The following is a 57,353-nucleotide window of genomic DNA, read 5'->3' as shown; positions in this document are numbered from 1 at the left end:
CGACCAGATGTCGAACCCGCCGACATCCCGCGCGCGAATCAGATCGCTGGGCGTCTCATCTTTGTTCGACATGGGACACGCCTTAGATCATTTCTTCGCCGCCCTTCCCACCGAGAACGATTTCTCCGGCTTCGGCCATACGGCGGGCAATGGTGAGGATTTCCTTCTGCGCGGTTTCGACGTCGCTGACGCGCACCGGGCCTTTGGCTTCGAGGTCGTCGCGCAACAGTTCGGAAGCACGCTTGGACATGTTCTTGAAGATCTTCTCTTTGACGTTTTCGTCCGAGCCTTTGAGGGCCAGTACCAGCACGTCGGAGGAGACTTCGCGCAGCAACGCCTGGATGCCACGGTCGTCGACATCGGAGAGGTTGTTGAACACGAACATAAGGTCTTCGATCTGGCCGGACAGGGTGTCGTCGATCTCGCGGATCGAGTCCATCAACTGGCCTTCGACCGAGCTGTCGAGGAAGTTCATTATGTCGGCCGCACGCTTGATGCCGCCCAAGGTGGTGCGCGAAGCATTCGAGTTGCCGGAGAACTGCTTCTCCAGAATCGTGTTGAGTTCTTTCAGGGCTGCCGGCTGCACGGTGTTCAGCGACGACACGCGCAGGATGATGTCCAGGCGCACTTTATGGTCGAAGTGGCCGAGCACTTCACCGGCCTGGTCGGGGTCGAGGTAAGCCACGACGATCGCCTGGATCTGCGGGTGCTCGTAGCGGATCACGTCGGCCACCGCGCGCGGTTCCATCCACTTGAGGCTGTCCAGGCCACTGGTGTTGCCGCCCAGCAGGATGCGGTCGATCAGGCCGTTGGCCTTGTCTTCGCCCAGTGCCGAGGTGAGCATCTTGCGGATATAGCTGTCGGAGCCGACGCCCAGGCTGGTCTGGTCGCCGACGATCTCGACGAACTCGCTCATCACCTGCTCGACTTGCTCGCGGTGCACATTGCGCATCTGCGCCATGGCCACGCCCACCCGCTGGACCTCTTTAGGCCCCATGTGGCGCAGCACTTGGGCGGCGTCGGTTTCACCCAGGGACAGCAGCAAAACTGCGGCTTTGTCGACCTTGGTGAGCTTGGCAACAGCGGCTCGATTATCACTCATCTGCGTTGATCCACTCTTTCACGACCTGAGCCACACGGCCCGGGTCTTCTGCTACCAGACTCTTGATTGCGTTCAGCTGAGCGTCGTAGCCTTCGCTCGGGCTTGGCAACAGGATGCTTTGCGGGCCGCCGAGGCTGACGCGGTCGTTGGCCAGTTCGCCGTCCAGGCCGCCCATGCCACCCAACTCGACGTCGCCACCGGCCAAAGCCAGCTGTTTCTTGCCGTTGCCGGTGATGTTGTTGAGCACCGGGCGCAGCACGCCGAACACCAGCACCAGGATGAACAACACACCCAGCACTTGTTTAACGATGTCCCAGAACCATGGCTGCGTGTAGAACGCCGGGTCGGCGATCACTTCGGCGCGCTCGGCGGAGAACGGCATGTTGATCACGCTGACGCTGTCTCCACGGCTGGCGTCGAAACCGACAGCGTCCTGTACCAGGCGCGTGAAACGCGCCAACTCATCGGTGCTCCACGGCGCACGGGTGACGGCGCCATCCGCCGGGTTGACCTTGACCTGATCATCGACCACCACCGACACCGACAGGCGATTGATCTTGCCCTGCTGCTGTTTGGTGTGGCTGATGGAACGGTCGAGCTCGAAGTTCTTGGTCGACTGATTACGCTTGTCCGCCGGGTACGGTGCGAGCATGGGCTGGCCGGTGGCCGGGTCCATGATCTGCTGGCCGTTGGCGTCCAACAGGGGTTGGCCTGGCTGGATCGCGCCAGCCGTGGCAGCGGCGCCACCCGTGGTTTGTGGTGCGGTCGCCGGGGCCGGTGGCTGGTTGCTCAGGGCACCCGGCACACCTTGCGGGCCATTGCTGGCGGTACGTTGTTCGCTGGTGGACTGCTCGCTGCGCAGCGCAGGCTGGTCCGGGTTGAACTGTTCGGAGGTCGACTCGACCGCGCTGAAATCAACGTCGGCGGACACTTCAGCCTTGTAGCGGTCATTGCCCAGCACTGGTTGCAGGATGTTGTGCACGCGCTGGGTCAGCATGCTTTCCATGCGACGGCTGTAGTCGAACTGCTTGCCGGCCTGGGTCAGCGCGGAGTTCTCGGCCTGGTCAGACAGCAGGTTGCCCTTCTGGTCGACCACGGTGATTTGCGACTTGCTCAATTCGGGAACGCTGGTGGCTACCAGGTTGATGATCGCCAGTACTTGGCCAGGCTCCAGGGAGCGGCCGGAAAACAGTTCAACCAATACCGAGGCACTTGGCTTGCGTTCGTCACGCACGAACACCGAGCTTTTCGGGATCGCCAGGTGCACGCGGGCGCCCTTGACGTTGTTCAAGCTGCTGATGGTGCGCGCCAGTTCGCCTTCCAGGCCACGACGATAGCGGGTGGCCTCCATGAACTGGCTGGTGCCCAGGCCCTGGTCCTTGTCGAGGATTTCAAAACCGATATTGCTGTCGGACGGCGTCACGCCGGCCGCGGCCAGCTTCATGCGCGCACGGGCCACGTCATCGGACTTGACCAGCAAGGCGCCGGAATTGGGCTCCACGGTGTAGGCGATGTCGGCGGCGGCCAGGGTTTCCATGATCTGCTTGGAATCCATGCCGGCCAGGCTGCCGTACAGCGGACGGTAATCGGGTTGTTGCGACCACAACACCACGGCAAAACCAATCGCCACGCTCGCCGCCAGGCCGACCATCAGGCCCACCTGCCGCAGCATGGTCATTTCCGAGAGGTTTTCCAGGAACGACAGGCCAAACAGCGGCGGCTTGCCGTCTGCCTTGGCGGGTACGTTGTCGGAGACTGCTTCTGCCATGACTTAAATCTCGTCCTTAAACCGGCATCTGCATGATGTCTTGATAAGCCTGAACCAGCTTGTTACGCACTTGGGTCAAGGCTTGAAAGGAAACGCTGGCCTTTTGCGAAGCGACCATCACATCGGTGAGGTCCACGCCGCTCTTGCCGATCTCGAAGGCGGTGGCCAACTGATTGGAGGCTTGCTGAGTGTCGCTGACTTTGTTGATTGCCTGACCGAGCATGTCGGCAAAACTGCTTTGGCCCAATTCCGGCGCTGGCGCGACGGATTTCGGTTGAGCCATGGCATCCATTTGCATGGAGCGCATATCCAACATCAACCGATTGAACTCAATACCCTGGCTCATGACCTTCTCTCTCCGACGACCCGCAATTTTTTGACACTACGCAGCGGTTACTACGGTGGTAGCAACAAGGGTGCCAGCTCCGTGGCAATTCGTAAGAAAAGGCGACAAACCATGTCAGCCCAAGAGTTTTTCACGTGGCGAAAAGGTAGGCTTCCACGTCCATCCCGGCGTCGCGCATCTGCGCCAGCTTGTAGCGCAGGGTGCGCGGGCTGATGCCCAGGCGTTCAGCGGCCTCTTTGCGACGGCCGCGCTCGGCACGCAAGGTGTCGATGATCATCTGGAATTCGCGGCGGCGCAGGTCGTCGCCCAGCGCACCGCCGGACTCGGTATCGGCAGCCGCCACCGGTGCGGGCGCCAGGCTCGGCAACGGCGCGCTGCCACTGCCCATGGCCAGGCAGAAGTCTTGCGGCTGGATCAAACCGCCCTGCTGCAAAATCAGCGCACGCTGGATGGCGTTGTCCAATTCGCGCACATTGCCCGGCCATGGGTAGCTGATCAGGCAAGCCTGAGCCTCGGCCGACAGCCGCGCCTGGGCGTGCTTCATTTTTTTGACGTGGTTGTTCAGCAGGCGCTCGGCCAGCGGGATAATGTCCGCCGGGCGTTCGCGCAACGGGCGCCAGGCCAGCGGGAATACGGATAGCCGGTAGAACAGGTCTTCACGAAAGCGCCCCGCCGCCACTTCGCCCGCGAGGTCGCGGTTGGTGGTGGCAACCACGCGGATATCCAGCTGGATCGGCTTGCGTGCGCCCACGCGCTCCACCTCACGCTCCTGCAACACCCGCAGCAGCTTGGCTTGCAGGCCCAGGGGCATTTCCGAGATTTCGTCGAGCAGGATGGTGCCGCCGTCGGCCTGTTCGAACTTGCCGGCCTGGGCCGCGATGGCGCCGGTGAACGAGCCTTTTTCATGGCCGAACAAGGTGGCTTCGAGCATGTTGTCAGGGATGGCCGCGCAGTTGATCGCAATGAACGGTTGTTTGGCGCGGCTCGATTGCTGGTGGATATACCGCGCCAACACTTCTTTACCGGTGCCGGACTCGCCGGAGATCAGCACGGTGGAATCGCTGCGCGCCACGCGGGCCGCCAGTTCCAGCAATTGCGCGCTGGCCGGTTCAAAGGCAATCGGGCCTTCGCCTGCGGCGTTCGAAACAACGCCGAGTGCATGCCGGGCAACCAGTTCGATCAGGGCTTTAGGCTCAAAGGGTTTGACCAGGTAATCCGCCGCGCCCTGGCGCATGGCGTCCACCGCCCGCTCCACGGCGCCATGGGCGGTCATCAGCAGCACCGGCAGTTGCGGCTGGCGCGCGCGCAGCAGGCCGAGCAGCTGGTGGCCGTCCATGCCGGGCATGTTGACGTCACTGACCACCAGGCTGAAAGATTCCTGCTCGACCGCCTCCAAGGCTTCCTCGGCAGAACCGACCGCCCGGTAGTCATGGCCCGCCAAAAGCAGCGTGTCAGCCAATGCTTCACGCAGGGCGCGATCGTCTTCGACCAATAAAACCTTGATAGCCATAGTCCTTTTACTCCGCGCTTGCCGTGCTGGAAAACAGTGGCAAGGTCATCAATGCACAGGTGCCACGCCCCAACCGGGAGTGCAGTTGCAATTCTCCCTGATGCGCACGTGCCACTGCCTTGACCACGGTCAGGCCGAGGCCGGTGCCGTTGGTCTTGGTGGTAAAAAACGGCTCGCCCAGGCGTTGCAGCACCAACGGCTCAATGCCGCTGCCGCTGTCGCTGATACACAGGCGCAGGGTTTGCTCGCGGGTGTACAGGTGCACCTTGAGCCGCGCACCGGGGCCACTGGCCTGGGTGGCGTTTTCGATCAGGTTGAGCAAGGCGCCGACCAGGGTGTCGCGGTTGCACAGCAACTCGCCCTGGTGGCTATCGCACTGCCAGCGCACCTGGGCGTCCTGGATATGGGTGGCGGCGGCCGCTTGCAGCGACTGCAACAACATGGCTGGCGTAACACGGTCGGTCAGCGGCAATTCGCCGCGGGCAAACACCAGCATGTCGCGCACCTGGTGCTCCAACTCATGCAAGCGCTCTTTGAGACGGCCAGCAAAACGTTGGTGGGTGGCGGCCGGCAATTGCTCATCAGTCAAATGACTGGCGTAGATCAGCGCCGCCGACAACGGCGTGCGGATCTGATGCGCCAAAGAAGCGACCATCCGCCCCAACGACGACAAGCGTTCATGGCGCGCCAGCTGGTCTTGCAGGTGACGGGTTTCCGTCAGGTCGTTGAGCAGCACCAGTTGGCCGGGCTCGGCGTCCAGGGAACGGGTGGCGATGGACAGGCGCCGGCCGTCCTTGAGGGAGATTTCGTGGCCGTCGTCTTCACGGGGGGCGAAGCAGCGGGCGATAACTTCGCGCCACAACTCGCCTTCCAGCGGCAGGCCGAGCATGTCGACCGCAGCCGGGTTGGCTTCACGCACGCGGCCTTGATCATCAATGACGATCACGCCACCGGGCAGCAGCGACAGCAGGTTTTGCAGACGGTTGGCCAGGCGCTCTTTCTCGGCCAGCTCTTGCATGCGCTGGGCACTGACCACCGCCAGCTCGCCTTTAAGCTCGGAAACCCGCGCCTCCAGCAAGCTGTAAGAGTCCGTCAGTTGGCTCGACATCTGGCTGAACAGCGAAAACGCCTGTTCCAGGCCAGGTCGGCTGAGCTGCTCGGCAGTCGGGACAGGCCCCTGAGCATCAGGGACCAAAGAGTGTTGGGCGGCGTGGGGCATCATGCTCTCTCGCTTGGCTGACCGTCAGTTAAACGGAACGTTGCGAGGGCTGTAGCAATACCCGTGCCGAAAAAAAACTACTGATATTTCAGTAGTTTAAAAAACAGGCGTCAATCATCCGCCTGTTCATCACCTTCTCGACGGCTCATACCGTACTTGCGCATCTTCTCAACCAGGGTGGTTCGACGGATACGCAAGCGTTCGGCGGCGCGGGCAACAATGCCGTTGGCATCGTCCAGCGCCTGCTGGATCAGGCCCTGCTCGAGGCTACCGAGGTAGTCCTTCAAGTCCAGGCCTTCGGGCGGCAGCATGGCGGTGGAACCGAAGTCCGGCGTGTGGCCGTTGATGGCCACGCGCTCTTCGAGGTCGGTGCGCAGGCTGTCGACCAGTTGCTCGTCTTCGTCGTCGACGTAGCGGAATTTCTTCGGCAGTTCGACCACGCCGATCACACCGTAGGGGTGCATGATCGCCATGCGCTCCACCAGGTTGGCCAGCTCACGCACGTTGCCCGGCCAGCCGTGGCGGCACAGGGACATGATCGCGGCGGAATTGAAGCGAATCGAACCGCGCTTTTCGTGCTCCATGCGCGAGATCAACTCGTTCATCAGCAACGGGATGTCTTCCACACGCTCGCGCAGCGGAGCCATCTCGATGGGGAATACGTTGAGGCGGTAGTACAGGTCTTCGCGGAAGCTGCCGACCTCGATCATGCTCTCGAGGTTTTTGTGAGTGGCGGCAATAATGCGCACGTCGACGCTCTGGGTCTTGTTGCTGCCCACGCGCTCGAAGGTGCGCTCCTGCAATACGCGCAACAGCTTGACCTGCATCGGCAGCGGCATATCGCCGATTTCATCGAGGAACAAGGTGCCGCCGTTGGCCAGCTCGAAACGCCCGGCACGGCTGGTGATCGCCCCGGTAAAGGCGCCCTTCTCGTGGCCGAACAGTTCGCTTTCGAGCAGCTCTGCCGGGATCGCCCCGCAGTTGACCGGCACGAATGGCCCGTCGCGGCGCTTGGAGTGATAGTGCAGGTTGCGGGCAACCACTTCCTTGCCGGTGCCGGATTCGCCAAGGATCAGCACACTGGCGTCGGTATCGGCGACTTGCTGCATCATCTGGCGCACATGCTGAATCGCACGACTGGTGCCGACAAGGCTGCGGAACAGGTTGGGTTCACGGTGACGGCCGCGCTCGCGGGCCTGGTCGTACATCTCGCGATAGACCTGGGCACGGTGCAGGGAATCGAGCAATTTGCTGTAGCTGGGCGGCATTTCCAGGGTTGAAAGCACGCGGCGGCGCTGGTCTTCCGGCAGGTCCACGGAAGAAATATCACCCATCAGCAACACCGGAAGGAACTCATCCCAGGTCGACAGTGTCTTTAACAGGCCCAAAATGGCGCCAGGAGCATTTACCGTCCCGATCAGCACACAAATAACTTCACGGCTCGATGACAAAGAGCTGACCGCCTGCTGCCAGTCATGGCTGCCGCAGGGCAAATTTTCTTCACCGAGAAAATTTAAAATCACCGCCAAATCGCGGCGACGGACGCTATCGTCATCAATCAGCAGAATTTTGGTTTCACGCCACATGCAATAGCAACTTCCCTAGTAAAACTTCCTGCCCCAGAGTGAGGGCAATCGAGACGCCTGTAGGACTTCTTACCTTACAGACGCCTGAAATCTGAAAACAGCACTAGTTAAGTCAAAAATACGAGCACAGTCAAATATATGACGCGCCGTTCGGATTAACTGAGCCAGTTCAGCCGAACAGATGGTAAACCTTTGACGCACTTTGCGCGCGGTTGATCTGCGACATCTCTTCGAAAATCGCCTGGCGCTCGCCGGTCGTCACCTCCAGCAACTGCTGATACACCGCCAGCAAGCTCTCCAGCTTCTCCCGCAGCGCATCCTCGTCCACCGGCGCGTTATTGAGCGCTTCGTCGATGACTGCGCGGCACCCCATGTCCAGTTCGCCGATGGCGTCCCAGTTACGTTGCGCCAATGCGTCGACCAAGGCTTCGCGGGTCTCGTCAATCCGTTGCAGGGCGTGGCTCATGACATCATCCTCAGGCCAAAGGCCTACAGTGTTGCAATACCGTCCCAGCCTTCCTTGAGCGTAATCATCAGGCCGGCTACTTCATCGATCATGCTGACATCGCTCTTGCTGTTGGCTTCAAGCAAACGCGTGGTCATGTAGGCATACAGATTATCGAGTTGCTGCAACGCGGCCGGATCATCGGTTTTTTCCGGGTTCAAGCCGTCACGCAAGCCGATCAGGATGTCGATCGCCTTGCCCAGCAGCAAACCCTTCTGCGCGATATCACCACGAGCCATGGCGCCCTTGGCCTGAGCCATGCGGTCCAGCGCGCCTTCCATCAGCATCTGCACCAGGCGATGTGGGCTGGCTTCGGAGACTTGGGCATGGGAATTGACCTTCTGATATTGGCGAAGGGCTCTCATGGGATTCATGTTTCTACCTCGTGGCAGGCAACAGCTAAAAAAGATGGGCTCTGATTATTATGTCGACGGCGTCGCAAAAAACTTTAAGCCGATAGTCTGGCGAAGGTCACGCCCGACAACGTTAATCACATTGCCGGGCGGCCTCATTGAGGATCAATTGGTCTTCGGATTATTCAGCGCGTTAAGCGTGGTCATCACGCTGGAACGTTGACTGGTGAGCTGGGCGACCAGGTTGTTCATCGTGGTGTATTTGGCGGTCAGGCTCGTCTTCAAGGCCGCCATGCGCGCGGTCAGGGTGTCCTGCTGGTTTTGCAGGTCCTTGATATTTGCCGACAGCGTCGACGTACGCGTGGCGAGCACCCCGGTACCACTGAGCGCATAGCTGTCGGTCGCGGTCTTCATCCGAGCCAGCAGCCCCTTGTCGCCGTTGAAAATGCCGCCAATGTCAGTGGGGTTGGTCGCGATAGCCGCACTGAACAACTTATCGTCAATGCTGAGCTTGCCGGTCTTCTGGTCAGTGTTCACACCAAACTGGGCCAGGGATTTCAACGAGCCCGTGCCACCCAATGCGTTCAGTTCGCTACGAACGGCCGAGGTCAGGGTACGCAAGGTGGCGTCGCCCGTCAGCGCAGCCGACGTGATGGAACCGTCGGCATTGGTGGTCACCGCGGTCTCAGTGTTGATCGCTGTCATCAAGGCGTTATAGGTGTCGACAAAGCCCTTGACCGAACTCTTGAGGGTGTCGGTGCTTCGCGCGATGGTAATGGTCGAACTCAGGCGCGTAACGGTTGAGCCAGGGGGTAGCGGCTCTGTAGAGCCGGCAGGCAGAGGCGACACTGCCGTCAACTTGATGCTCACACCACTGATCGCGTCACCCAGGGTATTGCTCTTGGATTCCTGAGCGGTACCGTCAATGGTGTACTTCGCGTTCTGCGGCACGGTCACGACTGACGCTCCGGCTTCCAGGCCGGAGTTACCGCCGAGGGTAATGTCGGTGCCGACGCCGGTATTGGTCGACGTCATGACCAAACGAGAACCGGTGGCGTCAGTCAGGATGTTGGCACTCAAGCCAGCACTGCTGTATTGCGCGTTGATCGAGTCACGCACCTGCTGCAACGTCGCACCTGGCGGAACGCTCACACCATAGCTCTTGCCCGACTGGGAGATCTCCAGGGTGGTCGACGTAGTGCCGCTATTGACGACAGCCTTCGTCCCGGCTGCAAAGGTTTGGGTAGCGACCTTCGAGGCCGTCGCCAACTGATTGACCACCAACTGGTAGCTACCCGCGGAGGCACCGGCGCCCAGCGTGATGGCCGATACATTGTTATCCGAGGTCGTTGCCGACAAACCGCCGATACTGGCGTCTTTGGCCATGTTGTCCATGGCGCCGCGGAACGCATCCAATGCCGCTTGAATCTTGCCGATCGAGGACAGCTGGGCGGTCGACGTTTGCGTCTGCTTGTTGATCTGCGACTGCTTGGGTGCCTGTTCCGCGTTCACCAATGCCGTCACGATCGACTGGGTATCGATGTTCGTAACTGGGCCGCTAACCGTAATATCACCCATGACTGTTCTCCTGATCCGGGGCTGGCGCTTTCTTGACGTACGACGCCTCAAGCAGCTTCAGCAACAAAATTCATGCCAGCTCAGACTTTGGCGTCAAACAACACGCTGCTGGCGTCGTGAAGGCTTTGTGCGAGTTTCAACGCAGTTTCCGAAGGGATCTGACGAATCACCTCGCCGCTGTCGGTCGCAATGACCTTGACTACCACCTGATGGGTGGTGTCATCAATGGAAAAATCCAGGTTGCGCTGGGCAGCCTGGACGAATTTGCGAATATCCGTGACCGCTTGTTCAAGGTCGGACGGCTTCGAGTCCTGCTTGGGTTGGACCGTGGCGACCGTAGGGTCCACCTTGGTTTTCTGCGGGTCGGTACTTACGGGAGCAGGAGCACTTTGCGGCGCCGCTGCCGGATAAGACAGGTTCAACTTGACGCTCATGTCCATGTCCAGTCTCCTCATCACGCAAAAGACAAAAGGGCACGTAAACGCGCCCTTCCGTCAGTCATCTACCGATGGCTATTACTGAAGCAGCTTCAGTACAGCGGAAGGCAGCTGGTTGGCCTGGGACAGGATCGCAGTGGAAGCCTGTTGCAGGGTTTGTTGCTTGGTCAGCTGAGCAGTTTCTGCAGCGTAGTCAACATCCTGGATCTGACCGCGAGCGGCGCTGGAGTTGTCTGCAATGCTCTGCAGGTTGGCAACGGTGTTGTCGAAACGGTTTTGTACAGCACCGAGGCCGGCACGCTGGGAGTCGATGTCCGAGATCGCCTGGGTGATCACGTCGATCGCGTTTTGCGCGTTGGCAGCGGTAGTAACGTCGGTGTTGTTGACGGTGGTTTTGGTGGAGTTGGCAGCGGTAGCAGCACCGGCAGCGAACACACCAGCTACACCCGCGCCGTTCAGCGCGTAGCTGCTGGAGGAGTTCAGCGAAACAGCACCGGTAGCAATGATAGCGGTGGCGGCCAGTGCAGTAGCAGTACCGAAGGTACCGCTGCCGTCTTTTGTTGCAACCGAGATACCAGCAGCACCGCCGTCACCAGCGTTGAAGGTCAGGTTCTCACCGGTGTCGGACTTGACCGACAGAGCGTCGGTCGACGAATCGTAGTTAACGCTGATGCCCAGCTTGGCAGCGTTGGACGACAGTTGGCTAGCCAGGTCGGCAGTGCTGGTCACGCCAGTGAACTGAACGGCTGCACCGCTGCCCACTTGCAGGGTGAAGTTAGCGTTCGGAGGGGTAGCAGCACCGATGGTAGCGGTGTTCACGGTGAACTTAGCTTCAGTGCTGGCAGTCGCAGCCAGGCCGCCGACAGCGCCGTTCATTTGAGCAGCGATCTGCTTGGCGGAAGCGCCAGCTGCCAGGGTCACGGTTGCAGACTGGCCACCACCGGTAACGGTGATCGCGCCGCCGGCAATACCTGTTGCCGAAGGCGTCAGGGATTGAGTTTTCAGCTGCTGCGAACCAATGTTGTTGGCGGCAACGTTACCGATGCTCATGTCGATGGTCTGGTTGGCGTTGGCGCCGACCTGGAACGACGTAGTACCGAAAGAACCGTCCAGCAGGTTCTTGCCACCGAAGGTGGTGGTGGTAGCGATACGGGTCAATTCAGCAGTCAGAGCAGCGTATTGAGCCTGGTTCGACTTACGGTCTTCAGCGCTTGGCGAGCCGTTGGCGGATTGCAGAGCCAGGGTACGCATGCTTTGCAGGATGTTGGTGGACTGCTGCATTGCGCCTTCAGCGGTCTGCGCAATGGAGCTGCCGTCGTTGGCGTTTTTGATCGCAACGCCCAGGCCGTTGATCTGGCTGGTCAGACGGTTGGAGATTTGCAGGCCGGCCGCATCGTCTTTGGCGCTGTTGATACGCAGGCCGGAGGACAGACGCTGCATGGAGGTTTGCAGGGCGCCGGAAGCCTTGTTCAGGTTGTTCTGAACGGTCAACGAAGCAAGGTTGGTGTTTACTGTTAATGCCATGACGAAATCCTCGTGGGTGGTGTACTGCGGCTTCCGGCCCTGGCAACCGCCGGGTGTGGCCTAGAGAACCTTCGTAATAGTTATCGTCGTGAAAGCAGGTTGCTTGAGGACTTTTTTGATTTTTTTTACTAGCACGGGGCCACCCTTTGTAATTCAAGCATTTACGATAGCCCAATCACTCGCAATTGCTGGGTTTTCTGGCGCCAAATAAAAAACGCCCAGGCTTTTTGAGCCTGGGCGTTTTTGTGTGCAGCCTATTAGAGCGTTACGGGCGATAGAGAATCGCCGAGCCCCACGACAGGCCAACGCCGAAACCGCTGATGGCAACCCGCTTCCAATCGCCGTCGATCATGTGCTTTTCCAGCAGCAGCGGAATACTCGAGGACACGGTGTTGCCGGTCTCGACCATGTCCTTGATGAATTTCTCCACGGGCGCATCTTCGAAACGCCGCGCGACCGCGTCAACAATCGCCGCACTGCCCTGATGGATGCAGAATGCGTCGATTTCGTCGGCTTTGAGGTCCGACTCATTGAGCAGCTCGTGCAAATGTGCCGGCACCTTGAGCAACGCGAAGTTGAACACCTGGCGGCCGTTCATGAAAAACACGCCGTCGCTGACCTTAAGGTGCGGCGCGCCGGAACCGTCGGTGCCGAACTTGGACTTACCCAGCAACCACGGCGCGTCTTCGCCCATCCAGGTGGCGGTGGCGGCATCGCCGAACAGCATGGTGGTGTTGCGGTCTTCCGGGTCGACGATCTTCGAATACGGGTCGGCGGTGATCAACAGGCCATTTTTCAGGCCGGTGGCTTCCATGAAGCCCTTCATCGCATAGATGCCGTAGACGTAGCCGGAGCAGCCCAGGGAAATATCAAACGCAGCCACGTGGGTGGGCAGGCCCAGCTTGTCCTGGACGATGGCGGCGGTGTGGGGCAAACCCTCTTCGTCGCCGTTTTGCGTCACAACGATCAGCGCGTCGATGGATTCGCGCTTCAAATCCGGGTTGGCCGCAAACAAGGCGTTGACTGCCTCGACACACAGATCAGAGGTTTCCTGCGCAGCATCCTTGCGCGGCAGGAACGCCGAACCGATCTTGCCGATGATGAAATCTTCATCCTTGGCGAATTTGGCGCCCTGGGCGTAGTTATCAACCCCGTCTGCCGGCACGTAACTGGCGATGCTTTTTATGCCAATCATTGTGGCTTCCCAATACTAAATAGCTGGATAACACCCCTCGGGCTTGGCCGGGAGCGCTGACAATAAAGGGGATAACCCCATGAAAATATCGCTGAAAGCCGCCGCGTAAAGACTCGCAAGCGACTTATCCTTTTCACACGATACAGTGAAGATGCGCTTTATGACTCACAGGTCACTCAATTTTGTGCGCTTTGTGCAAAACCCTGCAACATTCCCGGCAGCAGAAACGACAACGGCCCACCCTGTTTCCAGGCTGGGCCGTTTGTATCACCGCCGATTACATGCGGCTGAACAGGCTCAACTGCGAGATTTTCACGAAGGCCAATTGCGAGGCTTGCAGCATGGTCTGTTGCAAGGTCAGGTCAATGGCGGCCTGGCCCATATCGACGTTGGCCAGTGACGACATGGTCGAGGTGTTGGCCAGGCCCAGACTGGTGTTTTCCTGGCCCTGAATATCCAGCGCATTCTGGCGTGCACCAATCGAACCGCGCACCTGGTCAATCTGTGCCGACGCGTTGGTCAGGTTGCCGATGGTGGTGTTCAACACGTCTTTGAGGTTGTTCTTGGCGACCTGGTTGCCATCCGCCGGGACCAGCAGGGCCTTGCGCAGCTGGCCCAAGGTATCCAGGGCGTTCATATTTTTGTTGCTGGTGGCACCAACGGAAAACTGATCACCAGCCCCTGGCGTACCGCTCACATCGAATGTCACCCCGGCAGCGGTAATCGACGTCGCGCCGGTGGCCATGGTGCCCGAGGCAATCGACTTGCTGTTCGGCGTGTACGGCTGGGCATACACGTCGTAGGCATTGCCGCTGGTGAACTTGACCACCGCACCCGAGTTGGGAAAGGTACTGGCGTAGGTCGGCTGATCCGTGACCCGGCCGCCGGTCAGTTGCGCCGTGGACGGATTACTGGCGGTACGCGAGCTGCTGAACGTGTCCGGCTTGCTTTCCAGGGTGAACGCCTTGCCTGCCACCAATGCATCCGCAGGCGCACCCGAGGCGACATCCGGCCCCAGGTTCAAGCTGATATCGAATTTGACGCCGCGCAAGTTGACGCTCGAAGCGCCTTCCTTGGTGGAGTCAAACGTGCCGTTACCGGTGATCTCGGCGGTAACGTCATTACCGTCCTTGTCGCTCACGCTGTATTGGGTGCTGCTGGAGAAGGTCAATTTATAGGGCTGACCATCGGAAAAACTCTTGGTGTAAGTGGTGCCGGAGGTGATCAGGCCCGCCGAGATCGCGACCTTGCCGTCATTCACCGCAGGCGGCAACAGCGTGGCCTGGGTGCGACCGGTATTGGAAGAACTCTCAAGCAACGTCTTGCCCGTATCCCCCGCAGAGACCGTCAGGTTGCTCGACACTTGCAGGCTCAGCGGCGTCTCATCACCCTGATAGGTGTAGGTGCCATCGTTGTTACGGGTGTAAGGCGGCGTGTCGGTCTTGGTCCCGGAGAACATATAGTTGCCGCTGGAGTCCTTGGTATTGAGCAGGCCCAACACCTGGTCTTCAAGAGCACCTATCTGGCTGGCGATCGCCTTGCGGTCATCATCGCTGAGCTTGAGGTTACCGGCCTGCAGTGCCAGGCCCTGGGCGGCTTGCAGGGAGGTATTGATGCTCGCCAGCACACTTTCTTCGTTGGTCAGCGAGTTTTGCAAGCTGGTGATATTGCCGTTGTACTGCCCCAGCATGTCTTTCTGCTGCTGCAACATCAGCAATTGGGCGGCAGCCACCGGGTCATCGGACGCGGTTTGCACACGCACACCGGAACTCGCCTGGTCCTGGGCCTTCACCACACCCGAATAATTGTCCTGATACTTGCTGGAGCTGGTGTCGAAATACTGCTGTGTAGAGATACGCATCGTTCCAGACTCCTTTAAAGGGCGTTGATCAGTGTGCTGAAGGTTTCCTGCGCGGCCTTGATGATCTGCGACGACGCGGTGTAGTACTGCTGGAACTTGATCATATCGCCCGCTTCCTCGTCCAGGTTGACCTGGGACACTGAGTTGCTGGCCGCCTTGTTCGCCGCCAGCAAGGCGCCGGTGGCGGTGCTGTCGGTGTTGGCCTGGGCGGCCTTGGAGCCGACCTGGGACACCAGCCGGCTGTTGGCGCTGACCAGGCTGACGCCCGCATTGCCGTCCACTGCACCCACCGTGGCCTTGGTCTGCAACCCCAGCAGTTCCTGGGCATTACGACCATCGGAGGTGGCGCCACTGTTGAACGAAAAGGTGGTGCTGTCGCCATTGGCCGGCGAACCGGACACGGTGGTGTCAAAGCTGAAGCTTTTGCCGGGGATCAACGCACCGCTGGCGTCACGCATCGGCACGTTCACACTGACCTTGTTGCCCTGGCCCGGAATGATGGTGCCGGTGCCGATCGGGTTGCCCTGGGCATCACTGATCGCATAGGACTGGGTGCCGTCCGCCGCCGGCTTGCCGAATACCATTTTTACCGGCATTGAGTTTTCGATCCCGGTGCGCAACTGCGCAGTCGCGGCGCCGCCGTCGATATCGATCGGCACGGTCAAGGTCGGCTGGGTGAACGCACCCGTGCCGGTATTGGTCTTGCTGGCATTGCCGGCCAAGGGCGCGGCGAACGCGAGTTTGTTCGGGTCTTTGAGGTCGACACTGATACCGCTGGCGCCATTGGCCGTCGGGCTGACCTTGAAGCTGTCACCGGCCGCCACCGGCCCCTTGCCGTTCAAGGCCAGGGTGAAGCCGTCAATCACCGGCGGTGGCGTGGTGGTGGTGTCGAACGAGCCCATGGCTTTGCCGTCGGAGCGCACCACGTTGTATTGATTGCCGCTGGTGAAGGTCACCTTGTAGTCGAAGGTCGACAGCTTGCTGCTGTCGGCAATCGTCACGTTCAGGTTGCCCGAACCTGCGCTGTTACCGGCGGCCGCCTGGCTGCGCTGGGAAATGGCCGCCGCGCTGTTGATGTCGCCAAACAGCGAAGAGCCGAAATCGCTGTTCAGGTCCAGGCCCTGGCCCAGCTGGCTGTTAACGCTGTCGGCCGTGGCAATGGCGATGCGTCCCAGGTCGTTGATGGCCGGCATCAGCGCATCACTGCGATAACGCAACAGGCCGCCAATGCTGCCGCCACTGACCACATTGCCGATGTCCATCGGCGTGTCGCCCATGTTCAGCTGGATGGTGTACTGGCTGTTGTCGTTCTTGCTCGGCACCGCCGAAATGGTATTGGCAACGCTGCCTTCTACCAGCGATTGGCCGGTGCCGGCGGTGATGCTGAACTGGCCGTTCTTCTCGGTGGCCGTCACGCCGATCAGCTCATTGAGCGAACGCACCGCCTCATTGCGCGCATCCAGCAGGTTGGCCGGCGCACTGGTCGAAGAACCCTGGGCCGTGGCAATTTGGCTGTTGAGCGAGGCAATCGACGAGGTCAGTTTGTTGACCTGGTCGCTCATGGTCTGCAACTGACCGTTGATGCTTTCTTTCTGCTGGGTCAACTGCGTGGAAATCGCGTTGAAGCGGTTGCTCAACGTTTGGGCGTTGGTGATCAGCAACTGCCGCGCGGATACATCGCTGGGCGTGGCCGCGGCGTTCTGCAAAGAGGCAAAAAACGCGCTGAGCACGGCCGACATCCCCGTGGATTTGTCCGACAGGGTCTTGTCGATGGCGGCGGCCTGGCCCGCGTAGGCGTTGGCATCGCTGTTAAGGGCGGTGCTGCTCTGGTAGGCAGCGCCCAAGAAGTCGTTATAAATGCGGCGCACATCCGCAAGCGTTGTGCCACTGCCGATAAACACGCCGCCATACTGGTTGCTGGCGCTGGCGTTCTGGGTGGTCTGCTGACGCGAGTATCCCGGGGAATTGACGTTGGCAATGTTGTTACTCAAGACCGACAACGAGCCTTGAGCGGCATTGAGTCCTGACATCCCGATACTGAGCAAACTCATGGTTCAGACCTTATAAATGTGTGGTTGCGCCAGCGGCAGCGAAGTTCTGGTAACTGTTCATCGTTTTGGCGATCTGCGAAATCTTGCTGGCGTAGTCCGGGTCGGTTGCATATCCGGCTTTTTGCAACTCGCGTACAAACTGTTCCGGGTTGTCGGCTGATTTCACAACTTCTTTATAGCGATCATTGCTTTGCAGCAATGTCACGAGGTCGTGAAAGCTGTCCTGGTAGGAGTTATAGGAACGAAATTGCGCCGTTTCCTTGACCATCGCCCCTGCACGAAACTCGCTGGTGATTGCACGCGCCTGGCCGCCCTGCCAACTCTGCCCGGCCTTGATGCCGAACAGGTTGTGGCTGCTGCTGCCGTCCTCGGCGCGCATCACCGATTTACCCCAACCGGTTTCCAGCGCGGCCTGGGCCACCAGGTACTTGGGATCGACCCCGATGCGCGCTGCGGCCGCCTTGGCCATCGGCAGCATGGTGGCGACAAATTCGTCCTGCGAGCTGAAGGCTTTTTTCGCCGGTGCCAGCGGTGGCTGGGCAATCGCGCGGCCATAAACCTGCATGCGCCCGCTTGGCACGGCAACGTTGCGCGCGGCGCTGTTAACCACGTTATCGGTGGCGGCGCTGTTACGCAGTGGCGCACTCGCGGCCTGCGTGGCGGGCTGGGTGCTCGGCACGATGCCAGCCAGCAGGCGATCGGTCAGTTTGCTCGGCAACGCCATGCGACGCTGGTTCATCAGCTCCATGTCGTTGGTGTGTGCGCTGGTACCTTGCGGCTCCGCAACGCGGTAAGCCCACAACGGCCGCTGGCCATTGGAGCGCCCCAACGGGCCATTCGCCTGGGTGCCGGCGGCAATTTCGGTCGGCACATCAACCTTCCTGGCCTTGACCGGCTCGGCCGCCGCCGGGCCTTGCAAGGTGGAGGACTGCGCCTCAACCGGCTTGTTCTTCTGCATCTGGCGCATCAGCACGTCAGCCAAACCGATACCACCGCCTTCACGGGACATCGAGACCGCCAACTGCTGGTCGTACATTTCCTGGTACTGCTTGGCAGCCGGGGTGTTCAGCGGGTTGTCCTTGCCCAGCGCCTCGGTGGCCGAACGCATGGACTTGAGCATCTCGCTCAGGAACAGCGACTCGAACTCCTGTGCGACTTTGCGCATGTTGCCTTCGCTGTTCTTGTCGGCGCCGACCTTGAGCTGGTTCAGCCGGTTGAGGTCGGAATAAGACCCCGAATCCGCCGTGCTGGTGAACCCGCTTTTGTGCATATCCATGGCCATGGCCTTAGATCACGATCAGGTCGGCTTGCAAGGCGCCGGCCTGTTTCAAAGCTTCGAGAATTGCCATCAAGTCGCCGGGCGCTGCGCCCACCTGGTTCACCGCACGGACAATCTCGTCCAGGGTGGTGCCGGGGCCGAATTTGAACATCGGCTTGGCTTCTTGCTGGGCATTGACCCGCGAGCGCGGTACCACTGCCGTCTGGCCATTGGACAGCGGCCCAGGCTGGCTGACGATCGGGTCTTCGGTGATGGTCACGGTCAGGCTGCCGTGGGTGACTGCCGCCGGCGAGACCTTGACGTTCTGGCCGATCACGATGGTGCCGGTGCGCGAGTTGATGATGACCTTGGCCACAGCCTGGCCCGGGTCGACTTCAAGGTTTTCCAGGATCGACAGGTAGTCGACACGCTGGCTTGGGTCGAGCGGCGCCGTCACACGGATCGAGCCGCCGTCGATGGCCTGAGCCACGCCAGGGCCGAGCATGTCGTTGATCTTGTCGACCACACGCTTGGCGGTGGTGAAGTCCGAACGGTTGAGGTTCAAGGTCAGGCTGTTGCCCTGGTTGAAACCGCTGGGCACGGTGCGCTCAACGGTGGCGCCACCGGGAATGCGACCGGCCGATGGCACGTTAACGGTGATCTTCGAGCCGTCACGGCCCTCGGCATCAAAACCGCCGACCACCAGGTTGCCCTGGGCGATGGCGTAGACGTTGCCGTCGATACCTTTGAGTGGCGTCATCAGCAAGGTGCCGCCACGCAGGCTTTTGGAGTTACCGATGGATGAGACGGTGATGTCCACCACCTGGCCCGGCTTGGAGAACGCCGGCAAGTCGGCACTGATCGACACGGCCGCGACGTTCTTGAGCTGCACGTTGCCCGAGCCAGGCGGCACCTTGATGCCGAACTGCGAGAGCATGTTGTTGAAGGTTTGCAGGGTGAACGGGGTCTGGGTGGTCTGGTCGCCCGTACCGTTGAGCCCCACTACCAGGCCGTAACCGATCAATTGGTTGGAGCGCACGCCGGAAATGCTGGCGATGTCTTTCAACCGCTCAGCGTGTGCCCCTGCGCTCAAGGCCAGCAACAACGCGGCAGCCATCAGCTGTTTGAGGTTCAAAATGGCCACCTAGAAAGGGAACAGCGGGCTAAGGAAGAAACGGTCGAACCAGCCCGGCTGACTCGCATCAGCAAACGAACCCGTACCCGAGTAGGTAATGCGTGCATCGGCAATGCGCGTCGACGGCACGGTGTTGTCGGTGGAAATATCATCGGCACGCACCATGCCCGCGATACGCACCAGCTCGTCGCCGGTGTTGAGGGTCATCCACTTTTCACCGCGCACGGCGATGATGCCGTTGGGCAATACATCCGCCACCGTCACGGTGATCGAACCGGTCAGGCTGTTGCCCTGCCCTGCCGCGCTCTTGCCGTTGGTAGCACGGTCACCGCTGTAACCGGCATTGAGGCTCAGGTCGCCATCGCCCAAGGGGTTATTGGTGGTCAGGCCGCCACCAAACAGCGAGGTCAGGCCGATGCCGGTCTTGCTGGTCTTGCCGATCTGCGAGTTGGCGTTTTTGCTGGCCTGGGTCTTCTCGTTCAGGGTGATGGTAATGATGTCCCCCACCCGGAAGGCCTTGCGGTCGCTGTACAGGTTCTGTTCGAAACCGGCCTGGTAGATCGAGCCATTGTTGGCCGCCGCCGGCAACGGCGTGCGCGGCAACACCGGCGCGTAGTACGGGTCATTGGGTTTCGGCGACGGGGCGACACAGCCCGCGAGCACGGCGATCCCACTCAATGCCAGAACAGAAACATAGCGATTCATGACCCTTACCTCACGGTGTTGCAGGCGCCGCAAAAGGCGCCCCATAGACTTGATTACAGATTCTGCGTTACGAACGAAAGCATCTGGTCGGCGGTGGAAATCACCTTGGAGTTCATCTCGTAGGCGCGCTGGGTGGTGATCATGTTGACCATCTCCTCAACCGTGCTGACGTTGGAGGTTTCCAGGGTTTGTTGCAGGGTGGTACCGAAGCCGTTGAGACCTGGGGTGCCGATTTGCGGCGCGCCGCTGGAGGCGGTTTCCAGGAACAGGTTGTTACCCATGGCCTGCAAGCCGGCCGGGTTGATGAAGTCGGCGGTTTGCAGGTTGCCGATCACTTGCGATGCCGGGTTACCGGCCACGGTGATGGACACGGTGCCGTCGGTGCCGACGGTAAAGGTCTTGGCATCGGCCGGTACTACAACGGCCGGCTCCAGTGCGAAGCCGTTGGCGGTGACGATCTGGCCATTGGAGTCGAGGTGGAAAGTACCGTCACGGGTGTAGGACGTAGTGCCATCGGGCTGCAGGATCTGGAAGAAACCCCGGCCATTGATGGCCATGTCCAGCGGCTGGTTGGTTTGCTGCAGGTTACCGGCGCTGAAGTTCTTCTGGGTGCCGACGATCTGCACACCGGTACCCAGTTGCAGGCCCGACGGCAGTTCGCTGTCCTGGGTCGACTGGGCGCCTGGCTGGCGCTTGATCTGATAGAGCAAATCCTGGAACTCGGCGCGGTCACGTTTGAAACCCGTGGTCGACACGTTCGCCAAGTTGTTGGAGATGGTGGTCAGGTTGGTGTCCTGCGCGGCCAAACCTGTTTTGGCAACCCATAGAGCCGGAAGCATAGTGTTCTCCTTCGTGCGCCTGTTTGTTGGCGCTGTGCTGCAAAATTAGTCTTCAGTGAACCGGCAATCAGCTCATCGACAGAACGCGAGTCATGGCCTGGTCGTCTTCTTTAGCGCTGTTCATCATCTTGATGTGCAGCTCGAACTGCTTGGAGAGCGACAGCACGGCGGTCATTTCTTCCACCGCATTGACGTTGCTCGCCTGCAGGAAACCCGAGGTCAGCCGCACGCTCGCGTCGGCCTGGGCCGGTTTGCCATCCTTGGTATGGATGGCGCCATCCAGGCCCTTGGTCATGTTCTTGAGGTCCGGCTGAACCAGCTTGATGCGGTCCACTTCAGCCATCACGCGTGGGCCTTCGCCCATGGCGCGGATGCTGATGGTGCCGTCGGCGCCCACTTCGATTTTCTGCTCGGGCGGCACGGCAATCGGGCCACCGTTGCCCATTACCGGCATGCCGTTGCCGGCACGCAACACACCCAGCGCATCCACATTCATGCTGGCGCTGCGCACGTAGGCTTCGCCGCCATCCGGGGTTTGCACGGCCATCCAACCGTCACCGCTGACCGCCACATCGAGGTCGCGACCGGTTTCAATCATGGCGCCCTGGGAGAAGTCCGTGCCCGGCCGTTCGGTCATGGCAAATGCCCGCGCCGGAAAGCTGTCGCCGAACACCGGCATCGAACGCGCCTGCTCCAGGTCCCGTTGAAAACCGTTGGTGGAAATGTTCGCCAGATTGTTGGCATGGGCCTTTTGCGCCAGTGCATTCTGGCTGGCGCCGGTCATTGCCACATAAAGGTATTTGTCCACGCTCTATCCTCTTTCTGACGGACGCTTGCCGCCCACCGTTGCTCTGATGAGGCTTAAGCAATTTGCGAACCAACTTTTGAAAATAGATTGAAATCCATATGCGGCGGGGGTTTGCGGGGAGGGATGGAGATTAGGTGGCAGGGGTAGAGTCGAAAAAACGGCGGACTACTGCCGCCTGCGGCAAGCACGGACCTTATAGGCGACAAAGATCAACTGTGGGAGCTGGCTTGCCTGCGATAACGGTGTATCAGTGGCACATTAGCTAACTGACCCACCTTTATCGCAGGCAAGCCAGCTCCCACAGTTTTAACCTCAGTGTGTCAGCGGGTTATTTATCGGTCTTGAGGATTTCGTAATCGCGCAACTTATTGGCAATGGTGGTGTGCGACACGCCAAGGCGCTTACCCAGCTGCCGACTGCTCGGGTGCTCGGCGTACAAAGCCTCCAGCACCGCCTTTTCAAACCGCCCAACGATGTTCTCCAACCCGCCTTCCAGGGAAAAATCCCCAAGCGGCTGGCGCACCCCATAATCCGGCAGGCGAATATGCTCAGCCTTGACCATGCCGCCGTCGCACAACGACACCGCCTGAAACAACACGTTTTCCAACTGCCGCACATTGCCCGGCCAGTGGTAATGACTGAGCCGATCCATCGCCGCCGGTGCCAGCTTGGGCAGCGGGCAACCAATCTGTCGGCTGGCCTGGTCAAGGAAATGCTCAACCAGCGGCGCCAGGCCATCCAGGCATTCACGCAGCGGCGGGATATGCAGCGACAGCACGTTGAGCCGGTGATACAGGTCCTGGCGGAATTCGCCACGGGCGCAGAGTTCCGAGAGGTCTACCTGGGTGGCGCAGATCACCCGCACATCGAGGTACACCTCTTCATCACTGCCCACCCGGCGAAAGCAGCCGTCCTGCAAAAAGCGCAGCAATTTCGCCTGCAAGCGTGCGCTCATTTCTCCCACGCCATCGAGAAACAACGTACCGCCCGCCGTCAGTTCCAGCAGGCCCAACTTGCCCTCGGCCCGCGCCCCTTCAAATGCGCCGGGGCCATAGCCGAACAGCTCGGTCTCGGCCATCGACTCCGGCAGGCCCGCGCAATTGAGCGCCATCAAGGGTGATTGCCCGCGCGGGCTGGCCAAGTGGCAAGCGCGTGCCAGCAACTCTTTGCCGGTGCCGGTTTCGCCTTCTATTAATAGCGGCGCATCCAGCGGTGCCATGCGCCGGGCTTCGCGCACCACCGCGGCCATGACCCTGGAGCTTTGGAAAATACTGTCGAAGCCGCGCAGCTCTTGCTTGCGCACATTGTAGATACGCTCGCCCACACGGTCGGCACGGTGCAGGGTCAGCACGGCACCGGCCATGGCCTCGCTGTCATCGTGCTCGGAAGACTGCAGCGGCGCGATGTCCGCCAAAAACACGTCACCCTTGACCTTGACCCGCAAGCCATTGATGCGCGATTTGCTCGCACGCACCAGCTCCGGCAGGTCGAAATCTTCGGCATAGCGCGACAGCGGAATGCCCGGCACCTCGTCCACCCGCACCCCGAGCAACTGCGCCGCCGCGCGGTTGGCGGCGACGATGGAGCCACCCATATCAATCGACAACACCGGAAACTCCAGGGCGCCGAGCAGCGCATTGAGCTCCATATGCCGACGTTCGCTGGGCATCAGCCCTACCCTTTTAACCCCAAATACCCCGGCAATGGCTTCGAATTGCGGGCGCAGCGCCTGGAACTGCATGTTCACAAGGTTGGGGCAAAACAGGTAAATGGCGTTGCCATGTTCACCGCCCACCTCGCCTTTGGCGACGTTGACGCCGTACTCCACCAGCAGGTTGAGAATGTCCCGCAGGATGCCGATACGGTTCTGGCAGTGCACTTTAATACGCATGAAAAAGCCCAAATGGTGGGAAAGCGCCGGGGCTTTTTGCCGCTGGGCGCAGATAGTCGTCAAGATTATGTGACAGCTTGTGACCTTTTCCCAGCCCAAGACAACGAGAGGTCGGCATACCGTAACGAAAACTTTACGAATAACGGTAACTTTTCCTACGCGCAAGCACCGGAGACCGATGGAATCCGTCGCCTTGTGCGTTATCAATAGGTTCATCGCAGGACATAACAAGAACGAATGCCTAGCAGGAGAGCCGTATGAAGCAGACGCACTACGTGGCCCGCGAGCCCGATGCGCAAGGTTTTATCCACTACCCGCCGGAAGAACACGCGGTGTGGAACACCCTGATCACGCGCCAATTGAAAGTGATCGAGGGGCGCGCCTGCCAGGAATACCTGGACGGCATCGACAAACTCGGCCTGCCCCTGGACCGCATCCCGCAACTGGGTGAGATCAACAAGGTGTTGGCCGAAACCACTGGCTGGCAAGTTGCCCGCGTCCCCGCACTGATCCCCTTCCAGACCTTCTTCGAATTGCTCGCCAACAAGCAATTTCCGGTGGCGACCTTTATTCGCACCCGCGAAGAACTGGACTACCTGCAAGAGCCGGATATTTTCCACGAGATCTTTGGCCACTGCCCGCTGCTGACCAACCCATGGTTTGCCGAATTCACCCACACTTACGGCAAGCTCGGCCTGGCGGCCACCAAGGAACAACGCGTGTACCTGGCGCGCCTGTACTGGATGACCATCGAATTCGGCCTGGTGGACACCCCGCAAGGTCGACGCATCTACGGTGGTGGCATCTTGTCATCGCCCAAAGAAAGCGTGTATTGCCTGTCGGATGAACCTCAACACCAGGCCTTCGACCCTCTGGAAGCAATGCGTACGCCGTATCGCATCGACATCCTGCAACCGCTGTACTTCGTACTGCCCGAGCTTAAGCGCCTGTTTGAAGTGGCGCAGGAAGACATCATGGGCATGGTCGAGCGCGGTATGCAGCTGGGTCTGCATGCGCCGCTGTTCACGCCAAAGGCAGTCCCGCCCAAACCCGAAGCTGCTTGAACCTTACAATTTGAGGCCAGGTGAATCTGTTCCCTGGCCCCGCGTTGCTTTAGGGTAACGCCCACTGATCTCAATCATTCGAATTCAGGACACCTCCATGACCACCTTGAACCAAGCCCATTGCGAAGCCTGCCGCGCCGATGCCCCACAAGTCAGCGACGAAGAGCTGCCGGTACTGATCAAGCAGATCCCCGACTGGAACATCGAAGTGCGCGACGGCGTGATGCAGCTGGAAAAGGTTTTCCTGTTCAAGAACTTCAAATTCGCCCTGGCCTTTACCAACGCCATGGGTGAAATCTCCGAAGCCGAAGGCCATCACCCAAGTCTTTTGACCGAGTGGGGCAAAGTCACCGTGACCTGGTGGAGCCACTCGATCAAAGGCTTGCACCGCAACGACTTCATCATGGCTGCGCGCACCGACGAAGTGGCCAAAGACGCCGAGGGCCGCAAGTAATGCATTTTGATGCCATTGGCCGCGTGCCCGGCGACCCGATCCTCGGGCTGATGGATCTGTATGCCCAGGACACCAACCCGAACAAGTTCGACCTGGGCGTGGGCGTCTACAAGGACGACCAGGGCCTGACGCCGATTCCGCACTCGGTAAAACTGGCCGAACAGCGCCTGGTGGACACGCAAACCACCAAGACCTACATCGGCGGCCACGGCAATGCGGCCTTCGGTTCGCTGATCAGCGAATTGGTACTGGGTGCCGATTCAGCGTTGGTTCGCGAGTGTCGCGCCGGTGCCACGCAAACCCCTGGCGGCACCGGCGCGCTGCGCCTGAGTGCCGATTTTATCGCGCAAAACCTGCCCGGCCGTGGCGTTTGGCTGAGCAACCCGACCTGGCCGATCCACGAAACCATCTTCGCCAAGGCCGGGCTCAAGGTTAGCCATTACCCGTATGTGGGCGCAGATAACCGCCTGGACGTGGGCGCGATGCTCGCAATGCTGAGCACCGTGCCCAAGGGCGACGTGGTGTTGTTGCATGCCTGCTGCCATAACCCGACCGGTTTTGACTTGTCCCAGGACGACTGGCGCCAGGTGTTGCACATCGTGCGCGAACGGCAGTTGCTGCCACTGATCGACTTCGCCTACCAGGGCTTTGGCGACGGCCTGGAGCAGGATGCCTGGGCGGTGCGGTTGTTTGCCGCCGAGCTGCCGGAAGTGCTGGTCACCAGTTCCTGCTCGAAGAACTTCGGCCTGTACAGCGACCGTGTCGGCGCGCTGATCGTGTGCGCGGCAAGCGCCGAGAAACTCACGGACGTGCGCAGCCAGCTGGCGAATATCGCGCGCAACCTGTGGTCGACGCCGCCGGATCATGGCGCGGCAGTGGTAGCGACCATTCTGGGCGACGCCGAGCTGAAAAAGCGCTGGAGCGATGAAGTCGAGGCCATGCGTTCGCGCATTGCACAACTGCGCTCAGGGCTGGTAGAAGCGCTGGCGCCCCACGGGCTGGCCGAGAAGTTTGCGCATATTGGTGCACAGCGTGGGATGTTTTCCTATACCGGCTTGAGTGCCGAACAGGTCAAGCAACTGCGTGAGAAGCACAGCGTGTATATGGTCAGTTCAGGGCGGGCGAATGTCGCCGGCATTGATGCCACACGCCTGACCCTGCTCGCCGAGGCTATCGCCGACGTCTCGAAATAACTGAAGAAATCCAATCAAATTGTGGGAGCTGGCTTGCCTGCGATTACGGTGTGTCAGTCACTGAATAAGTTGACTGAACAACCGCCATCGCAGGCAAGCCAGCTCCCACATTTTTGACCGTGCGAACCTTCTAGCCCGCAACCATCTCGGCCTTCAACTGCGCCTCTTTTGCCTGCGCATCCGCCAACCGATACAACTCGATACTGCCATCCCAGTGCTCGATCAACGCAGTGCACGACTCCACCCAATCCCCGCAATTGAGGTAGTCCACCTCGCCCACCTTGCGAATCTCGGCATGGTGAATATGCCCGCACACCACGCCATGCAACTCGCGCTTGGTCACTTCGTGGGCGATCGCTTCTTCGAAATCGCTGATAAAACTCACCGCCGTCTTGACCTTGTGTTTCAGGTACGCCGACAACGACCAGTAGCCATAGCCATACCGCGCACGCCAGTGATTGAGCCAACGGTTTAGCGTGAGGGTGAACTCATAGGCCGAATCGCCCAGGAAGGCCAGCCAGCGGTGGTATCGGGTGATCACATCAAATTGATCGCCGTGAATCACCAGCAGGTGGCGGCCATCGGCAGTGACGTGCACGGCTTCGTCCACCAGCTGGATATTGCCCAGAATCAGTTTGGAGTAGCGGCGCAGGAATTCGTCGTGGTTGCCGGTGACGTAGATCACCTCGGTGCCGCGCTTGGCCATGGTGAGCAAGCGGCGGATCACATTGGTGTGGGCCTGGGGCCAATACATGCCGCCGCGCATTTTCCAGCCGTCGATGATATCGCCGACCAGGTAGACCTTGTCGGCGTGGTAGCCCTTGAGGAACTGCGACAGGTGCTCGGCCTGGCAATCCCGGGTGCCCAAGTGCACGTCGGAGATCCACAGGGTACGAACCCGTTGTTTGCGGCTGGGTTTAACGAACTCGGCACTGGTCATGGGCATCCCTCGACGGTGTTTTCGCGAGCTTGCGCCCAGGCGGTTAATAGCCCATGACAACTGTGCGTCAGTCTGATGACAGCGCTCGCGACCCTCATAAGCGTTGTAGACTGCAGACTTGCTGCCCAGGAGACTGCGATGAGACCGACCCTCACGCTGCGCCACTACCTTGAAGAACCGCTCGCCCACAGCCATGATCACGCCCAGCTGGTGTTCGGGTTGTCGGGGCATCTGGACCTGGAAGTCGATGGCCTGGGCAGCCAGGTGCACGCCAGCAGCGTGATGGTGCTGCCCTTCTCGGCCCACCATGCCTGTGGCAGTCGCGACGGCAGCCGCTGCCTGGTGCTGGATGTACCCGACGAGCATTGGGTGGCGCAGTCTTTGGGCGAGCACGCCGCCACCAGTCGCCGCCTGCTCGATCAACCGGCGCGACTGACACTGGACGCCCGGCAAAGCCAGTTGGTGCAATGGCTGGCACACAGCCCGGTGGATGACGCGCTGATCGCCCAGCAAGGCGCAGTGTTGCTGCTGGCCAGTCTCAATCATCCGCTGGCCCAACCTATACCGGGCAAGCGTCTGCCGTATGCGGCCTTCAATGCGCACATCGAACGCCATGCTGCGCACCCGTTGCAGGTGGCCGACCTGGCGCGTATTGCCGACCTCTCGGTGGCGCGCTTGCATGCGCGTTTTATGGCTGAGTGCGGGCAAACACCGATGGACTACCTGCGTAGCCGTCGCCTGCACATGGCGTTGCAACTTTTGCGCGAGACGCCGCTGCCCGTTGGCGAAATCGCCGAGCGCGTCGGTTACGCCTCGCAAAGTGCCTTTTCTGCCGCCATGCTGCGTGAGTTTGGCGCCTCACCGGGCGCGTTGCGTCGCTCGGACTGACAAGAGCCTGGCGCTAAGATTCGCGAGGTCCGCGACAGACACCGGCGCCCTCGAGCCTCTAGACTGCGATTCTGTCACCCCCGTTGGTTCAAGGAACGCAATGACTCCCCGTTCAGCCCTTGGCGCCCTGCATATCGGCGCACTGATGTTTGGCCTCACCGGTGTTTTCGGCAAACTGGCGGCCGCCTCGCCGGCCATCATTGTGTTTGGCCGCGCCGCCTTTGCCGTAATCGCCCTGGCAATTTTTGCGCGATTTGCCAGCAACACCACCTGGAAAACCCTGGAGATGCGCGACTGGCGCCGCCTCGTTGTCAGCGGCGTGCTATTGGCGGCACATTGGGTGACCTTCTTCATTGCCGTCAAAGTCGCCGGGGTGGCCGTCGCCACCCTCGGCTTCACTGCGTTCCCGGCCTTTACCGTGATACTTGAAGGGCTGATCTTCCGCGAGCGCATCCGCGCCAACGAAGTGCTGCTGGTGGCGCTGGTCACGGTGGGCCTGGTGTTGGTGACGCCAGACTTCGACCTCGCCAGCCAGGCCACGGGGGGCCTGTTATGGGGGATTCTCTCGGGCCTGTTGTTCTCGCTGCTGTCGCTGAACAACCGCGCCAGCTCCGGGCGCATTCCCGCGGTGCAGGCCGCGCTGTGCCAGAACGTGGTGGTCGCAGCCTGCCTGCTGCCAGTAGCAGCGCCGGGCCTGGCGGATGTGCGAGGGATTGACTGGCTGTGGATCGGGCTGCTCGGCGTGTTCTGTACCGGCCTGGCCCATAGCTTGTTTGTCGCCAGCCTCGCGGTGATCAAGGCGCGTACCGCGTCCGTGGTGTTCGCCATGGAGCCGGTCTATGGCATCACCGCGGCGTGGCTGCTGTTCGCCGAAACCCCGACCTTGCGCATGCTGCTGGGCGGCGCGCTGATCATCGTCGCCATCGTGCTCTCAGGCTTGATGGGCAGCGCCAGCCAGGCCAAACAGCCGGCAGCCACCGCGTAGCCCTCAGGCCTTGCGGTCGTTGTGCCCCAGGTCGCGCTGTGGGTCGATCTGGTCGCGCACGCGCTGCTTGAGCACCTTAGCCTCCGGAAACCCGCCGTCGGCCTTGCGCTCCCAGATCTGCACGCCGTCGCAGGTGATGCGAAACGCCCCGCCGGTGGCCGGCTCCAGCGCCACCCGGCCCAGGTCATCGGCAAATGTACTCAACAATTCCTGGGCCAGCCACGCGGCGCGCAACAGCCATTGGCATTGGGTGCAATAGGTGATGACGATCTCGGGTTTGCTGGCAGACATAATTTGAGAAGTTCCTGACATAACGGGCACGGACGATCGAGCGACTATAATACCGGCCTTTATCGCCCAGCCTCGAGATTCATGATGCGCCGCCTGTTGTCCTGCCTGTTTCTGTGCCTGCTTCCCCTGATCGCCGATGCCGTCGAAAGCCCACGCCCCAAGATCGGCCTGGTGCTGTCCGGCGGTGCCGCCCGTGGCCTCGCGCATATTGGCGTGCTCAAGGCTCTGGAGGAGCAAGGTATCCATATCGATGCTATCGCCGGCACCAGCATGGGCGCAGTGATTGGCGGCCTGTATGCCTCGGGCTACAAGATCGATGAACTGGAAAAGCTCGCGCTGAATATCGACTGGCAACAGGCATTGTCCGATGCCCCGCCACGCGAAGACGTGCCGTTTCGGCGCAAACAGGATGACCGCGACTTCCTCGTCAAACAGAAGCTCAGCTTCCGCGATGATGGCAGCCTCGGCCTGCCGCTCGGCGTGATCCAGGGCCAGAACCTGGCGCTGTTGCTGGAAAGCATGTTCGCCCACTCCAGCAATACGCGTAATTTCGACAAGCTGCCAATCCCGTTCCGCGCTGTGGCCACCGACATCACCACCGGCGAAAAAGTGGTGTTCAGCAAGGGTCACTTGCCCCAGGTCATCCGTGCCAGCATGTCGATTCCGGCAGTGTTCGCCCCGGTTGAGCTGGACGGGCGACTGCTGGTGGACGGCGGCATGACCGACAACATCCCACTGGATGTGGCGCGCGAAATGGGCGTCGATATCGCCATCGTCGTAGACATCGGCACGCCGCTGCGCTCACGCAAGCAACTGGCCACTGTGGTGGATGTGCTCAACCAGTCCATCACCCTGATGACCCGGCGCAACTCCGAAGAGCAACTCAAGGCCCTGCATCCCAAGGATGTGTTGATCCAGCCGCCTCTGGCCGCCTACGGCGTGACCGACTTCGGCCGCGCCAAAGACATGATTGACGCCGGCTACCGCGCCACCCGCGCCCTCGACGTGCGCCTGGCACATCTGCGCCCCGCCGAACCGATCGACGCGCAATTGGTGGAGGCCCCGCACCCCGGGTGAACGCACGCCGGTGATCACCGCCATCAAGGTGGAAAACGACTCGAAAGTCAGTGACGACGTGATCCGCTACTACATCCGCCAGACCCTGGGCGAGCCGCTGAACCTGGGCCGCCTGCAAACCGATATGGGCACGTTGTATGGCCTGGATTACTTCGAGCAGGTGCAATACCGCGTGGTGAAAAAGGGCCAGGACAATACCCTGGTCATCAGCGCGCGCGGCAAACGCAGCGGCACCGACTATTTGCGCCTGGGCCTGAGCCTGTCGGATGACATGCGCGGCGAAAGCGCCTACAACCTCGGCGCCAGTTACCGCATGAACGGCATCAACCGCCTCGGCGCCGAATGGCTGACACGCGTGCAGATTGGGGATCGCCAAGAGCTGTACAGCGAGTTCTACCAGCCACTGGATGTGGGTTCACGCTACTTCGTCGCCCCCTATATCAGTGCCCAGGCGCAGAACGTTGACCTGGTGCTGGACAGCGACCCTATCGCCGAATACCGCCTGGAGCGCTACGGTTTTGGTTTGAACGTGGGGCGCCAGATCGGCAACAGCGGCGAGATCCGCTTTGGCGTTGGTGAAGCCTGGGGCAAGGCAGATGTGCGCATTGGCGAGCGCGATTTGCCCAGTGTCAGCTTCAACGAGGGTTTTTATGAGCTCAAGTACTCGTTCGACTCACTGGATAACGTGTACTTCCCCCACTCTGGCGAAGACATCGGCCTGGCCTTCCGCGAGTTCGAACCCGGGCTGGGTTCGGACCAGCGCTACCGACAGTGGGAGTTCAAGTTGGACAAAGCCATGAGCCACGGCCCGGACACCTTGATACTCGGCGGTCGTTATGGCCGTACCCTGGATAAATCCGACGTGGTGGTTTCCAGCTTCCTGCTCGGCGGTGCGCGGCAATTATCGGGCTTCCGTGAAGATTCAATCTCGGGGCAGAACATCGCCCTCATGCGCGCCGTGTACTACCGGCGCCTGACGCCGCGCTCGTACCTGCCGCTGGATTTCCCACTGTACCTGGGGGCTTCGCTGGAGCGCGGCCGGGCGTGGAACAACGACAATCAGTTCGACAGTGGCTATATCAACGCGGCGAGTATTTTCCTCGGCTTTGATACGCCGTTGGGGCCGCTGAACTTCAGCTATGGGTTCAATGATGACAAGCAGCAGGCGGTGTACCTGAACCTCGGGCAGACGTTCTAGCGGGATGCCAGGCTAATGTGGCGAGGGAGCTTGCTCCCGCTGGGGTGCGAAGCGCCCCCAATGCGGTTTATGCAATTAAGCAGGCGCAGCGAGGTGGATGGCTTTGGGGCTGCTATGCAGCCCAGCGGGAGCAAGCTCCCTCGCCACAACAAGCCCTTCTGCTTCAGGACTTTTCCAGGTTCGCCAGAATGTGCCCATGCACGCGCATGCACACACGCAAATCGTCTTCATCCACGCCCACAAACAGCTCATGGCGCAAGGCCGTGGCGATGGTTTCGATCTGATCGATCAACGGGCGGGCGGTGTCGCACAGCAGGATGCGTTTGGCGCGACGGTCTTCCAGCACCGCCTGGCGCTGCACCAGGCCTTGGCCTTCCAGGCTGTCGAGCAGGCGTGCCAGCGTCGGACCTTCTACGCCGACGCTTTGCGCCAGCTCACGCTGGGTGGGTGCATCGACAAAACGGGCCAGATGCAACAGCACCAGCCAACGCGCCTGGGACAAACCCAGCCCCGCCAAACGGCGGTCCAGTTCGGCGCGCCAGCCTCGGGACATTTGCGCCAACTGCATGCCAAAGCGGTGTTGTTCGGTTAACGGCATAAAAAACTCATGGTTTAGACTGAAAATAAAATGTGGCTAATTATTAGTCAGCTAAGCATGAGCCATGCCAGGAGGCAAGTGGCGCTATGGACTGATTCGTTACATTGTCGTAATTGGCACACTAAATTTCGAATTCAGACTGCAAAGCGGCACGTACGCAATACAAAACACCTTCAGGCACGCGCCCGGTAAACAGCGGCGCAATCTCCGTAACCGGTGGCAATTCGCCTTCTCCGTCGAGGAAGGCATCCTGGATTTCACCGAGCAGATCTTCCGGTAAATCAAGCGCCTGCTCCAACGACAACTGCTGCTTGCCGATGGATTCAGCCAGCAAGGTGTAGACGTTTTTTTCCGAGCATTGCAGCTGGCCGGCGATCTGGATCGGAGTCATGCCGGCACGTGCCAGGCTGATCAGCTCATGGCGGATATCGGCGACTTCCTTCGGCGCCTCGGCCTGGCCACCGAGCACTTCGAGGAAGGCCTGGCCGTAGCGTTCCAGCTTGCGCGCACCGACGCCGCTGACCTTGGCCATCTCGGCCATGCTGGTCGGCTGCTCGCGCAGCATCTCCAGCAAGGTGGAGTCGGGGAAGATGACGTAAGGCGGCACACTGTGTTCCTGCGCCAGTTTGCGCCGCAGGGTGCGCAAGGCTTCCCACTGTTCGCGCTCCTCAAAGCGCACCAACTGGCTGGCCGGGCTGGTGCTGCTGCTTTTGGCGGTGGTCTGCGGCTTAAGGTCGCGGCGCAGCTCCAGGCTCACCTCGCCCTTGAGCAAGGGCCGGCAACTGTCGTTCAGGCGCAGGCCGCCGTAACCTTCGATGTCGATGTCCACCAGATTGCGCGCGACCATCTGCCGGAACAACGAACGCCATTCGCCTTCGGCGCGCGCCTTGCCGACGCCGTACACCGAGAGTTTTTCGTGGCCGAAGCTGCGCACTTTCTCGTTGTCCTTGCCCAGCAATACGTCCACCAGATGCCCCACGCCGTAGCGCTGGCCGGTACGGTAGATGGTCGACAACGCCTGGCGCGCCGGCTCGGTAGCATCCCAGGTCTGTACGCCATCGGTGCAGTTATCGCAGTGCCCGCATGGCTCGGGCATGTCCTCGTCGAAATACGCCAGCAGCGTCTGACGGCGGCAGCGGGTCTCCTCGCACAGCGAAAGCATGGCATCGAGCTTGTGTTGTTCCAGGCGCTTGTGCCGCTCGTCGCCTTCGGAGTTCTGCAGCATCTGCTTGAGCATCACCACGTCTTGCAGGCCGTAGACCATCCAGGCATCCGCCGGCAGGCCATCACGGCCGGCGCGACCGGTTTCCTGGTAGTAGGCCTCAAGGGATTTTGGCAGGTCCATATGCGCAACAAAGCGCACGTTGGATTTGTCGATGCCCATGCCGAACGCGATGGTCGCCACCATGATCAGGCCTTCCTCGTTGAGGAAGCGCTTCTGGTGGGCAGAGCGTGTGTCATTGGGCAGGCCCGCGTGATACGGCAGCGCCGGGTAGCCTTGCTCGCAGAGAAACGCAGCCACTTCATCGACCTTCTTGCGCGACAGGCAATACACGATGCCTGCGTCGCTGCGTCGCTCGGACAGGAACGCCAGCAACTGTTTGCGCGGCTGTTCCTTGGGCACGATGCGGTAAAAAATATTCGGCCGGTCGAAGCTCGACAGAAAGCGTTCGGCGTTTTGCAGATGCAGGCGCTCGACGATTTCTTCGCGGGTGCGTTTATCGGCGGTGGCGGTCAGGGCGATGCGCGGCACGTCGGGGAACAGTTCCGCCAGTTGGCCCAGCTGCAGGTATTCGCGACGGAAATCGTGGCCCCATTGCGACACACAGTGGGCTTCGTCGATGGCGAACAGTGCAATTTCCAGGCTTTGCAGGAAGGCCAGCATGCGCGGCTGCACCAACCGTTCAGGCGCCAGGTAGAGCATTTTCACTTCACCGCGCTTGATGCGCGCAGCCAGCTCGCGCTGCTGCTCGGCACTCAAGGTGGAGTTCAAGGAAGCGGCGGCGACACCGAGTTCTTCCAGGGTGGCGACCTGATCGTCCATCAACGCGATCAGCGGCGACACCACCACGGCCAAGCCATTGCGCAACAACGCCGGTACCTGGAAGCACAGCGACTTGCCGCCACCGGTAGGCATCAGGACCAGGGCATCACCACCACTGGCCACGCGCTCAATGATCGCACCCTGGCGGCCACGAAAACTGTCGTAGCCGAAGATGTCCTTGAGGACGCGTTGAGCCTGCTCGAGCATGTAAAACTCCAAAATGGTGCCGAAATCCCTCTGTACAGGCTGGCCGAAAAAACACCGCTTCACGGGAAATAATCCGTAAGCGAAGTTTTCGCGGATTGGCGTTTGGCCTGCAGGGGCATCACAAAACGCGGCAGTATACCCGAGCGTTACCCGGCAGAGGGCGTCACTGACGAATAGTCATCCCGCTCCAGAACCCGGCAAATATGCCTTGCAGCTGGCCTGGAGGCTCAAGAAAGCCTAGAATTGCGCATCGTTTATTCCCAAGGTAGCCCTTCAATGTCCTTCGCTGAGCAACTAACCCGCCTGCAAGCCTTCCTCGACGCCGATGAGCTGCATGACGAGGCGCTGGACTACGTGGCCGCTCACGGCTACCTGACCGCCCTGTCGATTTGCGCCGACGTCGTGCCCGACCGTGAATGGATCGACGCGCTGTTCGCCGAAGAACCGCACTACGCCGACGCCGCCCAACGCGAGGAAATCGAATCGACCCTGCTGGCCCTCAAGGCCCACATTGGTCGCCAACTGGCTTCCGATGAGGAATTCGAGCTGCCATGCGAGCTGGACCTTGGCGAAGAGCCGGATGACTCCGACCTGCGCGGCTGGTGCATCGGCTTCATGGAAGGCGTGTTCCTGCGCGAAGCCGCCTGGTTCGAAACTGCCGAGGAAGAAGTCAGCGAAATGCTGCTGCCGATCATGGTCGGTTCGGGCTTGTTCGATGACCAGCCGGAATTCTCCGACATCGCCGCCGACGCCAACCTGATGGACGACATGATCGTACAGATTCCGGAAGCCCTCACCGCCTTGTACCTGCTGTGCAACGCGCCTGACGAAAAACCGGCGATCCTCAAGCCACGTCACCACTGAGTCGTTTGCCCATGACGCCCATGGGCAACCGCTCACTGCTCCTGCGCTACGTGCTGCTGGCCATCGGCTGGCTGAGCGTAGCGCTGGGCGTGATTGGTATTTTCCTGCCGGTATTGCCGACCACCCCCTTCCTCCTGCTCGCCGCTGCCTGCTTCGCTCGAAGCTCCCCGCGTTTCTACCAATGGTTGGTGGAACATCCGCGCCTGGGGCCGTGGATTCGTGACTATCTGGATGGCAATGGAATTCCGCTCAAGGGCAAGGTGTATGCCATTGGGTTAATGTGGCTGAGCATTGGGTTTTCCTGCTACCTGGTGCCGCTGCCTTGGGCACGTGGGTTTATGCTGACCAGTGCGGTGTTGGTAACCGTCTACATCTTGCGCCAGAAAACCCTGCCGCGGCGGTGAGCGTGTTTTTTCGTGGTGGCGGGTGGCGTGTATATCCATTGCCGCGGTAACGGCGGCCTATGGTTCCGCTTTTACAGCGGGTCACTTTTGGCAAACGCCCGGAATGCCGGCCCAGCCAAAAGTCCAAAGTGCAAGGCAAAAGCCTATTTACCTGATGCAACGCGGTCTAAATGTGTGGGCTTGCTCGCGAATGCGGTAGGTCAGTCAATTCATCTGTCACTGATACACCGCATTCGCGAGCAAGCCCGCTCCCACAGTTGACCGAGTATGGCTCTGCTGTTGCTGTTGCTGTTGCTCTGGCCCTTACATCCTTTTCGATGACGAAGTCAGCGGTCTTTTGATCTGCGCTTTTGATCTTGATCTTGATCTGAAATCGCCCCCCCAAATCACTGGCGGATTACGGGCATGCCGAGCCTAAGCGAGGCACCGAGTGTTGGGGCGAAGACTTTTTGGTTACTTTTGTCTGGGCCGGCATTCCGGTCTTTACAAAAGTGACCCGCCGTAAGGGCGGAACCCTAAGTGGCCGTTACCGCAGCAACGGATATGTACCCCCCCCCACCCCCTCACACGACCTTGGTCGACACTGACTAACCCCCGGCATCATGCGAGACTGTCCCACCGGGCTCGGAATGCCCGGGCGTTCTTATGCTCGGAGTTACCATGACGCTGTCCAGCGGGCTGATCGCCGCCGTTGCCCTGGCCTATATGGCCATTATGTTCGCCATCGCCTTTTACGGTGATCGCCGCCACGCGCCATTGCCGCCGCGAATGCGTGCCTGGGTATACAGCCTGTCGCTGGCCGTTTACTGCACCAGTTGGACCTTCTTTGGCGCCGTAGGCCAGGCCGCCGAGCAGCTGTGGGCGTTTTTACCGATCTACCTGGGACCTGTGCTGCTGCTGGTGCTGGCACCCTGGGTGCTGCAAAAGATGATCCTGATCAGCAAGCAGGAAAACATCACCTCCATTGCCGACTTTATCGCCGCACGCTACGGCAAATCCCAATCACTGGCCGTGGTGGTGGCGTTGATCTGCCTGGTCGGCGTGCTGCCCTATATCGCCCTGCAACTCAAAGGCATCGTGCTGGGCGTGAACCTGTTGATCGGCTCCGGCCCCGACACCACCGGCACCCGCGCCCAGGACACCGCGTTGATCGTGTCACTGGTGTTGGCGCTGTTCACCATTGTGTTCGGTACCCGCAACCTCGATGCTACCGAACACCACCGTGGCATGGTGCTGGCGATTGCGTTTGAATCCCTGGTCAAGCTGTTTGCCTTTCTGGCGGTCGGCGCATTCGTGACCTTCGGCCTGTACGACGGTTTTGGCGATCTGTTCAGCCAGGCCATGCTCGCCCCGCGCCTTGAAGAATACTGGACAGAAACCGTCAACTGGCCGTCAATGGTGGTGCAGACCGGCGTAGCGATGATGGCCATCATCTGCCTGCCCCGGCAGTTTCACGTCACGGTGGTAGAGAACATCGACCCGCAGGATTTGCGCCTGGCCAAGTGGGTGTTCCCGGCCTACCTGATCCTCGCCGCGCTGTTCGTCATCCCTATCGCCCTCGGCGGCAAAATGCTCTTGCCCGCCTCGGTATTGCCGGACTCCTACGTGATCAGCCTGCCCATGGCCGAAGCGCACCCGGCCCTCGCCGTGCTGGCGTTTATCGGCGGTGCCTCGGCGGCAACCGGCATGGTGATTGTGGCGAGTATTGCCTTGTCGACCATGGTCTCCAACGACATGTTGCTGCCGTGGCTGTTGCGCCGCTCCAGCGCCGAGCGGCCGTTTGAAGTATTCCGCCACTGGATGCTGTCGGTGCGCCGGGTCAGCATTGTGATCATCCTGTTGCTGGCCTACGTGAGTTACCGCCTGCTCGGCTCCAGCGCGAGCCTGGCGACCATCGGCCAGATCGCGTTCGCTGCCGTTACCCAACTGGCGCCCGCGATGCTCGGCGCGTTGTATTGGAAGCAGGCCAACCGACGCGGCGTGTTTGCCGGTTTGGCGGCAGGCACTTTCCTGTGGTTCTACACCTTGGTCCTACCGGTGACGGCGAAAAGCCTGGGCTGGTCGTTGAGCCTTTTCCCCGGCCTGACGTGGATGCATTCGCACCCCTTTGGTTTCACCGTCACCTCGCTGACCCTGGGCACTGTGTTTTCCCTGGCGGGCAACTTCACGCTGTTCGTGTGGGTGTCGATGCTGTCGCGCACACGGGTGTCCGAGCATTGGCAGGCCGGGCGCTTTATCGGCCAGGAAATCAGCCAGCGCGCCAATGCGCGTTCGATGCTGTCGGTGCAGATCAGCGACCTGCTCAGCCTCGCCGCACGTTTTGTCGGCGAGGAACGCGCCCAGCAGAGCTTTATCCGTTTCGCCTATCGTCAGGGCAAAGGCTTCAACCCGAACCAGAACGCTGATAACGACTGGATTGCCCACACTGAACGCTTGCTGGCCGGTGTGCTCGGCGCCTCGTCGACACGCGCAGTGGTAAAAGCCGCGATTGAAGGTCGGGAGATGCAGCTGGAGGACGTCGTACGCATCGCCGACGAAGCCTCCGAGGTGTTGCAGTTCAACCGCGCGTTGCTGCAAGGCGCGATCGAAAACATCACCCAGGGCATCAGTGTGGTCGACCAGTCCCTCAAGCTGGTGGCCTGGAACCGCCGCTATCTGGAACTGTTCAACTACCCTGAAGGCCTGATCAGCGTGGGTCGGCCGATTGCCGACATCATTCGCTACAACGCCGAGCGCGGCCTGTGCGGGCCGGGTGAAGCCCAAGTGCACGTAGCCCGCCGCCTGCACTGGATGCGCCAGGGCCGCGCGCACACTTCCGAGCGTTTATTCCCGAATGGCCGCGTGATCGAGCTGATCGGCAACCCGATGCCTGGCGGTGGGTTTGTCATGAGCTTTACCGACATCACAGCGTTCCGTGAAGCCGAGCAGGCGCTGACCGAAGCCAACGAAGGCCTTGAGCAACGGGTAACCGAGCGCACCCATGAACTGTCTCAGCTCAATGTTGCACTGACCGATGCCAAGGGCGTGGCCGAATCCGCCAGCCAGTCGAAGACCCGCTTCCTTGCGGCTGTCAGCCACGACCTGATGCAACCGTTGAACGCCGCACGCCTGTTCTCCGCCGCCCTCTCCCACCAGCACGACGGCTTGTCTGCCGAGGCCCGGCAATTGGTGCAGCACTTGGACAGTTCGCTGCGCTCGGCCGAAGACTTGATCAGCGACCTGCTGGATATTTCACGCCTGGAAAACGGCAAGATCAACCCGCAGCGCCAGCCCTTTGTGCTCAACGAGCTGTTCGACACCCTCGGCGCCGAATTCAAGGCACTGGCTCAGGAGCAGGGCCTGCGTTTCCGCCTGCGCGGCAGCCGGTTGCGGGTGGACAGCGACATCAAGTTGCTCAGGCGCATTCTGCAGAACTTTCTCACCAACGCGTTCCGCTATGCCGACGGCCCCGTGCTATTGGGCGTGCGCAGGCGCAAGGGCGAACTGTGCCTGGAAGTGTGGGACCGTGGCCCTGGCATTCCGCTGGATAAACAGAAGGTCATCTTCGAAGAGTTCAAGCGTCTGGACAGCCACCAGACCCGCGCCGAGAAAGGCCTGGGCCTGGGCCTGGCAATCGCCGACGGCCTGTGCCGCGTGCTCGGGCATACGTTGAGCGTGCGCTCGTGGCCGGGCCAAGGCAGCGTGTTCAGCGTGCGCGTGCCGCTGGCGCGCAACCAGGCCAGCCCCCAGGTCAAGATCGCACAAGACAATGGGCTGCCATTAAGCGGCGCGCAGGTGCTGTGCGTGGACAACGAAGAAAGCATCCTGATCGGCATGCGCAGCCTGCTGACACGCTGGGGCTGCGAAGTGTGGACCGCCACCGACCAGGCGCAATGTGCGGCACTGCTGGCCGAGGGAGTGCGCCCGCAACTGGCGTTGGTGGATTACCACCTGGACCACGGCGAGACGGGCACGGAGCTGATGGGCTGGCTGCGGGCGCAGTTGGCGGAGCCGATTCCCGGGGTGGTGATCAGTGCCGATGGGCGACCGGAGATGGTCGCCGAGGTACATGCCGCGGGGTTGGATTACTTGGCCAAGCCGGTAAAACCGGCGGCGTTGCGGGCGTTGTTGAGTCGGCATTTGCCGCTTTAAACAGTGTACTCGGTCAAAAATGTGGGAGCGGGCTTGCCCGCGAATGCGCAGTGTCAGTCACCGAATGTGCTGGCTGACACACTGCATTCGCGAGCAAGCCCCCACATTTCGGATTGCATTTACTCAGGCAGATGCGCCACACCGTCGGAATCGGTCATTGCGCGTTCGAGCAAATCCGCCGGCAGGCTTTTGCTCGCACGCGCGCCCAGCAACCGCAATTGCTCGGTACGGCTGACCAGATTCCCACGCCCATCTGTCAGCTTGTTACGCGCTGCGCTGTAAGCCTTATCCAACTGTTGCAGGCGGTTGCCCACTTCATCCAGGTCCTGGATAAACAGCACGAACTTGTCGTACAGCCAGCCGGCCCGTTCGGCGATTTCCCGCGCATTCTGGCTTTGGCGTTCCTGCTTCCACAGGCTGTCGATCACCCGCAAGGTGGCGAGCAAGGTAGTGGGGCTGACAATCACGATATGGCGGTCGAACGCTTCCTGGAACAGGTTAGGCTCGGCCTGCAGGGCAGCGGAAAATGCGGCCTCGATGGGCACGAACAGCAATACGAAATCCAGGCTGTGCAGCCCTTCCAGGCGCTTGTAATCCTTGCCGGCCAAGCCTTTGACGTGGTTACGCAGGGACAAGACATGCTGCTTGAGAGCCGCCTGGCCAATCACCTCATCCTCCGCCGCGACGTATTGCTGATAGGCCGTGAGGCTGACCTTGGAGTCGACCACCACCTGCTTGTCGCCCGGCAGCATGATCAGCACATCCGGCTGGAAGCGTTCGCCGTCCGGCCCTTTGAGGCTCACCTGGGTCTGGTACTCGCGGCCCTTCTCCAGCCCGGCATGCTCCAGCACCCGCTCAAGAATCAGTTCGCCCCAGTTACCCTGGGTTTTCTGGCCCTTGAGGGCGCGGGTCAGGTTGGTGGCTTCATCCGACAGGCGCAGGTTCAATTGCTGCAGACGCTCAAGCTCTTTGGCCAGGGAAAAACGCTCGCGGGCTTCGTTCTGATAGCTTTCTTCCACCCGCTTTTCGAAGGACTGGATACGTTCCTTCAACGGGTCAAGCAATTGGCCCAGGCGTTCCTGACTGGTTTCGGCGAAACGCTGCTCGCGCTCATCGAAGATCTTCCCGGCCAGCTCGGCAAACTGCGCGCGCAGCTCATCGCGCGAACCTTGCAGGTCGGCAAGACGGTGTTGATGGCTGTCCTGTTGTTCACGCAATTCGGCGCGCAAGGCGGCTGACAGCGCATCGAGGCGGCGCAGCTCGGTTTCCTTGGCGCTGCGGTCGAGGTTCCAGGCGTGGGCGGCGTCGCGGGCGTTATCGCGGTCGATCTGCAGCAGTTCGACTTCGCGGCGCATGGCGGCCAGGTCGGCCTGTTTCGCGGCATTGGCCTGGCTGAGGTCGCTGATTTCATCGCGGCTGGCGTCCAGTTGCGCGGCCAGCCCTTCCTGGGCCAGTTGCGCGGTCGCCAGGCGCTCTTCGAGCAGCTCCCAGCCGGTCATGCGTGCGGTCAGTCGTCGTTGAATCTGCCAGCACAGGGCCAATAAAGGCACTGCTGCACCCGCCAGACCCAAGGCAATACTGGTCCAGTCAAAAACCATAGCCATTTCTGCCATTACCGAAAAGGAGCAAGGTTAACCAAGCACGGGGCTTGAGGACAGCTCAGTCTTCGACCTGCCCCAGCTCGCGCAGGGCGCGGCGGTCACCGGCACGGGCGGCCAGGCGCAGCAGGTCGTGGCCAATGCGGCGGTCACGGGCGTTGCCGCACTCGCGGCACATCAACTGGCCCAGGCGGCTTTGGGCGGCGACGACGCCATCGCGGGCCGGCTGCTTGAGCAGGCGCCCGGCGAAGTGCTTGATGTTGGCGTTGTGCCCCAACCGCGGGCTGTCGAGCAGCCACAAGGCAACCTTCAGCGAAAAGCGCTTGGGTGCGGTAACAGTTTGAGGGGTGTCGGTAACAGAAGATGATACTGAGCGAAACTTCATAAAGCACTGTGGGACAGATTGGAAGGCGCGCCACTCTACTCTTTTTTTCGCGCAGGTAAAGCTGGAAAAATCCTACACGCCCGTTCTAGAGCAAGCGCTCGGGACAATCCACAGAAGCTGTGGATAACTCAGTGGACAACCCACCTTGAACCCGCGCAAAGCCCCATGAAACGGGGGCCGCAGTCAAACTGACGATTTTTTCACCAATAAAAAAAAGTGATGTTTTTCATTGACTTAAATTTTCGATACAGGCAAACAACGGCGCTTTCGGGCAATTGACAGAGTGGTTACACACCGCGCAACTAATGTGCACAAGTACCCATCCACTGGTTATATCACCGACGTTTTTTGCTTCAACCCGCTTGGGAATGTTACCGGCCCGCAGGAACAGAGGACTTTTCAAATCCACCTCGGCTCGCCACACTCATGCCCCCATCGACGTAACTCTCCTGCAGGCGCTGATGAAAGGAATCCTGTTGTTTGCCGTGTTGCTGCTCGCCATCTGCGCGACCTCACTGGGCATCAATGCAGCGCTGCCCTCGCCTGACGGCGCGTTGTTCGCCATCGCCATCCTGTTATCAGCGGCCTTTACTGCCGTCAGCTTGTGCATTGAGCTGGGAGACGGCCGGATCAATGACATGCGCGACGTGATGAAGGTGATCGAGACCGGCCGCTCCTGGCGCCTGACCCTCGCGGCCTACGGCCTGGGTTGCTCGCTGGCCGCCGCCGTGACGGTGCTGGTCTATCGTGGCTTGCTCGGCGGCTGATAAAAGTTTTTTTGCTCAGCCGCTTCCCTTCCCGGATTCGATCCGTTACTATCCGCGGCGTTAGTACCAAGCTGAAAGTCAATTCTGGTCGAACCAATCCCCTGAACAACACGGGACCGACCACCTCGATGGTTTCCAGGTATCACTTGCGACGACACTGCCTTTGAACATGCAAAGGGTGTCGCGAAGTCTCAATACTCTGACCGAACCAACCTGCAAATTGATCAGGATCTTCACCCTGGGCCCAGAACCTTTGCCCCTGTTGTGTTGCCTGCCCTCCTAAGTACCTACCTGCCAGCCCAAGCGCGCCAACTTAATAGCGCTTCAAACTGGCTGCTTTGTTCCAGTCGGGTTCTTCGTTTGATCAATGGTGATCAACGTTACTGGAACGTTTTAACGCTGCACGGTTCTTATCCGTGTCATTTGTAGGAACACCAATAATATGAACGCTCAAATCCATACTCAGGATGCCATTCGCACCCTCACCAACGCTTTTGCACCAATGAACTGCCTGATCATGGCCGCTCGCAAAGGCTGCTTCAGCTTCACCCTGGTCAACGAACACGGCATCGCTCGTCACAGCGAACGCCTGTACCCCGATCAATACTCCAGCGCAGAGCCGCTGCAGGCCGTGATCGAGCGTACCCGTCAGGCACTGACTGCCTGATCGACCCGAGTCGCTGAAACACAAAAACCCTGTTTAAAAAGCAGGGTTTTTTATTGCCTGAAATTTGGCATCGAAACATTTTGACTAAGTTCAAATAGATATAAACGTTATAACTAAATGAAGAAGATGTTTTAAAAACAGTCCTTTACATCGTGAATATGACACTACACTTCAACTCAAGCGGCATGATCCGCTTGCGACGGGCCTGAGATCCGATTCACAGCTGCCAAGCCCCCCCCCCTCTCAGGCACCGTCGACCACTTTCATGGACCGAGGCTTGTATGGGTATCGCCGCCAGCGAATTGTGTCGTTATGTGATCCGACCGACGTTGATTTACCTCGGCCGCCATGACGCGACCGCCGAAGCCCTGCTGCTGGGCATTGCCGCCAGCCAGTCGGAACTCGGCTCCGCCCTGCACGACCGCCGTGGCCACGGCCTGTACAGCATCACCGAACCGCGCCACCGCGCACTTTGGGACCACTACCTGGCGCGCGATCCCGAGCGCGCCAGCCTGGTACGCGGCCTGGCCAGCCAGCACGCATTCCTCAGTGCGCCCCAGCTTGAGCTGACCGTCAACCTGCGCTATGCAACCGCAATTGCCTGGCTGCTGGTTGAGCAACACAGCCCTGCCCTGCCGGCGCCGGGCGATGTACTGGCCATGGCGCGTATCTGGAAAGAAATATTTCACCCTCAAGGGCGGCTGCGGGATTTCACCCAAGCCTGGCAAACCTGTGTTTCACCCATGAATCAGGTCACTTGTTGATCAGGCGTTTTGCAAGGTTCGGCTAAAAACGTTGATTTTGGTCGGATTGTCCTACAAAACCGCTCTATCTCCTGCATTACAGCCTATAGCGCTAACTTAAATTTATTGTTACTTTCCGCAGCGGTGATCACCACGGAGTTCTAATAATGAAAAAAGTAATGCTCAAGACCACACTTAGCCTCGCCGTTGCAATGGCCTCCACCCAACTGTTCGCGAGCGGCTTTGCCCTCAACGAGCAAGACGTCGCGGGTATGGGCACGGGTTTCGCAGGCCGTTCTTCTTCTGCCGATAACGCCAGCACTGTCTATGGTAACCCTGCCGGTATGGCTCGCCTTGAAGGCCAGCAAATCACCGGTGGTGTAGCAGCCATTGACGCTTCTACCGACATCAAGGACGCCAGCGGTCGCTCACGCGGCAGCAACAAAGGCGACATGGTGCCGTTTACCGCCGTCCCTTTTGGTTTCTACACCAACAAACTAAACGACCAGTGGGCAATCGGCTTTGGCGTTTATGCGCCGTTCGGCTTGAAGACTGACTATGAACGCGGCTTCCAAGGCCGACCATTCGGCAACAAAAGTGAAGTGGCGGTCATCACCTTCCAGCCGACTGTGAGCTACGCCTTCAACGACAAAGTGTCGATCGGTTTTGGCCCGACCATCAACCGCATCTCCGGCACGCTTGAGTCGCAGCCAAATCTGGGTTTGCTGCCATTGCCTGGCCTCGCAGGCACGGGTGACAACAAAGTCAAAGTCAAAGGCGACGACACTGCCCTGGGCTTCAACGCCGGTATCCTGGTGCAAGCCACCGACACCACCCGCGTGGGCCTGACGTATCACTCGAAAGTGAAATACAAGCTTGAAGGCCATACAGAGGTTACTCCAGGCACCGGCGTTCCAGCTGCCTACCTGGGTGCCGGTCGTTACGACGCGTCGCTGAAAGTTGACACCCCTGAATCCTGGGACGCCTCGGTCACTCAAGACCTGAGCAGCGACTGGAAATTATACGGCGGTGCAACCTGGACACGCTGGAGCCGCCTGAAAGACATTACCGTCAACAACGAAGGCGTGACCCGTGCAGGCGGTGCGCTCGCACCTCAGATCGTCGGCCAGATCAAAGAGCCGCAAAACTGGCACGACACCTGGGCCTATGCTATCGGTACTTCGTACCAGGTCACCAAACAAGTGGTACTGCGTACCGGTCTGACCTTCGACCAGTCGCCTACCAACAACACTGACCGTTCGCCGCGTATTCCTACCGGTGACCGGACCATCTTCAGCGTTGGCCTGGGCTACGCAGTGATGGATAACATGACCATCGACCTGGCGTACTCCTACCTCAAGGAAGAGCCGGTCAAGGTCAACAAGCAGAACGCGCTGGGCCAGACCTATGCGTCCAAGTACGAAAACAGCGCCAACGGCTTCGGCCTGGGCATGACGTACAAGTTCTGATTCAAGCTGTATAAAAAGCCCCGCCCTCCTGCACAGGAGGCGGGGCTTTTTAATGGCCGACGATCAGGGTTTGGACGCCAATGCTTCTTCCACTGCCTTGATCAAGTCCGGGCTGTCCGGCTTGGTCAAACTGGAGAAATTGGCAATCACCTTGCCCTGGCGATCGACCACGTACTTGTAGAAATTCCACTTTGGCGCGCTGGTCTGTTGTGCCAGTACCTTGAACAGGTGCACCGCGTCCGGTCCTTTGACTTTTTGCGGCTCGGTCATGGTGAAGGTCACGCCGTAATTCACGTAACAGACTTTGGCAGTCTCTTCACCGGTCTTGGCTTCCTGTTTGAAGTCATCGGACGGCACGCCAATCACTTCCAGCCCCTGGCCCTTGTAGCGCTGGTACAAGGCTTCGAGGCCTTTGAACTGCGGCGCGAAGCCGCAGAAGCTGGCGGTGTTGACGATCACCAGGGGTTTGCCGGCAAAGCGCTGGCACAGATCGATGGATTCCTTGGCGCGCAGCTTGGGCAATTGGCCCTCAAGCAACGGCGGGCAATTGGCGGCCATGGCTACACTGCCAATGGCCATCAGGACGGGTACTGCAAGCCAGCGCATCTGCATGTCGTGAGTCCTTAACATTTCCAGACCACGAACTTAACAGATCGACATACCCAGTTGCATCAACGCCAGCCCACCACGCTGCCAGCCCCACCAGGCCAGCAGCATCAGCACGACCAGCGCCGCTACCGTCAAACACCGTGCCGTCACACTCATGCCGCCTCCATCTGCGCCTGCAAGCGCGCCACCGGCCGCTCGCGCACCGGCCAGTTCAGCGCGGCGGCGAGCAGGCTGAGCAGAATCGCCACCTGCCAGATCAAATCGTAGTTGCCGGTTCGATCATAGACCACCCCGCCCAACCAGCCGCCAAGGAACGACCCGAGTTGGTGGAACAGGAACACGATCCCACCGAGCATCGAGAGGTTTCGCACACCAAACAAGGTTGCGACGGTGCCGTTGGTCAGCGGCACCGTGGACAGCCACAAAAAGCCCATGGCCATGCCAAACAGGTAGGCCGTGACTTCCGTCACCGGCGCCCACAGGAACAACACGATGACCACCGCACGCAGCAGGTACAGGCCGGTGAGCAAGCGCGGCTTGGACATGCGCCCGCCAAGCCAGCCGGCAGTGTAGGTGCCGAACACATTAAACAGACCGATCAAAGCCAGCACCGTGGTGCCCACCGTGGCGGGCAAGTGCTGGTCGACCAGATACGCCGGCAGGTGCACACCGATAAACACCACTTGGAAACCGCAAACAAAGAAACCGAATGCCAGCAACCAGAAACCGGAATGGGAACAGGCTTCCTGCAAGGCTTCGCGCAAGGTTTGCTGGCCAGTCACCACCGGCAGCGGCTTGTCTTTGAGCATCGCCACCAGCGGCAGAATCAGCGCCACCATCAAGCCCAGTGCCAACAGGGCGGCCGACCAGCCCAGCCAGCCGATCAAACCCAAGGTGCCGGGCACCATGGCGAACTGGCCGAACGAGCCTGCGGCGCTGGCGATACCCATGGCCATGCTGCGTTTTTCCGGCGGTACCGCGCGGCCCACCACGCCGAGGATCACCGAAAACGAGGTGCCCGACAGGCCGATACCAATCAGCAAGCCGGCACTCAACGACAATGACCACGCCGAATCGGACATACCCATCAACACCAGGCCCACGGCGTACAGCACGCCGCCGACAAACACCGCTTTGGTCGCGCCAAAACGATCGGCCAGGGCGCCGGTAAACGGCTGCGCCAAGCCCCAGATCAAGTTCTGCAAGGCGATGGCGAAGGCAAACGTCTCACGCCCCCAGCCAAATTCGTTGCTCATCGGCGCCAGGAACAGGCCAAAGCCATGCCGCACGCCCAAGGACAACGCCAGGATCAGCGCACTCCCCACAAGGATCCAACCACTGGTGCGCCACATCGAGGTCATGTTCTTATTCTCCGCTCGCGGGTATATACCCGCTTGTAGTCGAACAAACCCGCGCTCAGGCGAGTTCATCCAGCAAGGCCAACAAGGTTTCGCGCTTTTCGGCGCCTAACTGATCAATCAATTTTTGTTGCGCCGCTTCCCACGCCGGTAACGCCGCCGCCAGCCGCTCTTCGCCGGCTTGCGTCAACAGCACCAGGCGGTTGCGCAGGTCATCACCCTCGACCAACTGCACCAGGCCTTCACCTTCCAGCACCCGCAAGTTGCGCCCCAGGGTGCTGCGATCCAGGCCCATGGCGTCGGCCAGGCTGGAGATGCTCGGTTGGTCGAGACGCTGCAAGTTGCACAGCAAAGAATACTGGGCGACGTTGATCCCGAAGCCGTCGAGAGCGCCGTCGTAATGCCTGCTGACGCCACGGGCGGCACGTCGCAGGTTGGTGCATAAACATTGGGAGGCAAGCATGGAACGTGTATATACCCGCGATTAAGGAAATGCAAGAAGGTGTTACAGAGCCAAACCGATCAATACCGCGACTTCCAGCAGCTCCAGCAACGCACCGGCTGTGTCGCCGGTGGTGCCGCCCAACCGGTTGACCATCAAGTGGCGCAGACCGATAAAACACAGCGCCGCCAGCAAAACAGCCAGGCCACCGCTGAAACCGCCGATCAGGATGCAGGCCAGGCCACTGAGGATCAGTACCTGTTGGCCGACAACCCGCGGTAAATGGTCCGACAGCGCCTGACCCAAACCGCCTGCACGCACGTAGCGTGTCGTTAGGAACAGCGCCAACATCGAAGCGCGCCCGATCAACGGCGCCAGGATCAATGCAGCGCCATTTTGTTGCTCGATCAGCGCCACCAGCGCGGTGAACTTGAGCAACAGCACCAAACCCAGGGTGACCACGGCAATCGGCCCGCTGCGGGGGTCTTTCATGATGGTCAGGGTGCGCTCGCGGTCGCCGAAACCACCGAGCCAGGCATCGGCGCTGTCCGCCAGGCCGTCCAAGTGCAGGCCACCGCTAAGCAACACCCACGCCGTCAGCAATAAGGCGGCATGCAGCAACAACGGCGCGCCCATCAATACGCTGTTGAGCGCCCATAACAGCACGCCGAACAACAGCCCGACCACGGGATAAAACAGCAGCGAACGCCCCAATTCCTGTGGCTGCGGCATGCCCGGCAAACGAATCGGCAGGCTGCTGAGAAATTGCAGGGCGATCCAGAATGGCAGCATCGTCAGGTTCCTTCCTTTAACACGCCATCGGCGAAGACTTGCAGGCTGAACAGCCCACCGTGGCCGACCTCGACATTCAATAACTGCTCACGCGGCAAACCTCGCGCCTGCGCCAAAAGCAGACGCATCACGCCACCGTGGCTGATCAGCAACACGCGCTCACCGGCATAGGCTTGATGCAAACGTGAGACGGCGCCCAGGACACGGCGGGAAAAATCACTGACCGGCTCGCCCTCACGCGGCGTGAAGCTGTAGGGGTCGGCCCAGAACAGGCCCAGGCCTTCGGCGTCAGTTTCCATCAGCGCCGCTGCGCTGTGCCCTTCCCAAGCGCCGAAGTGCAATTCCTGCAGGTCTTTTTCCAGGCTCACCGGCAAACCCAGGCGTGCGCCCAACTCTTGGGCGAACAGCGCGCAACGTTGCAACGGCGAACTGATCACGCGGTCCCAAGGCCCCCGCTCTGCCACGGCGGCACGCATCTGTGCCCAACCCTTGTCGGTCAAGGCGTCGTCGAGGCTGCCGCGCAGACCGCCACCCAGCTCGGTTTCGCCGTGGCGCAACAGGTCCAGGTGCAAGGTCATGCCGGGCGGTCTGCCACGGCCGCTTCGGCGAAAGTCGCCATCTGCCCGTGCAGCGCGCACGCCAGGCGCAGCAACGGCACCGCCAGCGCCGCACCACTGCCCTCGCCCAGGCGCAGGCCGAGTTGCAGCAAGGGTTCGGCGTTAAGGTGTTGCAGCACGTGACGATGGCCCGGCTCGGCGCCACCGTGGCCGAACACCAGCCATTCGCGACACGCCGGGTTCAGGCGCGTGGCAACCAGTGCGGCGACGGTGCAGATAAACCCGTCCACCAGCACGACGATGCCTGCTTGTGCGCAGGCCAGGTAAGCACCGACCAACGCGGCAATTTCAAACCCACCGAGGTTGAACAGCGTGTGCAATGCGTCATCGCGCTGTCCGGCATGCAGCGCCAGTGCGCGCTCGATGACCGCTACCTTGTGGCTGACGCCCTGGGCGTTCAAACCGGTGCCCGGGCCGGTGAGGTCGCTGACCTTGCAATCGAGCAGCGCGCACGCCAAGGCACTGGCGGCGGTGGTATTACCGATGCCCATTTCGCCGCCGATAAACAGCTGGGCGCCGCTTTCCAATGCGCGACGCGCGCTGTCACGACCGGCTTGCAGTGCCAGGCGGCCCTGAGCTTCGGTCATGGCCGGGCCGTTGACGAAATTGGCGGTGCCCGCGCCGATGTTCAGGTGACGCACGCCGGGCAGGTTCAGCGAGGGTATCACCGTGCCGAGGTCGACCACTTCCAGCTGCGCATCCAGTTGGCGAGCCAACACACTGATGGCCGCGCCGCCGGTAACGAAGTTGTGCAGCATTTGCCCGGTCACTTCCTGGGGAAACGCCGACACGCCCTCGGCGACCACGCCATGGTCACCGGCAAAAATGGCGATCCACACTGGGTCCACCAACGGTTTGACCTGACCTTGCAGGCCGGCCAGTTGCACCGCTACAGCCTCGAGCTGGCCGAGCGAACCGGCCGGTTTGGTCAGCTGCTGCTGGCGCGCCAGCGCGTGTTCGTGTGCCGCCGTGTCGACGGCCTTGCAGGGGTTAAGCCACCAGGTGTCAGTCATAACGCAGTACCTTTCAACGTCAGGGGCAGGCCGGCGACCGTCAGGACAACACGCTGACACCGCTCGGCCAAGGCTTGATGCAGCCAACCGGCTTCATCCACATAGCGGCGAGTCAATTCGCCCAGCGGCACGACACCCATTCCGGTCTCGTTGCTGACAAAAATGATTTCTCCCGGCAGTGCTGCCAGGGTGTGCAGCAATTGATCGCGCTCCAGCGCGAGGCGCGCCGGGTCTTCGAGCATCAGCAGATTGGTAAGCCACAGGGTCAGGCAATCCACCAGCAGGCAGCGACCGGCAGCGGCGTTTTCGCGCAGTACGCGGGCCAGTTCGACGGGTTCTTCAATCAGGCCCCAATGATCGGGACGCCGCTCACGGTGATGCGCGACACGCGCGCTCATCTCGCCGTCCAGCGGCTGGCTGGTGGCGATGTAGATGACGGGCAAGCTGCTGTCACTGGCAAGTTTTTCGGCCAGGCGGCTTTTGCCGGAGCGGGCACCGCCGAGGATTAATTGATGCATGGGGTAGCGCCTTGTTCGGCGGGTGGAGAGGTTGGGGTGTGCCGCGGCGAGTGGGGTGAGTCAGACAGGTATGCAGTGTCTGAACCATCGCCTTCGCAGGCAAGCCAGCTCCCACAGAAAGGCAGATCTGCTTTTGATCTGGCGGTTGATTTTGATCTCAGTCGCCCCGTTAAACCTGCGTTCGGGCACACCGAGCCCAGGCGAGGTGCCGAGTGGTGGGGCGAAGACTTTTTGGTTACTTTTGTGTCTTTACAAAAGTGACCCGCTGTAAGAGCGGAACCATAAGTGGCCGTTACCCAGCTGACGGATATGTACACTGACAAACCGCCATCGCAGGCAAGCCAGCTCCCACAGTTGGATTGTGTGTGCACAGTTAGAGCCCGCATAGCTTGCGCAGCAACGCGGTATCCAGGTGGTTTTCCACCAGGTCCGCCAAACGCTCGATATCGCGCTCGCGCAAGGCGTGGTAATCCACCTCCTGCACGTCCTGTAACCCAGCCCAGCGCAACAAGGCGCTGCACGCGGCGGGGCTTTCGAACAGGCCGTGCAGGTAGGTGCCGAGGATCTGCCCGTCGGCACTCTGGGCGCCGTCACTGCGGCCATCATCCAGCCGTACGGCGGCGTTCGCCAGTGCTTCACCGCACGTCACGCCGGCGTGAATCTCATAACCACTGACCTCGGCATCTTCCAGCAACAACCGCCCTCGCACATTACGCAGTTGCTTCTGTGCTTCCAGGGTCGTACTGAACGCCAGCAGTCCCAAGCCTTCACTGGAGCCGGCCGGCCCTTCCAGCCCGAGCGGGTCATGCAGCTGCTCGCCGAGCATCTGCAAGCCGCCGCAAATCCCCAGCACCTTGCCACCGTAGCGCAAGTGCCGAGCCACGGCAGTGTCCCAGCCATTGGCACGCAGATAGGCGAGGTCACTGCGCACGCTTTTGGAGCCCGGCAGGATAATCAGGTCGGCAGGCGGAATCGGCTGACCCGGCCCGATAAACTGCAAATCCACCTGGGGGTGCAGGCGCAGCGGGTCGAAATCGGTGTGGTTGCTGATGCGCGGCAATACCGGCACCACCACCTTGAGCACTTGCGCAGCCTTGTCGATCTGGCGCTGGTCGATGCCGTCTTCGGCTTCCAGGTGCAGGTCCATCACGTAAGGCAGCACGCCCACCACCGGCTTGCCGGTGCGCGCTTCCAACCAGTCGAGGCCAGGCTGCAGCAAGGCGATATCGCCGCGAAACCGGTTGATGATAAAGCCCTTGACCCGCGCCTGTTCGGTCGGCGCAAGCAATTCCAGGGTGCCGACCAGATGGGCGAACACGCCGCCACGATTGATATCGGCGATCAACAACACCGGGCAATCCACCGCTTCGGCAAAGCCCATATTGGCAATGTCATTGGCGCGCAGGTTTATCTCCGCAGGCGACCCCGCGCCTTCCACCATCACCACCGGGTAGGCCGCGCTCAGGCGTGTGTGGGACGCCAGCACCGCCTGCATCGCGATGGCTTTATAGTCGTGATAAGCCACGGCGTTCATGCTGGTCACGGCGCGACCGTGAATGATCACTTGGGAGCCGGTGTCACTGTTGGGTTTGAGCAGCACCGGGTTCATGTCGGTGTGCGGCGCGAGGTTGGCGGCCTGGGCTTGCACCGCCTGGGCGCGACCGATCTCGCCGCCTTCAGCGGTCACGGCACTGTTGAGCGCCATGTTCTGCGGCTTGAACGGCGCCACCGCGATGCCCTGGCGCACCAGCCAGCGGCACAGCGCGGTCACCAGAGTACTTTTGCCGGCGTCGGAGGTGGTGCCTTGCACCATCAGCGTACTCATGGGGCTTCCTTGTAGACGGCCAGGGCTTCGTCGAGTCGCAGCCAATCTGCCTCGGTATCGGGCAAGCCAAAGCGCAGGCTGCTGTCATGGACAAACAGGCGCAGCAGAATGCCGCGCTGGGCCATGAATTCATGCATGCGTTCGGCGTGTGGGGTGATCAGCCACTGGAATAGGGCACAGCCGCCGTGGGGTTGAAAGCCGTGGCGTTCGAGCAGGTCAAACAGCCGCTGCGCTGCTTCGATACAGCGCTCACGCTGACGAACCTGCCCGGCGGTATCACGCAGGCACACCTGGCCAAGCACGCGGGTCGGTCCGCTGACGGCCCACGGCCCAACCTGCTCGGCCAACAGCCGCAGCAACCTGCGCTCGGCCAGCACGAAGCCCAGGCGCACACCGGCCAGGCCGAAAAACTTGCCGAACGAGCGCAATACAATCAGGCCCACATGGTGGGTGTGGCTGGCCAGGCTCAGCTCTGGAGTGACGTCCATGAACGCCTCGTCCACCACCAGCCAGCCGCCGCGCTGGGCCAGCCGTGCGTGCCAGTCCAGCAGGCGTTGCGGGCTCAGGCTCAGGCCGGTGGGGTTATTGGGGTTGACCACCACCAGCACGTCGAGGCTGTCGAGAAAGAAGTCGACTTCCTGCTCCTGCACTTCGCGCACCACATACCCGGCGCGGCGCCAGGCTTCGGCGTGCTCGGCGTAACAGGGCGACAACACGCCAACCTTGCCGGAACGGCGCAGGCGCGGCAGCAGCTGGATCGCCGCCTGGGAGCCCGGCACCGGCAGCAGGTGGGCGGCGCCGTAATAGTCGCAGGCGGCCTTTTCCAGGCCGTCATCGGCTTCCGGCAAACGCGCCCAGGCCCGCAACGGGATCTCGGGGATCGGCCAGGGCCAGGGCGCGAGGCCGCTGGACAGGTCGAGCCAATCGGCCTCGGCAATTCCGTACTCAATCACCGCCTTACGCAGGCGCCCACCGTGCTCAAGCATACAATTGCGCCCCCGCGCAGAGGATCAACAGCCATAACCAAACGCCACGCTGCACCAGTTGCCAGCCACGGTCGATGGCGTCGGCATCGGCGGCAGGGCCTTCACCCAATTGCGGGCGTTGATGCAGCTCGCCGTGATAGATCGCCGCGCCACCCAGTTCCACGCCCAAGGCACCCGCCCCGGCCGCCATCACCGGACCCGCGTTGGGGCTGTCCCAGGTCGGCCCCTGGGTGCGCCAGCATCTGAGCGCCAGGCGGGTTTTGCCCAACACGGCGTAGGTCAGCGCCACCAGCCGTGCAGGAATATAGTTGAGCACATCGTCGATCCTGGCCGCTGCCCAGCCGAAGCGCTCGAAGCGTTCGTTGCGATAGCCCCACATGGCGTCGAGGGTGTTGCTCAGGCGGTACAGCACCACGCCCGGCACGCCGGCGACCACAAACCAGAACAACGCGGCAAACACCGCGTCGCTGCCGTTCTCCAGCACTGACTCGGTGGCGGCGCGGGCGACTTCGGTGCTGTCCAGCTCGCTGGTCTGGCGGCTGACCAGATAACTCACACGCTTGCGCGCCTCATCCAGGTCACCGCTGCGCAACGCCTGCGCAACCGGCATCACATGCTCACCCAGGCTGCGCATGCCCAGCGCCAGGTACAGCGCCAGGATTTCCAGGACCCAGCCAATATAGGGCGCCCATGACAACGCAGTGGCCAGCAGCGTCAGCGGCACCACGGCGATAACCCATGCGGTCACGCCGTGGCTGCGCCAGCCACGGCCACCGGTGTTGAAACGTTGCTCGATGCGCCCGGCGAAATTGCCGAACGCCACCAGCGGATGCCAGCGCCTGGGTTCGCCCAGCAGCGCATCCAGCGCCACCGCAGCGACACACAGCAAGGCCACACTCATTGACTCACTCCCCACACATTCTCATACAACATGTCACTCAGCGGCCGTGGTTCGGTCCAGCCTTCGAGTTGCAACATCGGTGCCGGGTAGAACTCGGCCACCGGGCCCAGGCACAGCACAGCCAGGGGTTTGGCGCCGGGCGGCAGGCCCAGCAGGTCGGCCAGCGCTCGTGGCTCGAACAGCGAGACCCAGCCCATGCCAAGGCCCTCGACGCGGGCGGCCAGCCAGAGATTCTGGATCGCGCAGGACAACGACGCCATGTCCATCTCCGGCAAGGTGCGCCGGCCAAAGATGTGGCGCTCGCGGTCATCCATCAACGCGGCCACCAATACTTCGGCGCAGTCGTGGATGCCTTCGACCTTGAGCTTCATGAATTCGTCGGAGCGCTCGCCCAAGGCTTCGGCGGTGCGCACGCGTTCTTCCTCCACCAATTGCTGAATGTTCCCACGCAGTTGACGGTCGCTGATGCGGATAAACCGCCAGGGTTGCATCAAGCCCACGCTGGGCGCCTGGTGTGCAGCCTGGAGCAGGCGGTGCAGCAATTCGGGCGCCACCGTGCCGCCGGTGAAGTGGCGCATGTCGCGGCGTTCGGCGATGGCGCGGTAGACGGCGTCGCGGTCGGCCTGGGGGTATTGGTTGTCAGTCATGGCCTCTTCGCGAGCAAGCCCGCTCCCACATTTGGAATGCATTCTCCTGTGGGAGCGGGCTTGCTCGCGAAGGCGGTGCTCATGACAGGCGCAAAGAGTGCAGCCACCGCCGTCGGATTGGACGGAAAATAAAAGTGCACATAGGAAGCCGTCATCCGCCCCTGCCGATACACCGCTTCCGCCCCGCGCCCGCCATTGGGGCTCAGGCCACGGGCAATCGGCTGCCAGTCGGTGCTGGTCAGGGAATGGTGATAGGTGTGACCGCGCAGCACGCCTTCGGGCAACTCGACACTTTGCAGGGCCAGGGCCGCGAGTTTCTTTTGCATCACCGCATCGCCTTGCAACAGGCCGACCAGTTCGGCACGGGTGCCGTGCACGTCGGTGAGCGAATCCAGCAGGTAGAGCATGCCACCACATTCAGCCAGCAGCGGTTTGCCAGCCGCATGATGGGCGCGGATAGCCGCAAGCATCGGGGTGTTTTCGGAGAGTGCCTGGTGATGCAATTCGGGATAGCCACCGGGCAGGTAGAGACTGTCGGCGTCGGGCAACTGGCGATCGTGGATCGGCGAGAAAAACCTCAGCTCTGCGCCCATTGCCCGCAACAGATCCAGGCTGGCGCCGTAAGTGAAAGCGAAGGCTTCATCACGGGCCACGGCAATGCGCACACCGGCCAACAGCGGCTCGGCTTCAATCAGTTGCGGCGCGGCGAACGTCACCGGCGGCGGCAACGCCACTTCGCAGCTGCTGCCCAGCGCCTGGGCTGCGGCGTCCAGGCGCGCATCAAGGTCATTGAGTTCACTGGCTTGCACCAGGCCCAGATGACGACTCGGTAATTCAATCCCCGTTTCACGGGACAACGCGCCATACCAGCGCAGGCCTTCGGTGAGGCTGCCCTCGAGCAGTTGCGCGTGACGCAAGGTACCGACGCGATTGGCCAGCACACCGGCGAACGGCAAGTCCGGCTGGTAGCGCGCCAGGCCCAGCGCCAGGGCACCGAAGGTCTGGGCCATGGCGGTGCCGTCGATCACACCGAGCACCGGCACACCAAAGTGCCGCGCCAGGTCGGCGCTCGAGGGTGTGCCGTCAAACAGCCCCATTACGCCTTCGATAAGGATAAGGTCAGCCTCGCCCGCCGCTTCCCACAACAACCGGCGACTTTCCTGCTCACCCACCATCCACATGTCCAACTGATACACCGGCGCACCGCTGGCACGCTCGTGGATCATCGGGTCGAGAAAGTCCGGCCCGCATTTGAACACGCGCACCTTGCGCCCCAGGTTGCGGTGCAAGCGGGCGAGCGCGGCGGTGACGGTGGTTTTGCCCTGGCCGGACGCCGGTGCGGCGATCAATACGGCTGGGCAATGACGGGGCTGATTCAAAGTTCGACGCCCTTCTGTGCCTTGATACCGGCCTGGAACGCGTGCTTGAGCATGCCCATTTCGGTGACGGTGTCGCCCATTTCAATCAGCTCGGGCTTGGCGCCACGGCCCGTCACCACAACGTGCTGCATGGGTGGACGGGCCTGCAGGTCGCTGAGTACCTGGTCCAGATCGAGGTAGCCGTGCTTGAGGGCGATGTTCAGCTCGTCCAGCACCACCAGGCCGATGGACGGGTCTTGCAGCAATTCGCGGGAAACCGCCCAGGCGGCTTCGGCGGCGGCGATGTCGCGCTGACGGTCCTGGGTTTCCCAGGTGAAGCCTTCACCCATCACATGAAAACGCACTTGCTCGGGGAAGCGCCGGAAAAACAGTTCCTCACCGGTGCTGTTGCGCCCCTTGATGAACTGCACCACGCCGCATTGCATGCCGTGGCCCATGGCGCGGGCGAGCATGCCGAACGCCGAGCTGCTTTTGCCTTTGCCGTTACCGGTCAGCACCAGCAGCAAGCCGCACTCGTTTGGGGAATTGGCGATACGCTCGTCGATCACGGCTTTTTTGCGCAGCATGCGCGCCAGGTGGCGTTCGTCGCGGTCGGGGGAATCAGTCATGGCAGCTCTCCGTTGGGGCT

General features: G+C 61.0%; 52 protein-coding genes and 1 pseudogene (1 of these 53 cut by a window edge). 13 read left to right on the top strand and 40 right to left on the bottom strand.

Annotated elements, in window-relative coordinates; genetic code table 11:
- From fliH to QF043_RS07190, 21 genes are all read right to left on the bottom strand, one after another.
- Positions 1-72: the 5' end (the start) of a flagellar assembly protein FliH gene (gene fliH, locus QF043_RS07290; RefSeq protein ID WP_307417985.1), read on the bottom strand. It extends 693 nt beyond the left edge of the window; the window shows 72 of its 765 coding nt (coding positions 1-72); it begins with the start codon at positions 70-72; its stop codon lies off the left edge, out of view.
- Between the two features lie 10 nt (positions 73-82).
- Entirely contained in the window at positions 83-1,102 is a 1,020-nt protein-coding gene (gene fliG / locus QF043_RS07285; RefSeq protein WP_010208743.1) for a flagellar motor switch protein FliG, read from the bottom strand.
- On the bottom strand, positions 1,095-2,870 hold the full coding sequence (gene fliF, locus QF043_RS07280; RefSeq protein WP_056859753.1) for a flagellar basal-body MS-ring/collar protein FliF: 1,776 nt from the start codon (positions 2,868-2,870) through the stop codon (positions 1,095-1,097). The genes fliG and fliF overlap by 8 nt, the downstream gene beginning before the upstream one ends.
- A gap of 16 nt (positions 2,871-2,886) precedes the next feature.
- Positions 2,887-3,216 (bottom strand): flagellar hook-basal body complex protein FliE, encoded by a 330-nt coding sequence (gene fliE, locus QF043_RS07275; protein WP_016972029.1) that lies wholly within the window; start codon positions 3,214-3,216, stop codon positions 2,887-2,889.
- 130 nt (positions 3,217-3,346) lie between these two features.
- Positions 3,347-4,726: a sigma-54 dependent transcriptional regulator gene (locus tag QF043_RS07270; protein ID WP_307417984.1), complete on the bottom strand. Its 1,380-nt coding sequence runs from the start codon at positions 4,724-4,726 to the stop codon at positions 3,347-3,349.
- A gap of 7 nt (positions 4,727-4,733) precedes the next feature.
- On the bottom strand, positions 4,734-5,945 hold the full coding sequence (locus QF043_RS07265) for a PAS domain-containing sensor histidine kinase (protein ID WP_307421326.1): 1,212 nt from the start codon (positions 5,943-5,945) through the stop codon (positions 4,734-4,736).
- Between the two features lie 110 nt (positions 5,946-6,055).
- The gene (locus QF043_RS07260; protein WP_017134934.1) at positions 6,056-7,531 is read right to left on the bottom strand and encodes a sigma-54 dependent transcriptional regulator; all 1,476 of its coding nucleotides are present in this window, start codon (positions 7,529-7,531) and stop codon (positions 6,056-6,058) included.
- A gap of 169 nt (positions 7,532-7,700) precedes the next feature.
- Positions 7,701-7,997, bottom strand: coding sequence for a flagellar protein FliT (gene fliT, locus QF043_RS07255; RefSeq protein ID WP_017134933.1), 297 nt, complete (start codon positions 7,995-7,997; stop codon positions 7,701-7,703).
- Between the two features lie 23 nt (positions 7,998-8,020).
- A complete protein-coding gene (gene fliS / locus QF043_RS07250) occupies positions 8,021-8,410 on the bottom strand; it encodes a flagellar export chaperone FliS (protein ID WP_017134932.1) in 390 nt (129 codons plus the stop codon).
- A gap of 144 nt (positions 8,411-8,554) precedes the next feature.
- Positions 8,555-9,967, bottom strand: coding sequence for a flagellar filament capping protein FliD (gene fliD / locus QF043_RS07245; RefSeq protein ID WP_058422164.1), 1,413 nt, complete (start codon positions 9,965-9,967; stop codon positions 8,555-8,557).
- Positions 9,968-10,047: 80 nt separating this feature from the next.
- Complete coding sequence (locus QF043_RS07240) at positions 10,048-10,407, bottom strand: flagellar protein FlaG (RefSeq protein WP_053257315.1); 360 nt, start codon at positions 10,405-10,407, stop codon at positions 10,048-10,050.
- A gap of 75 nt (positions 10,408-10,482) precedes the next feature.
- Positions 10,483-11,928 carry a flagellin gene (locus tag QF043_RS07235; protein ID WP_058422163.1) on the bottom strand — a complete coding sequence of 482 codons (1,446 nt, stop codon included), beginning with the start codon at positions 11,926-11,928 and terminating at the stop codon, positions 10,483-10,485.
- 265 nt (positions 11,929-12,193) lie between these two features.
- The gene (locus tag QF043_RS07230) at positions 12,194-13,123 is read right to left on the bottom strand and encodes a ketoacyl-ACP synthase III (RefSeq protein WP_053257317.1); all 930 of its coding nucleotides are present in this window, start codon (positions 13,121-13,123) and stop codon (positions 12,194-12,196) included.
- A 277-nt stretch (positions 13,124-13,400) separates the two neighbouring features.
- Complete coding sequence (locus QF043_RS07225) at positions 13,401-14,984, bottom strand: flagellar hook-associated protein 3 (RefSeq protein WP_307417983.1); 1,584 nt, start codon at positions 14,982-14,984, stop codon at positions 13,401-13,403.
- Positions 14,985-14,998: 14 nt separating this feature from the next.
- Positions 14,999-17,035: a flagellar hook-associated protein FlgK gene (gene flgK / locus QF043_RS07220; RefSeq protein WP_307417982.1), complete on the bottom strand. Its 2,037-nt coding sequence runs from the start codon at positions 17,033-17,035 to the stop codon at positions 14,999-15,001.
- 10 nt (positions 17,036-17,045) lie between these two features.
- Positions 17,046-18,317 (bottom strand): flagellar assembly peptidoglycan hydrolase FlgJ, encoded by a 1,272-nt coding sequence (gene flgJ / locus QF043_RS07215; protein WP_307417981.1) that lies wholly within the window; start codon positions 18,315-18,317, stop codon positions 17,046-17,048.
- Between the two features lie 4 nt (positions 18,318-18,321).
- Positions 18,322-19,410: a flagellar basal body P-ring protein FlgI gene (locus QF043_RS07210; protein WP_225933067.1), complete on the bottom strand. Its 1,089-nt coding sequence runs from the start codon at positions 19,408-19,410 to the stop codon at positions 18,322-18,324.
- 27 nt (positions 19,411-19,437) lie between these two features.
- Positions 19,438-20,133, bottom strand: coding sequence for a flagellar basal body L-ring protein FlgH (gene flgH / locus QF043_RS07205; protein ID WP_056859744.1), 696 nt, complete (start codon positions 20,131-20,133; stop codon positions 19,438-19,440).
- A gap of 53 nt (positions 20,134-20,186) precedes the next feature.
- Positions 20,187-20,972, bottom strand: coding sequence for a flagellar basal-body rod protein FlgG (gene flgG, locus QF043_RS07200; protein WP_056859743.1), 786 nt, complete (start codon positions 20,970-20,972; stop codon positions 20,187-20,189).
- Positions 20,973-21,039: 67 nt separating this feature from the next.
- Positions 21,040-21,780: a flagellar basal body rod protein FlgF gene (locus QF043_RS07195; protein ID WP_307417980.1), complete on the bottom strand. Its 741-nt coding sequence runs from the start codon at positions 21,778-21,780 to the stop codon at positions 21,040-21,042.
- Between the two features lie 328 nt (positions 21,781-22,108).
- On the bottom strand, positions 22,109-23,671 hold the full coding sequence (locus tag QF043_RS07190) for a sigma-54-dependent transcriptional regulator (RefSeq protein ID WP_307417979.1): 1,563 nt from the start codon (positions 23,669-23,671) through the stop codon (positions 22,109-22,111).
- A 257-nt stretch (positions 23,672-23,928) separates the two neighbouring features.
- On the opposite strand from QF043_RS07190, the gene phhA reads away from it, so the two are divergent.
- The 3 genes from phhA to QF043_RS07175 all read left to right on the top strand — a co-directional run bounded on the left by phhA (position 23,929) and on the right by QF043_RS07175 (position 26,382).
- Entirely contained in the window at positions 23,929-24,735 is an 807-nt protein-coding gene (gene phhA / locus QF043_RS07185) for a phenylalanine 4-monooxygenase (protein WP_307417978.1), read from the top strand.
- Between the two features lie 97 nt (positions 24,736-24,832).
- Positions 24,833-25,189, top strand: a complete 357-nt coding sequence (locus QF043_RS07180; RefSeq protein ID WP_307417977.1) for a 4a-hydroxytetrahydrobiopterin dehydratase — start codon at positions 24,833-24,835, stop codon at positions 25,187-25,189.
- Positions 25,189-26,382, top strand: a complete 1,194-nt coding sequence (locus QF043_RS07175; RefSeq protein ID WP_307417976.1) for an amino acid aminotransferase — start codon at positions 25,189-25,191, stop codon at positions 26,380-26,382. Before QF043_RS07180 ends, QF043_RS07175 begins: the two co-directional genes overlap by 1 nt.
- A gap of 130 nt (positions 26,383-26,512) precedes the next feature.
- On the opposite strand, the gene QF043_RS07170 is transcribed toward QF043_RS07175, so the two are convergent.
- Positions 26,513-27,322 carry a UDP-2,3-diacylglucosamine diphosphatase gene (locus QF043_RS07170; protein WP_065929763.1) on the bottom strand — a complete coding sequence of 270 codons (810 nt, stop codon included), beginning with the start codon at positions 27,320-27,322 and terminating at the stop codon, positions 26,513-26,515.
- Between the two features lie 138 nt (positions 27,323-27,460).
- Between QF043_RS07170 and QF043_RS07165 the strand changes: the two genes are divergently transcribed.
- Both QF043_RS07165 and QF043_RS07160 read left to right on the top strand, forming a co-directional pair.
- Positions 27,461-28,210: an AraC family transcriptional regulator gene (locus QF043_RS07165; RefSeq protein WP_307417975.1), complete on the top strand. Its 750-nt coding sequence runs from the start codon at positions 27,461-27,463 to the stop codon at positions 28,208-28,210.
- 100 nt (positions 28,211-28,310) lie between these two features.
- Entirely contained in the window at positions 28,311-29,195 is an 885-nt protein-coding gene (locus QF043_RS07160) for a DMT family transporter (protein ID WP_122527505.1), read from the top strand.
- A gap of 3 nt (positions 29,196-29,198) precedes the next feature.
- Here QF043_RS07160 and QF043_RS07155 read toward each other — a convergent pair whose 3' ends face one another.
- Positions 29,199-29,486, bottom strand: a complete 288-nt coding sequence (locus QF043_RS07155) for a SelT/SelW/SelH family protein (protein ID WP_017134913.1) — start codon at positions 29,484-29,486, stop codon at positions 29,199-29,201.
- A gap of 84 nt (positions 29,487-29,570) precedes the next feature.
- On the opposite strand from QF043_RS07155, the pseudogene QF043_RS07150 reads away from it, so the two are divergent.
- Positions 29,571-31,761, top strand: a pseudogene (locus QF043_RS07150) (patatin-like phospholipase family protein).
- 163 nt (positions 31,762-31,924) lie between these two features.
- On the opposite strand, the gene QF043_RS07145 reads toward QF043_RS07150, so the two are convergent.
- Positions 31,925-32,359, bottom strand: a complete 435-nt coding sequence (locus QF043_RS07145; RefSeq protein ID WP_056861440.1) for a MarR family transcriptional regulator — start codon at positions 32,357-32,359, stop codon at positions 31,925-31,927.
- Between the two features lie 121 nt (positions 32,360-32,480).
- On the bottom strand, positions 32,481-34,610 hold the full coding sequence (gene recQ, locus QF043_RS07140) for a DNA helicase RecQ (RefSeq protein WP_307417974.1): 2,130 nt from the start codon (positions 34,608-34,610) through the stop codon (positions 32,481-32,483).
- Between the two features lie 276 nt (positions 34,611-34,886).
- Between recQ and QF043_RS07135 the strand changes: the two genes are divergently transcribed.
- From QF043_RS07135 to QF043_RS07125, 3 genes are all read left to right on the top strand, one after another.
- Positions 34,887-35,474: a YecA family protein gene (locus tag QF043_RS07135; protein WP_017134909.1), complete on the top strand. Its 588-nt coding sequence runs from the start codon at positions 34,887-34,889 to the stop codon at positions 35,472-35,474.
- 11 nt (positions 35,475-35,485) lie between these two features.
- Complete coding sequence (locus tag QF043_RS07130; RefSeq protein WP_307417973.1) at positions 35,486-35,878, top strand: YbaN family protein; 393 nt, start codon at positions 35,486-35,488, stop codon at positions 35,876-35,878.
- Between the two features lie 660 nt (positions 35,879-36,538).
- Positions 36,539-40,009: a PAS domain-containing hybrid sensor histidine kinase/response regulator gene (locus QF043_RS07125; RefSeq protein WP_307417972.1), complete on the top strand. Its 3,471-nt coding sequence runs from the start codon at positions 36,539-36,541 to the stop codon at positions 40,007-40,009.
- 119 nt (positions 40,010-40,128) lie between these two features.
- On the opposite strand, the gene rmuC is transcribed toward QF043_RS07125, so the two are convergent.
- Positions 40,129-41,493, bottom strand: coding sequence for a DNA recombination protein RmuC (rmuC, locus tag QF043_RS07120; protein ID WP_307421324.1), 1,365 nt, complete (start codon positions 41,491-41,493; stop codon positions 40,129-40,131).
- 175 nt (positions 41,494-41,668) lie between these two features.
- Positions 41,669-41,992 (bottom strand): sel1 repeat family protein, encoded by a 324-nt coding sequence (locus QF043_RS07115; protein WP_307417971.1) that lies wholly within the window; start codon positions 41,990-41,992, stop codon positions 41,669-41,671.
- Between the two features lie 461 nt (positions 41,993-42,453).
- On the opposite strand from QF043_RS07115, the gene QF043_RS07110 reads away from it, so the two are divergent.
- The 4 genes from QF043_RS07110 (at position 42,454) to QF043_RS07095 (ending at position 45,638) form a co-directional block, all read left to right on the top strand.
- Positions 42,454-42,759, top strand: a complete 306-nt coding sequence (locus QF043_RS07110) for a hypothetical protein (protein ID WP_138814463.1) — start codon at positions 42,454-42,456, stop codon at positions 42,757-42,759.
- 442 nt (positions 42,760-43,201) lie between these two features.
- The gene (locus QF043_RS07105; RefSeq protein ID WP_005790139.1) at positions 43,202-43,426 is read left to right on the top strand and encodes a hypothetical protein; all 225 of its coding nucleotides are present in this window, start codon (positions 43,202-43,204) and stop codon (positions 43,424-43,426) included.
- Between the two features lie 281 nt (positions 43,427-43,707).
- Positions 43,708-44,190, top strand: coding sequence for a hypothetical protein (locus QF043_RS07100; RefSeq protein WP_056861447.1), 483 nt, complete (start codon positions 43,708-43,710; stop codon positions 44,188-44,190).
- A 146-nt stretch (positions 44,191-44,336) separates the two neighbouring features.
- A complete protein-coding gene (locus QF043_RS07095; protein ID WP_307417970.1) occupies positions 44,337-45,638 on the top strand; it encodes an OmpP1/FadL family transporter in 1,302 nt (433 codons plus the stop codon).
- A gap of 63 nt (positions 45,639-45,701) precedes the next feature.
- On the opposite strand, the gene QF043_RS07090 is transcribed toward QF043_RS07095, so the two are convergent.
- From QF043_RS07090 to cobO, 13 genes are all read right to left on the bottom strand, one after another.
- The gene (locus QF043_RS07090; RefSeq protein WP_236370772.1) at positions 45,702-46,250 is read right to left on the bottom strand and encodes a glutathione peroxidase; all 549 of its coding nucleotides are present in this window, start codon (positions 46,248-46,250) and stop codon (positions 45,702-45,704) included.
- A 149-nt stretch (positions 46,251-46,399) separates the two neighbouring features.
- Positions 46,400-47,599: an MFS transporter gene (locus tag QF043_RS07085; RefSeq protein WP_307421322.1), complete on the bottom strand. Its 1,200-nt coding sequence runs from the start codon at positions 47,597-47,599 to the stop codon at positions 46,400-46,402.
- Positions 47,600-47,663: 64 nt separating this feature from the next.
- A complete protein-coding gene (locus tag QF043_RS07080) occupies positions 47,664-48,068 on the bottom strand; it encodes a MarR family winged helix-turn-helix transcriptional regulator (protein ID WP_017134898.1) in 405 nt (134 codons plus the stop codon).
- A 42-nt stretch (positions 48,069-48,110) separates the two neighbouring features.
- Positions 48,111-48,839, bottom strand: a complete 729-nt coding sequence (locus QF043_RS07075) for an adenosylcobinamide-GDP ribazoletransferase (RefSeq protein WP_307417969.1) — start codon at positions 48,837-48,839, stop codon at positions 48,111-48,113.
- 2 nt (positions 48,840-48,841) lie between these two features.
- Entirely contained in the window at positions 48,842-49,417 is a 576-nt protein-coding gene (gene cobC, locus QF043_RS07070; protein WP_307417968.1) for an alpha-ribazole phosphatase family protein, read from the bottom strand.
- Positions 49,414-50,469 carry a nicotinate-nucleotide--dimethylbenzimidazole phosphoribosyltransferase gene (cobT, locus tag QF043_RS07065; RefSeq protein WP_307417967.1) on the bottom strand — a complete coding sequence of 352 codons (1,056 nt, stop codon included), beginning with the start codon at positions 50,467-50,469 and terminating at the stop codon, positions 49,414-49,416. Before cobT ends, cobC begins: the two co-directional genes overlap by 4 nt.
- Complete coding sequence (gene cobU, locus QF043_RS07060) at positions 50,466-50,987, bottom strand: bifunctional adenosylcobinamide kinase/adenosylcobinamide-phosphate guanylyltransferase (protein ID WP_307417966.1); 522 nt, start codon at positions 50,985-50,987, stop codon at positions 50,466-50,468. The genes cobT and cobU overlap by 4 nt, the downstream gene beginning before the upstream one ends.
- A gap of 373 nt (positions 50,988-51,360) precedes the next feature.
- On the bottom strand, positions 51,361-52,812 hold the full coding sequence (locus tag QF043_RS07055) for a cobyric acid synthase (RefSeq protein ID WP_307417965.1): 1,452 nt from the start codon (positions 52,810-52,812) through the stop codon (positions 51,361-51,363).
- Entirely contained in the window at positions 52,809-53,798 is a 990-nt protein-coding gene (gene cobD, locus QF043_RS07050; protein WP_307417964.1) for a threonine-phosphate decarboxylase CobD, read from the bottom strand. The genes QF043_RS07055 and cobD overlap by 4 nt, the downstream gene beginning before the upstream one ends.
- On the bottom strand, positions 53,791-54,699 hold the full coding sequence (gene cbiB / locus QF043_RS07045) for an adenosylcobinamide-phosphate synthase CbiB (RefSeq protein ID WP_307417963.1): 909 nt from the start codon (positions 54,697-54,699) through the stop codon (positions 53,791-53,793). The genes cobD and cbiB overlap by 8 nt, the downstream gene beginning before the upstream one ends.
- The gene (gene bluB / locus QF043_RS07040) at positions 54,696-55,346 is read right to left on the bottom strand and encodes a 5,6-dimethylbenzimidazole synthase (RefSeq protein WP_307417962.1); all 651 of its coding nucleotides are present in this window, start codon (positions 55,344-55,346) and stop codon (positions 54,696-54,698) included. The genes cbiB and bluB overlap by 4 nt, the downstream gene beginning before the upstream one ends.
- Positions 55,343-56,725: a cobyrinate a,c-diamide synthase gene (locus tag QF043_RS07035; RefSeq protein WP_307417961.1), complete on the bottom strand. Its 1,383-nt coding sequence runs from the start codon at positions 56,723-56,725 to the stop codon at positions 55,343-55,345. The genes bluB and QF043_RS07035 overlap by 4 nt, the downstream gene beginning before the upstream one ends.
- Entirely contained in the window at positions 56,722-57,333 is a 612-nt protein-coding gene (gene cobO, locus QF043_RS07030) for a cob(I)yrinic acid a,c-diamide adenosyltransferase (protein WP_010208674.1), read from the bottom strand. The genes QF043_RS07035 and cobO overlap by 4 nt, the downstream gene beginning before the upstream one ends.
- Between the last annotated feature and the right edge of the window lie 20 nt (positions 57,334-57,353).

The organism is Pseudomonas sp. W3I7 (assembly GCF_030816095.1).
Classification (GTDB): Bacteria; Pseudomonadota; Gammaproteobacteria; order Pseudomonadales; family Pseudomonadaceae; genus Aquipseudomonas; species Aquipseudomonas salomonii.
Note: the sequence above shows the minus strand (reverse complement) of the source record. Positions and strands in the feature narration are given on the sequence as shown.

Excerpts from the sequence above, each read along its gene's own strand:
- fliG (WP_010208743.1), bottom strand. The coding sequence starts at position 1,102 with ATGAGTGATAATCGAGCCGCTGTTGCCAAGCTCACCAAGGTCGACAAA.
- fliF (WP_056859753.1), bottom strand. The coding sequence starts at position 2,870 with ATGGCAGAAGCAGTCTCCGACAACGTACCCGCCAAGGCAGACGGCAAG.
- fliE (WP_016972029.1), bottom strand. The coding sequence starts at position 3,216 with ATGAGCCAGGGTATTGAGTTCAATCGGTTGATGTTGGATATGCGCTCC.
- QF043_RS07270 (WP_307417984.1), bottom strand. The coding sequence starts at position 4,726 with ATGGCTATCAAGGTTTTATTGGTCGAAGACGATCGCGCCCTGCGTGAA.
- QF043_RS07265 (WP_307421326.1), bottom strand. The coding sequence starts at position 5,945 with ATGCCCCACGCCGCCCAACACTCTTTGGTCCCTGATGCTCAGGGGCCT.
- QF043_RS07260 (WP_017134934.1), bottom strand. The coding sequence starts at position 7,531 with ATGTGGCGTGAAACCAAAATTCTGCTGATTGATGACGATAGCGTCCGT.
- fliT (WP_017134933.1), bottom strand. The coding sequence starts at position 7,997 with ATGAGCCACGCCCTGCAACGGATTGACGAGACCCGCGAAGCCTTGGTC.
- fliS (WP_017134932.1), bottom strand. The coding sequence starts at position 8,410 with ATGAATCCCATGAGAGCCCTTCGCCAATATCAGAAGGTCAATTCCCAT.
- fliD (WP_058422164.1), bottom strand. The coding sequence starts at position 9,967 with ATGGGTGATATTACGGTTAGCGGCCCAGTTACGAACATCGATACCCAG.
- QF043_RS07240 (WP_053257315.1), bottom strand. The coding sequence starts at position 10,407 with ATGGACATGAGCGTCAAGTTGAACCTGTCTTATCCGGCAGCGGCGCCG.
- QF043_RS07235 (WP_058422163.1), bottom strand. The coding sequence starts at position 11,928 with ATGGCATTAACAGTAAACACCAACCTTGCTTCGTTGACCGTTCAGAAC.
- QF043_RS07230 (WP_053257317.1), bottom strand. The coding sequence starts at position 13,123 with ATGATTGGCATAAAAAGCATCGCCAGTTACGTGCCGGCAGACGGGGTT.
- QF043_RS07225 (WP_307417983.1), bottom strand. The coding sequence starts at position 14,984 with ATGCGTATCTCTACACAGCAGTATTTCGACACCAGCTCCAGCAAGTAT.
- flgK (WP_307417982.1), bottom strand. The coding sequence starts at position 17,035 with ATGAGTTTGCTCAGTATCGGGATGTCAGGACTCAATGCCGCTCAAGGC.
- flgJ (WP_307417981.1), bottom strand. The coding sequence starts at position 18,317 with ATGGCCATGGATATGCACAAAAGCGGGTTCACCAGCACGGCGGATTCG.
- QF043_RS07210 (WP_225933067.1), bottom strand. The coding sequence starts at position 19,410 with ATGGCTGCCGCGTTGTTGCTGGCCTTGAGCGCAGGGGCACACGCTGAG.
- flgH (WP_056859744.1), bottom strand. The coding sequence starts at position 20,133 with ATGAATCGCTATGTTTCTGTTCTGGCATTGAGTGGGATCGCCGTGCTC.
- flgG (WP_056859743.1), bottom strand. The coding sequence starts at position 20,972 with ATGCTTCCGGCTCTATGGGTTGCCAAAACAGGTTTGGCCGCGCAGGAC.
- QF043_RS07190 (WP_307417979.1), bottom strand. The coding sequence starts at position 23,671 with ATGCGTATTAAAGTGCACTGCCAGAACCGTATCGGCATCCTGCGGGAC.
- phhA (WP_307417978.1), top strand. The coding sequence starts at position 23,929 with ATGAAGCAGACGCACTACGTGGCCCGCGAGCCCGATGCGCAAGGTTTT.
- QF043_RS07180 (WP_307417977.1), top strand. The coding sequence starts at position 24,833 with ATGACCACCTTGAACCAAGCCCATTGCGAAGCCTGCCGCGCCGATGCC.
- QF043_RS07175 (WP_307417976.1), top strand. The coding sequence starts at position 25,189 with ATGCATTTTGATGCCATTGGCCGCGTGCCCGGCGACCCGATCCTCGGG.
- QF043_RS07170 (WP_065929763.1), bottom strand. The coding sequence starts at position 27,322 with ATGACCAGTGCCGAGTTCGTTAAACCCAGCCGCAAACAACGGGTTCGT.
- QF043_RS07165 (WP_307417975.1), top strand. The coding sequence starts at position 27,461 with ATGAGACCGACCCTCACGCTGCGCCACTACCTTGAAGAACCGCTCGCC.
- QF043_RS07160 (WP_122527505.1), top strand. The coding sequence starts at position 28,311 with ATGACTCCCCGTTCAGCCCTTGGCGCCCTGCATATCGGCGCACTGATG.
- QF043_RS07155 (WP_017134913.1), bottom strand. The coding sequence starts at position 29,486 with ATGTCTGCCAGCAAACCCGAGATCGTCATCACCTATTGCACCCAATGC.
- QF043_RS07145 (WP_056861440.1), bottom strand. The coding sequence starts at position 32,359 with ATGCCGTTAACCGAACAACACCGCTTTGGCATGCAGTTGGCGCAAATG.
- recQ (WP_307417974.1), bottom strand. The coding sequence starts at position 34,610 with ATGCTCGAGCAGGCTCAACGCGTCCTCAAGGACATCTTCGGCTACGAC.
- QF043_RS07135 (WP_017134909.1), top strand. The coding sequence starts at position 34,887 with ATGTCCTTCGCTGAGCAACTAACCCGCCTGCAAGCCTTCCTCGACGCC.
- QF043_RS07130 (WP_307417973.1), top strand. The coding sequence starts at position 35,486 with ATGACGCCCATGGGCAACCGCTCACTGCTCCTGCGCTACGTGCTGCTG.
- QF043_RS07125 (WP_307417972.1), top strand. The coding sequence starts at position 36,539 with ATGACGCTGTCCAGCGGGCTGATCGCCGCCGTTGCCCTGGCCTATATG.
- QF043_RS07115 (WP_307417971.1), bottom strand. The coding sequence starts at position 41,992 with ATGAAGTTTCGCTCAGTATCATCTTCTGTTACCGACACCCCTCAAACT.
- QF043_RS07110 (WP_138814463.1), top strand. The coding sequence starts at position 42,454 with ATGAAAGGAATCCTGTTGTTTGCCGTGTTGCTGCTCGCCATCTGCGCG.
- QF043_RS07105 (WP_005790139.1), top strand. The coding sequence starts at position 43,202 with ATGAACGCTCAAATCCATACTCAGGATGCCATTCGCACCCTCACCAAC.
- QF043_RS07100 (WP_056861447.1), top strand. The coding sequence starts at position 43,708 with ATGGGTATCGCCGCCAGCGAATTGTGTCGTTATGTGATCCGACCGACG.
- QF043_RS07095 (WP_307417970.1), top strand. The coding sequence starts at position 44,337 with ATGAAAAAAGTAATGCTCAAGACCACACTTAGCCTCGCCGTTGCAATG.
- QF043_RS07090 (WP_236370772.1), bottom strand. The coding sequence starts at position 46,250 with ATGCAGATGCGCTGGCTTGCAGTACCCGTCCTGATGGCCATTGGCAGT.
- QF043_RS07085 (WP_307421322.1), bottom strand. The coding sequence starts at position 47,599 with ATGTGGCGCACCAGTGGTTGGATCCTTGTGGGGAGTGCGCTGATCCTG.
- QF043_RS07080 (WP_017134898.1), bottom strand. The coding sequence starts at position 48,068 with ATGCTTGCCTCCCAATGTTTATGCACCAACCTGCGACGTGCCGCCCGT.
- QF043_RS07075 (WP_307417969.1), bottom strand. The coding sequence starts at position 48,839 with ATGCTGCCATTCTGGATCGCCCTGCAATTTCTCAGCAGCCTGCCGATT.
- cobC (WP_307417968.1), bottom strand. The coding sequence starts at position 49,417 with ATGACCTTGCACCTGGACCTGTTGCGCCACGGCGAAACCGAGCTGGGT.
- cobT (WP_307417967.1), bottom strand. The coding sequence starts at position 50,469 with ATGACTGACACCTGGTGGCTTAACCCCTGCAAGGCCGTCGACACGGCG.
- cobU (WP_307417966.1), bottom strand. The coding sequence starts at position 50,987 with ATGCATCAATTAATCCTCGGCGGTGCCCGCTCCGGCAAAAGCCGCCTG.
- QF043_RS07055 (WP_307417965.1), bottom strand. The coding sequence starts at position 52,812 with ATGAGTACGCTGATGGTGCAAGGCACCACCTCCGACGCCGGCAAAAGT.
- cobD (WP_307417964.1), bottom strand. The coding sequence starts at position 53,798 with ATGCTTGAGCACGGTGGGCGCCTGCGTAAGGCGGTGATTGAGTACGGA.
- cbiB (WP_307417963.1), bottom strand. The coding sequence starts at position 54,699 with ATGAGTGTGGCCTTGCTGTGTGTCGCTGCGGTGGCGCTGGATGCGCTG.
- bluB (WP_307417962.1), bottom strand. The coding sequence starts at position 55,346 with ATGACTGACAACCAATACCCCCAGGCCGACCGCGACGCCGTCTACCGC.
- cobO (WP_010208674.1), bottom strand. The coding sequence starts at position 57,333 with ATGACTGATTCCCCCGACCGCGACGAACGCCACCTGGCGCGCATGCTG.